Here is a 55700-nt window from a genome sequence, read left to right on the forward strand (position 1 = left end):
CGCCATGTCCTCAATCGATCAGTCGCCTGACGTGCTGGCAGAATTCGCCACACGGCTAACCGGCGATGACATCCATCCAGGTGCCGGCATTATGATTGTCGTGGCGCACCCGGACGACGAGACGATCGGCATCGGCGGACATCTCGCTGGGCTGTCTGAGTGCCGCATCGTGCATCTCACCGACGGAGCACCCCGCAACCTTGCCGACGCAAAAGTCCATGGTTTTGATAGCTGGCAAGACTACGCCCATGCCCGTCGCGGTGAATTAGAGGACGCGCTGTCGACGGCGGGCCTGTCGTGCGGGATCCTGACCAGCCTTGACTATCCTGATACGGAAGCGGTCATGCATCTCGTCCCGCTCGCCCAAGAGTTGGCCTGCCTCTTCGCTGCCGCCGAGATCCGCTTCGTCTGCACGCACCCCTTCGAAGGGGGGCATCCCGACCACGACGCCACTGCCTTCGCGGTCCATGCCGCCTGTCAATTGCTGCGTCGTGACCAGTGTCCGGCGCCCACCATCATCGAGATGGCGTTTTATGCCGCAGGGCCGAAGGGCCCCATCTTCCAGGATTTCGCCGATGATCTTGGGACGGACCGTGTCGACGTCCGCCTGACCGAATCGGCCTTTCGGCTCAAGCAAGCCATGCTGGCCAGCTACACGACGCAGTTGCGGACGCTTGCACCGTTCTTCGGGTCGACCGAGCGATTCCGTTTGGCGCCGGCCTACGATTTCCGCACGCTGCCCAATAACGGGAGGCTCTATTATCGATTGCTGCCTTTGGGGTTCGAGCCCCCGACCTGGTTGAGCGCCGCGGCTCTCGCGCATGAGGAGCTTCGGCTCGATCAGCCATGACGCTTACCGTGCTCAACGTCGCCTACCCGCTTGCGCCCGTCGGCCCCGATGCGGTCGGCGGCGCCGAACAGGTGCTGTCAATGCTGGATCGCGCGCTGGTGCGGCAAGGCCATCATTCCATCGTGGTCGCCTGCCGGGGCTCCAGCGCGGCCGGGACACTGGTCGAGACACCCGCGGAAAAAGGCGTGCTCGATGAGGCGGCAAAGAGCCGCGCCCAACGCGCGCATCGCGCGGCAATCGCTGCGGCTCGGGCGCGTTGGCCGATCGACGTCGTTCACCTGCACGGCATCGATTTCGACGCCTATCTCCCTGGCGACGGCCCGACACTTGTGAGCCTGCACCTGCCGCTCGCCTGGTACACACCCGACGTACTGAGACCGGCCCGTGACGACCTGTGGCTGCATGCGGTTTCGGAGGCGCAGCAAAAAACCGCGCCGCCCGGATCGAGACTCATCGCGCCGATCCCAAACGGCGTTGACATTGATGCGCTGAACGAAATGCGATCGCGGCGCAATTTTGCGCTCGTGCTGAGCCGAATTTGCCCGGAGAAGGGCGTCCACCTTGCGATCGAGGCCGCCAAGCGTGCCGCCGTGCCGCTTGCGATTGGCGGTCAGATCTATCCCTACCAGACACATGTCCAGTATTTCGCCGATGAGGTGGCGCCTCGCCTCGACAGACGGCGGCGCTTCCTGGGACCGCTCGGGTTTTCCGCCAAGCGCAGGCTTCTGAATGCCGCCCGCTGCCTGGTCATTCCGAGCCTTGCGGCGGAAACAAGTTCGTTGGTTGCCATGGAAGCTCTTGCGTGCGGCACGCCCGTCGTGGCCTTCCCGAATGGCGCCCTGCCCAATGTCGTCGAACATGGCAAGACCGGATTTCTCGTCACCGACATTGACGAGATGGCGAGCGCCATAAACGCCTCGGCCGATCTCGACAGCGAAACATGCCTGGGCGAGGCGCGACATCGCTTCTCGCTCGACGGCATGATTGTGGCCTACATGGATGCCTATCGGGCATTGGCAGAGCTCGGCGCTTGCCGCTCAGGCTCGAAGGCCGCGCAATGAACTGCTTGCGCGCCGATGTCATACGAAACCCGGGTGCGTTCGATGATCTCGAGCAGCATTGGTGGGCGCTCTGGGCGCAGTGCAGCTCTGCCACGCCTTTCCAGTCGCCCGCCTGGCTCTTGCCATGGTGGCGGACATTCGCGCCGGGCGATCTTTCGGCGATCGCCGTGTGGAACGGAAATGATCTTGTAGGACTGGCACCGCTCTACCTTGAGCGGCATGCATATGGTTCGCGCCTGCTTCCAATCGGGATATCGCTGAGCGACTATCTCGATGTTCTTTGCGTACCCGAACTCAAGAAAGCCGTCGGTACCGCGATTGCCGAAACAGTGCTTTCGCTCGAATGGGCGCAATGGATTCTGCCGGACCTTCCGCTTAAAGCCACATCCCTGGATCTTGTACTGCCCGACATTGACGAGAGCCTATCTGCCGGGCATGCCGCCTGTCCGGTGCTTGCCGTGGCCGGCGACGAGACGCTTACAGGCTCGGTTCCCGCGCGGCGAAGACGCCAGCTTCGTCGCGCTCTGAGAGCCGCGCAACGGAGAGGCCGGGTAACGATTACGCGGGCGGAAGCCGCACCAGAGATGTTTCTCGGCCACCTGGTGCGCCTGCACAAAGCACGTTGGGCCGAACAGGGCGGAGGCGTACTGACGGACATCGCTCTGGGATTCCATCGGAAGGCCCTGCCTCGCCTTGCCGCGAACGGTCTGGCGCGATGCTGGTTGATCGGAATCGGTGACGCTATCGTCGGCGCGTATTATGGCTTCCATCATCATGGTCGCGCCTATGCCTATCTCGGTGGTTTCGACTCGGCCTATGCGCAGGAAAGCCCCGGCGCGATCCTGATCGGCAACGCTATTGCCGAAGCCGCTCGCGAAGGGGCACGGGAGTTCGATTTTCTACGCGGCCGGGAGAGCTATAAGTATAGCTGGGGGGCAGTGGACCGGTGGACCGCGCAAAGGCTCTGGACCCGGAGCGCAGCGCTGTGATCGCGGCAGAACAGCAGAGGATGGCCGCCAGCCGCATTCTCGAGAATTGCATGGCAGACGACCTGTCCGCCGAAGTTGCGGTAGCCAGATTGGCCGTCCTTACGGCGGAAATCAATGCTGCGAAATTGGCGGACGTCGCGCTGGAGATGCGGACAAAGGCCTACCATTGCAGAGGCTGGCTCGAGGACGTGGCCGCGCTTCTTTCGGCCAACACGGGCGCCTTTGACAGTCTCCGGGCGACGGCAGCTTCCATATGTCATGACCGTCAGGATAGCGAAACGGCCGAGATGACGGTCCGCCGGCTGGCCAGTGGCTTTGACCAGGCCGTCGTCATCTCACCGGCTGCCAGCGTCCAACTTTCGTCGCTCGGTGATGAGGAAAAGCTCTCGGCTACAACTGCCGAGATCGCCTCTTGGCTTGAGCGACAAGGGTTTACAGGCGAGGACAAGACAATACTCGACATCGGCTGTGGCATCGGCCGTTTCGAATGCGCGCTCTCCGCTAGAGCCAAACGCATTGTCGGCATCGATATTTCCTACGGGATGATCGCCGCGACGCGTCGAAGGTGCGCCGGCCTCGGCAACGTCGAGTTCCGTCAGACCTCCGGCCTCGATCTTGGCGAAGTCGCCGACGAGCGCTTTGACGGCGTATTGGCAGTTGACATTTTCCCCTACCTGGTGATCGCCGGCGTCGCCGAGCGACACTTCAGCGAAATCGCGCGCCTATTGCGACCTGGAGGGATGGCGGCAATTCTCAACTATTCATACCGGATGTCGCCTGCCGCCGATTCTGCCGACATCCGCAACTTCGCCAATGCATGCTCCATGGACATCGTGATCGATGGCGCGACGCCTTTCCGTCGCTGGGATGGCACCGTCTTTCTTATTCGCCGTACCGGCGGAACATAACAGGCGGCCCGAAGTTCGGGCGCCGAGACCACTTGCGCAAAAGCTGGCAGACCAGGAGAAGCAGATGGCATCCGGCGGTAATAAACACATGGGCCGCGGCAGTCAGGGCAAAGGTTCCGGGACCGGGGCCAAGACGGAGGTTCCGAAAGACATGGTCGGAGAAAACGACGTCTTGTCGAACCGGGATAAGAAGCAGCATACACAACAACGCGGCCTGGACGGCAATCGGATTAAGTCCGATCAGTATCAGGACCACGCGGGAAACCGGCTCCCCGAAGACTGAGCTTGCGGCGGCTCTCAGCGGACTTGCAGTGGCGCAAACGGACCAGTTATGGGGTCAAGCAGAGGGCTTTGCTCTGGGCACAATCCAGTGCCGAGCCAAATCTGATCGGCTGGAGCGCCTTGCAAACTCTGGCCGGCTATGGTCTCAGTGAATTTTCGAAGGGACCTTAATTGCTAAGAGAATGCCATGTCTCGCCCGAGCCAAAGCGATACCGCCAGTAACGCAATCCTGAGCATAGACAAAGAGATTGCATCGCTGTTGACGGCGATCGAGCAGGAGAATGTCCCGGATCGCCTGACCAAGCTCGCGATCGAGTTGCAGAATGCGCTAATCCAGAAGCGTCGCCGTGAAATGGAAAGCTGACGCGTGCTCTCATCGAGGTCTGTCAGCGGCTCTGTCCCAGTGGTCTTGCGAGACATGCTCATGTCTTTCGATCAGCGCTTGTGATGATCTTTCATCAAGGGACTCCAGGACGCTGGCGCGCGCGCGGTTGAGACGGCTTTTGATGGTTCCTACCGCGCAATTGCATATCTCAGCGGTTTCTTCGTAGCTGACGCCTAGCACACCGATCAGCATCAGCACTTCGCGCTGATGTGACGGAAGCTTCTGGATGGCTTGGTAAACTTCCTTGCTTTGAATGGACCACTCTTGGGAGGCTTCCGAAATCGGTCTGCTGGAGACGCAGTCGAGCAATCCAGGTGCTTCTCTGGCTGCAGCCTTCACCCGCGTATAGTGCGTGTTGCGCATGATGGTGAAAAGCCAAGACTTCAAGCGCGTTCCTGGCTCGAATTTGTCCAAATTGGCAAGCCCCTTCATCAAAGTCTCCTGCACGAGGTCATCGGCATCATCGGGTACCCGGCAAAAAGTGCGGGCAAAAGCACGCAAGGCAGGGATGAGATCGATAACGTTGATTTCGCCCGGCACGCAGTCAGGCGTCGCATGGCCTTTTGGTAACACGGTTCGAACCCCGGCAGCGCGTTGATAGCAATGATTAGAAAGAATGCGTGACGATGACGATCGTTCCTGTTGGAAACGAACATCCTTGGATATCCGTTTGCCAAACTGATCCCGCCGTTCGGGCTAGAGGAACCAGCTCGCCACCAGCACAGCCGAGGCCGCAAAGATTGCTGCCGTCGTGACGCCTCCTAGGATGTTTGTGCTCCGGCTATTGACCCTGTCGCCCATAATCCTGCGATCGTTCGTCATCAATAGGATCAACAGCAGCAGCGGGGGAGTGGAAAAGCCTTGCATAACGCCCGCCCAGACCAGCGCATGCATTGGATTGAAGCCAAGAAAATTTAGGCCGACTGCGATCAACGTGAATGCCGCCGTCGCCAGGTAGAAGGCTGGCGCTTTCTGAGGCTTCGCGTTCATGCCATGGTTCCAGCCCATTGCCTGCGCGAGATCAAAGGCAGCGCCTGTCGTCATGACAGGAACGGCCAGAAAGCCGACACCGATCACACCAGCGGCGAAAAATATGCCGGCTGCATCGCCAGCAAGCGGTCGCAGCGCTTCAGCCGCCTGGGCTGCCGTTTCGATCTGGGTTTGGCCGGCCTTGTGAAGCGTCGAACCCGTCGAAAGAATGATGAAATACATGATCAGGTTGGAAAACGTCAGGCCGATCAGAATGTCATGGCGCGACCGGCGCAGCTCTCCATCGGTCGCTCCTTTGCGTTTCTCAAGAGTAGTTCTTCCCTTGGCGATTTCCTCTTCCACTTCCTGGTTGGATTGCCAAGTATAGAGATATGCCGAAAGCGTTGTTCCGATGATCGCAACGAGCATCAACAAATACTCTTGGCTGAAATGCACCCTCGGCAGCAAGGTGCCACTTATCACCGACATCGGTTCTGGTCTGGCGAGGACAGCCGAGACGACATAGGCGAGGAGCGCCAACGCCAGCAGACGGAACAGATTCCTGAGGAGGCCGTAAGAACCAAAAACTTGAAGAGCAAACATAAACGCTGCGATGAAAGCGACGATCACCGGGATGGGCAACGGCACGAACAGGTTGATCGCCGCCGACATGGCGCCCAGATTCGCGGCAGCCTCGATCACGTTGCCAGCCAGGGCTCCAACCAGGACCGGCCATAGCAGCCATCGCGGATAGAAATCCGCGATAACCTGGAACAGTCCGCGCCCGGACACCTGGCCGAGCTTCGATGAGAGGTACACGACAGCGTACATCATCGGCAGTGTCACTGGGGCGGTCCAAAGCAGATCCGGTCCGAACCTTGCTCCCGCGCTGGCATAGGTACCGATTGCCGAGCAATCGTCGTCGGCCGCACCCGCGATCAGGGCCAGGCCAACGGCTCTCCCTAAGCCTTTCCGCGTTCGTCCGTTCGCCTCCTTGTTGGCTTGCTCGGTCATCACTTGCGCTCGACGCCCACCGGGAAAGGATCGGCCGAATATGAGTGGTGCCGCCTTTGGTCCCGGGTCGAACTGCCTCATCAAGCGTTTTGTTCCGCCGCAGGGCCCCGTATCCATGTGGAATTTTTCGCGCTTTTGGATCGCCCGTTCCGCCGCGTTGTTGGGCTGAAACGGCCATCGAACTCTGTTTCGTTGCTTGTTGCTACGCACCTGGGTTGCGCCGCCTTGGCGGATGCGAAAGGCGCGGCAGGTGCTTGGGGGGTCTATTGGGCAAGCGAGAGCGCCGCGTGGCCTCAATGCTTACCTTTGTCGAAACGCGCGACCGCTTCGATCAGCACCCTGATCTCGAAAGGCTTCGACAGTCTCGGCGAATCCTGGAACCGATCGGGAAAGACCGTGGTGCTGTCATAGCCGGTGAGAAAGACAAAAGGCACACCCAGGGTGACGAGATGCTCGGCAAGCGGGAAACTCCGTTCGCCATGCAGGTTGACGTCGAGCACCGCACCGTCCAGTTCAACGCCGTCGATCTGCTGAAGTGCTTGTTCGACAGAAGGCGCAGGACCGACGACGTCGCATCCGGCTGCCTTCAATTCGTCGGCCAGATCGAGCGCAACCAGGAATGCATCCTCGACGACGAGGACCCGCAGGCCGGATAATGGAGCGCTCTTATTCATTCGTTTCCGAGCTAGGGATCGATCGACCCCTCGGTTCGGGACCATGGAATTTCAAGCAGGCATTCCACGCCGGAGGGCTTGAACCTCAATCCTACAGTTCCCCCCAGCTCGTACTCCAAACTCTGCTGGATGAAAGTTGTTCCGAAATTCCTGCGGGATGGTTCTTCCACAATCGGGCCGCCGATCTCCTTCCAGCTGATCGACAAGAAACCCGGCTTCACGATGTCCCAAGACACTTCGATGCGGCCGGTGTCGACGGAAAGCGCGCCATATTTGGCGGCGTTGCTGGCTAGTTCGAAAAAAACCATGCCGAGCGTCGCCGCCGTGGCCGAATTGAGGTGGAGCGGCCGCCCCTTGACGACTACGGCCTGGCGTTCCGTGCTACCATAGGGAGCCAGCGTCGCCCTGAGCAGTTGCTCGAGGTCGGCATCGCCCCAATTGTAAGATGACAGGACCTCGTGCGTGCGGGCCATCGCATGCAATCGCTCGTGAAATGACGTCGAGAACTCGCCTATCGAGACCGATGAGCGGGTCATGCGCGAGGCCAGCGCGGTGACCGTGGCGAGGATATTCTTCACGCGATGCTGCAACTCATGCAACAGCCTCTCCTGGCTGCGCTCCGCCTCCTTGTGGTTAGATATGTCGACCAGGGCTGCAATCGCGCCGCGGACCTTGCCGGATTCGTCAAATAGCGGATTTGCCGAAATCATCACGTCGAAGCGTGCACCATCAGCCCGCGCGATCCGCGCCTCATATCCGGGAATGGCTTTGCCCGTCCGCATCGCTTTTTGCAGGGGCTGGTCACCCGCGTCCACTACAACGCCATTAACCGTCAACGGCAGCACAGCCGGCACCGACGTCAGCTTGCCGTCAGCGCCGCTCCGGGCGGCAAGTTCAACCGCCCGGCGATTGGCACGGATCGCCTCGACGTTGCCGTCCTCGGCGATCAGAATGCCCACCGGCACCAGGTCCAGCAGCGTTGCTAGGCTCTCGATGCGGTTGCGCAGATCTTGCGAGAGCGCGCCGATCTTTTCCTCGGCTTTCACGATCTGGGTGACGTCGACGAAGGTGACGACCAGACCGGCGATGACGTTCTCGACCGTACGGTACGGCAGTACGCGCATGATGTAGCGCCGGTCGTTGTCGACGCCCTTGATCTGCCGCTCGATCGTTCCAAGCCGCAGCAGGACCTGCTCCAAGTCCCCTTGCAATCCGTCGGCCAGAAAGCGCGGGCGCACATGCGCGAGCGGCCGCCCGACGTCGCTTTCGACCAGCCTGAACAGGTCGCGCGCCGTCGGCGTGAAGCTCTTGATGCAGAGGTCGCGGTCGAGGAAGACGGTCGCGATCTGGGTGCTCTCGAGCAAGTTCGCCATATCGTTGTTGGCGCGGCTGAGTTCGTCGACACGGATACTGAGCTCAGCATTGACTGTCTGCAATTCCTCGTTGATCGACTGCAATTCCTCCTTTGAGGTCTCCAGTTCCTCGTTGGAGGACTGCAGTTCCTCGTTGATGGATGACAGCTCCTCGTTGGAGGATTTCAACTCCTCGTTGGAGGATTCGAGTTCCTCCGTCGTGATCTGCAGCCGTTCCCTGGTTTCCCTCAGCTCCTTTTCGAGCTGGCTGACATTGGCGCTTTCGACGTCGTCGGCTGCGTGGGCTGGCTCGTCCTCGGCCTCCGGTTTGATGCCGCCGATATCGCGGAACACGATCATGTAGAGCGGATCGGCCGAGCCGGCGGATAGCAGCGGCTGAACGACGAGGCTGATCGCCTGGCGTCCGCCATTGGTGCCTACCGCAATGTTGCTCTGGATCGCCACCTGTCCGGAGCTGACGGCCTTGTGAAGCGCTGCCCGCAAGTCCATGCGCAGGCCCCGTCTGGCCATGGAGAAGACGTTGTGGTCGGGTGCGCCGGCGGCGAGCTCAAGATATTTGCCTGTACCTCCGGAACTGTGCATGAGTTCGCCGGCGGCGTTGACCACCACATGCGCGGGCGAATAGCGCTGGAGGATCAGCCGTTCCGCGGACTCCTGCAGGGTTGAAGTCGTGGCGCGCAGACGTGCATGCGAGGCCGGCTGCCTAGCCGCCGCGGCGAGCGGGAATTCCGGCAGCCGCTGCGCCGCCACCTCGCCGCGCTTTTGAAAGATGCGGCTGGTCTTGTCCACGGTCGAGAACAGGCGCCCGTGACGCGTGACGTTCTCGGACGATCCGAGAAACAGATAGCCGTTGCTGCGCAGAGCGTAGTGGAAGACCGGCAAGATCTTCTCCTGCAGTTCAGGACCCAGATAAATCAGCAAGTTGCGACAGGCGATCAGGTCGAGCCGGGAAAACGGCGGGTCGCGTAGAAGATTGTGTGCTGAAAATAAGCAGATCTCCCGCAAATCGGCGCCGACACGATAAGTACCGTCCTCGCGCGAGAAGAACTCCTTGAGGCGCTTCGGCGTGACATAGCTTGCGATCGCCGCGGGATAGCGCCCGGCGCGCGCTATTTCCAAAGCGCGCTCGTCAACGTCGGTGGCGAATATCTGCAGGCTGGGCGAAGCGGCGCCGCGCGCGTTTTCCTTCAGCAGCATCGCGATCGAATAGACTTCTTCGCCAGTGGAGCAGGCCGGCACCCAGACCCGGATCGTCTCGTCCGGTTTGCGGTCCTTGAAAAGCTTTGGAATGACGAAACGTTCGAGCGCTTCGAAGGCCCGTGTGTCGCGGAAAAAACTAGTCACGCCGATGAGCAGATCCTGGAACAGCAGGTCGATCTGCTGCGGATCGTCGCGCAAGTGCTCATAGAAAGTGGCGGGATCGTCGATCTGCAGCACGTGCATGCGGCGCTGGATGCGCCGCATGATGGTGTTATCCTTGTAGCCGCTGAAATCGTGGCCGGTGCGTACCCGAAGCAGCGTCACGATCCGCGAAAGCTGTTCCGCCAAGTCGCGCTTGCGGCGATCGCGCTCGCTTTCGGTCCGGTTGGAGCGGCTGAAATAACTGACCAGCTTTCCCGCCATTTGCCCTGCGGGAAGCACCATGTCGACAAGGCCACCCTGGACGGCGCTTCGCATCATACCGTCATATTCGGCGCTTTCCTGCGCCAGTGTCAGTCCGCCACGCTCCTTGATTGCCCGCAGTCCCATCGTACCATCGCTGCCGGTCCCCGAAAGGATAATGCCGGCCGCATACTCAGCCTGCTCCCGCGCCAGCGACGTGAAGAAATCATCGATCGGCGTGCGCTTGACACGCGCGGCAGGCATCTTGGCGAGGTGAAAGTGCTGGTCCTCGATCGTCACCGAGACGCCCGGGGGGATGACGTAGATATTATTCGGCTGGATCTCCGCACCCTCTGCCGCGGTTTGCGTTTCAATCGTGGTGGAGCGCTGGATGATGCTGGCAAGCGCGCTTTCATGCTCGGCGTCGAGATGCTGGATCACCACATAGGCAAAACCGCTGTCGGCCGGCACTTCGGGAAAGAATTGCTGCAGCGCTCCGATGCCGCCCGCCGATGCGCCGATGCCTATGATAGGGAAGGACGCCGGCTCTTTGGCACCCCCACGCGGCCTAGCCTTCGGGTTTCTTGCCGTTGCTTTCCTGGTCGACTGTTCCATTGCCCGTTACGCGAACCCGCCTGCTTTCGAGGATGCGCTCGACGAGAGCGGCATCCGCATCGTATTCCTCCGCCCGCTGGCCAAGCTCTCTCGCGAGCTGTGAGCGATGCCGCGTTCTTTCCCGCTCGGCCATGCGCCGGGCAAATTCCGCCCGTTGCTGATGTGACCGCAGCAGACTCCATAGAATCTCGTCCGCCTCGATCGCCTGCGCTTCCAATACCGCCTCGGCAGTAAAAGCGTGTCCGGTATGACACCGGTAGCGCAGCATGTCACCGTCTTTTAGCTCCCACAGCGGCCCGTTGCATTCTGGGCATGTAAACACCGACAATTCGCCAAGTCGATCCGCTTCTTTCATGGTCGAATGCTCCTGCGCAGCGATGGCCGCCTCCAGTCTGACTATTGGCGGGGCGGGCAAGGTTTCGCCAGCCGGCTCGGCCGCCAGTTTCGCCAGCAGGCTACCGAGCTTGGTCGCCGGTACGCAATAGTCGATCTCGACGTATTGCAGCGCGCTTTCCACCATGGATGGCACCACCGCGTCTTTCGGATGCTGCACGGCCGCGATCCCGCCCACCGCCTTGACAGCTCTCAAGCCGGCGGTGCCGTCGGAAAGTGCACCAGAAAGCAGGACGCCGATGACACGCGCGCCGTAGCTGAGCGCCGCCGAGCGGAACAGCGGATCTATCGCTGGCCGGGCGAGGTTTTCGCGCGGTCCGCGCCGCAGCATCATGTGGTCGCCATGCAGGAGAAGATGGAAGCCGGGTGGCGCCACATAGATATTGCCGGTCCTGAAAAACGCGCCGTTCTCGGCGACCGACGTTTTGAGCGTGGCCACGCGGTCGAGGATTGCGGGCAGATAACTGATCTGGCCGACATGGAGCACGATGAACACGGCTGCCGGCAGCTCGGCGGGCAGATCGCTCACGATCTTCTTCAGCGGTTCGATCCCGCCCGCCGACGCGCCGATCACGATTATGAAGCGGTTGCGCGCCTGTTCTCGCGGCGAGCTTGTCCGGTTCGCGCGAGCAGGTGAAATGCGGTTTCGAGTGTCGACCATGAAATCCGTATGGGCGCGCCCCGCCCTCGATCATAAGTCGCCTAAGGGGACTAAGGTTCCATGAGGTGGCGGCGTCGTCGATTTGCAACTGCAAAATGCAGCTGGTGTTAGCGAGGCGCAATATGTTTGTAAAAAGCAATCGCCTACTCGCGACAAACCCTTTCGGCAGGAACCCTGGAACATCGCCGCCGTTGTTACTCCATGCAACCTAAGGAGATTTTGGACCATGGATTGGAACCGCGTCGAAGGAAATTGGAAGCAGGTCAAAGGCAAGGTCAAGGAACAGTGGGGTAAGCTCACCGACGATGACCTCGACCGCATCGCCGGCAAGCGCGACCAGCTCGAAGGCAAGATCCAGGAACGTTACGGCATCGAGAAGGATCGTGTTCGCGCCGACGTTGATGAGTGGGCTCGCCGCCAAGGCTGGTAGGCCGACAGTTAATGGAGAAGGGTTGTGTCGCTCGAGCAACCCTTCTCCGGCTCGCGTCGGCGGATGAACGCCACACGAGCGTTGCGCCCCGTCGCTTCAAAGTCCGAAATTTGGAGCCGCGAGCTATCAACTGACGAAATGAGTCTGCCACGGTGAACCGATGACCAAGAAGAAATCGAAACCGGCATTGTCCGCCATAGCGACAGCCACTCGCTCGGAGGCCACCGAGGCGGTTTATTTTGCCCGCAAATGCGGTCTCACGCCAGAGGAAGCGCTAGCAATCATGCGGCAGGCAAGTGAGACACCGGGGCAAAAGATTCCAGCGAACGGGAGCGCTAACACTCGATCTCGTTAAGCTTGGCCTGCATGGCCGCGATTCTGCCATCTGGGTAAGCATGACGCGGTGAGCGCCAATGCCGAGATCTCGGCCCGCGCTTTGTGATTGCAGGCCCACCAGGAAGGAGCCGCCGGCCGCCGCCATGTGGAGAGATACTACGGAGATGGCACTTCAATCACAGCTAATTGTTCCCATCTTGAAGGCGGATCAGCATGACCAGATCGTCGCTTCATCTGCTCAAGGGCGTCGGATATTCGATCTCCGCGGCAAGCGTATTCCTGCTGGCGATCGTCAGCTGGGATAGCGCATCGAAAAGTCCGTTGCTGATTGCCTGCCTGCTCGGCGGCGCCGCCACGTCGATCATCGGCATGTTCTGCCGCTGGCTTTCCTACGAAATCGAAGAGCGATGGGAGAACTACCAGACCGACAATGAGGCGACGCCAACTGCTGGGGCGACTCGGGAATGACTTACCGGGCAGGTATTGTTAGACCTACCCGCCAGCTCCACTAAAAACAATTTGCCCGCGGGCAAGCCAGCGGGCAAATTTGATTGGATAAATGTCAGCAGGCGAGCGGTACTTGCGGTCAGTCGCGAACGAACAGCGCCTCGTCTTCATCGCGCTGCTTGCCGCCGAGCACTGCGGCCACGCTAGCGATGAAAGCGCCCACAATCATGGATAGGGCGCCGACCAGCGCGAAAGCGGCGCTTGCCTTCCTGGCCGTATCGGCGGCCGCCTTTGCCTTGTTCTTGGCATCCTCCATGCCGGTGAGGACGGTATCTACGCGCTTGGCGGCGTCGGCCTCCGAAAGCCCGGTGCGGGATGCGACCAGTTTGGCAAGATAGGCCTTGTCGTCTGGCGACACTTCACCTCTGGCAGCGCTCGCGACCAGGATGCGAGTTGCCTGCGCGGTCGCGCCGGCGTCATTCTGTCCAGCGGGGGCGACGGTTCCGGTGTCGGCCGGGCGAAACAGCGCATCGGCGAAGTAGGCCAAACTGTTGCTGTCGGGTGCCCCCCCGGCGCCACTGGTGGCAGCAGATGTGGCCCCCGCCGTCGCCCCTGCTGCGATGTTGGAGGCGGCCTGCACGCCCGCGCCGACAGCTGCTGACAAAGCCGAACCGAAGACACCCGCAACCAGCAATGTTGCCAGCGCCCAGGCAAGGAAGCCGTGCGCGGTATCGCGAAAGACGACTTCATTGTCGTGAATGCCGACCCATTTTGTGCGTAGCCGGCCGGTGAGATAGCCGCCCAGGCCGGCCGAGAGCCATTGCACGACGACCAGCCAGGCCGCAGCCGAGACCGCGAATGTGGTGGCCGATGCGCTTGCGCCGGTCCAAGGTGAAACCATGGTCAAGCCAAGTCCGGACCCGACCAGCATCAGGATCACCGTCAGCGTCGACGCAGCGAAAGCACCGGCGATGATCGGGCCCCAATTGACGGCGGATAAGGGCGATTCCCTTGCGGCGGAAATTTCAACATCAGCAATTGCGGAGTTCATCTGAGGCTCCTACCGTGCGAACAGCATGAGCAAGATAATGATTGGAATTGGAACTCCGAGCAGCCAAAGCAATATACCGCGGCCCATATCGACCTCCTATGTTGTCAAGGCAATGTACCAATTCAGACAACTGGCTTTCGTTCCATGGATAGTGAGTTAGTTCAGAATAGAATGCCGGATTTACTTATTGACGGCCGCATGCCAACGGCCGTCGGCGCCACGCCCGGGCTAGCCGGAGCGCGATCTGGGTTTAACCGACCGGCGGCCTGTAAAATCGGGTGCCGCCGCAAGGCCAACTTCAGAACGCTGTATTAGTTCCGCCTTGAAGATCACTCGGGTTCGACGAGTAGGACGGCTGGGGTGGCGCTCAGTCCTCCCGCCGCCAGACCTGCGAGACCAGCAGCGTGATCAGGTAGATGAAAACGATCCAACCGCGAATCTTCCTCTCGGAAGATCCGAACCGCACTGCAGTCGCGGCTCCAGATCTAAGTTGCGAGCCCGGCCTGCTCTGCACCACCGGGGCGAGATCCTGCCGGCTGCCGCTCCGCACCGAATAGGCGCGGGTGATCTCGGCGCCGAATAGAAATATCTGGGCCGAGTAATAGACCCACAGCAGCACGACCATCAGCGCGCCAGCGGCGCCATAAGACGTCGCGATGGCGCTGGTGCCGATGTACCAGCCGATCGCCGACTTGCCGATGGTGAACAGCAGTGCTGTGACCAGCGAACCAACGGCGACGTCGCGCCATTTCAGCGTGCGGTCCGGCAGGACCTTGTAGATCGCGGAAAAGAGCAGCGCGATCAGCACGAAGGACACGACGGTGTTGGTGGCACTCACGATCAGTTCGCCGAAAGGCAGGCGCTGATCTATGTACTCGCCCAGTGCCGAGATCGCGGTGCTTGCCGCAAGGGACACCAGAAGCATGAAACCAAGAGCCGCCACCAGGCCGAGGCTCGCTGCCCTCGCCCGCACCAGGCGCGATAGCGAAACGCCATTGGGCTTTACCTTCCATATCTGGTTCAGCGACAGCTGCATCTCGCCGAAGACGCCGGAGGCGGTGACAAGGAGCGCCATCAGCCCGAGGATGGTGGCCAGCGTGCTGGACCCGCGATGCGAAGCGGTCTCGATCGTTGCCTTGAGGAGATCGGCGCTCTGCGGCCCCATCACACCCGCGAACTCGGCCGAGAGCGCGAGCTGGGCAGCATCGTTGCCGACGACGATGCCGGCGATCGCCACCACAATGAGAACGACCGGCGCAAGGGAGGTCGTGGCATAGAAAGCAATCGCCGCGCCATGGCTCAGCGCATCGTCACTCATGTACCCGCTGACGCTTTCCTTCAGCAAAAGCCAGGCTTCCCGATACCAGCCAGCCTTCGATTTCCCGTGTTCCGCCATACGCTATCCAATGGCCAATTAAAGCGGGCCGGATGGGACGAGAGCGCCTTTCGTTGGCCAAGGTGTGAAGCCGGGAAAACCACCCTGTTCTCTTTACCACCCGGTCCCGCTGACACGGCCCGCTGAGATCAATAGCGCGTGCATCATATGGTTCCAGCGTGATCGCATACACATCCCAGCAACCGGTGGCGGTGGAGCGACGTTCCGATGACCGGCAGCGGCCGCGTTCAGTAACCTCCGATGATCGGCAATATCTCGCCAGTGATATAGCTGGAGCATTGCGGCGAGGCGAGAAACACGTAGGCTGGAGCGATCTCTTCCGGCTGGGCCGGCCGCTTCATCGGCGTCTGGGCGCCGAACCGCGAGACGTCCTCTGCCTCCTTTTCCGATGGGTTGAGCGGCGTCCACACCGGCCCCGGCGCCACGGCATTGACGCGAATACCCTTGCTGACCAGGCTGCCCGACAGGGCCCGTGTGAAGGCGTGAATGCCGCCTTTTGTCATCGAGTAGTCGATCAGATCCTTCGAGCCTTCGATGCCGGTCACCGAACCGGTGTTGATGATTGCCGAGCCGGGCTTCATGTGGGGCACGGCCTCCTGGGCCATATGGAAATAACCATAGAGATTGGTCTTCAGCGTGGTGTCGAAATGCTGCTCGGTGAGGTCTGCAAATTCGGACGAATGCACTTGAAAGGCGGCGTTGTTGACAAGAACGTCCAGTTTGCCGAAGGCCTTCAGCGTCTGCTCCACCGCCTTGCGGCAGAAGGTCCGCCTGGCGACATCGCCGCGTATGGTGATGCAGCTCCTGCCTTCGGCCTCGACTGCTTGCTTTGTCGCCTTCGCGTCGCGGTCCTCGCTAAGGTAGACAACGGCGACGTCCGCCCCTTCACGGGCGAACAACACGGCGACCGAGCGGCCGATGCCGGAGTCGCCGCCGGTGATAAGCGCCACCTTGCCCTCCAACTTGTTCGACCCCTGCCAGAACGGCGCATCATAGAGCGGCGCCGGCTCGATCGCCCATTCCTCGCCGGGCTTCGGATGGTGCTGCTTCGGGAAGGGCGGCACCGGATATTCGCGCGCGCCCGCCTGCATGGCTCGTTGCGATTTGGATTTGCCGTTCGGCTTGGCGCGATCGGTCGCGTCGACCTTGCGCTGCACACTCCGCTGCTTGCTAGCCGCTTGCTCGGATAAGGAATTGCTCCGCGCAGCGGATCTTACTGACGTCGCGGATTGAGCCATTCTGTTGGATTTCGTCGGCATCGTATTTCTCCTTCGCTTTCGGGAGACAACGCATGCGGACAGAAAAGGTTGGAGTTGTTCCGTACCTCCAGCTTCCCGGTCGTCTTCGGCCAAGTGCTGGCTCGCTGTGGAAGTCATGCAGAGGTGGATGCAACCACCCGGTGGCACTTCGTTTATGGCCACTACACGGTGGCAAGATGAAATCCTATTTCATTCATGTTCTGGCAGCGGCCGTCATCGGCCTCGCCTGGCGCACGAAGGAGAGGCTAGGATGGTGAAAGAGCCTTGAGCAGATTCCTGCCGCTCACGATCCACTTCGTCAACGGCGGCACGATGGTGGTTTTCCTCGATCGCCGACGCCAAGAAGGCGCTTGGCCGGAAGCCCGCTTGGTGGAAGACGCGGGCAACGGGATTTGCCGCCCGGCAATCGCCTTTGCTGCTTTCAAGAAGGCGGCCGCTGAGCAGGGTCTGCTGGAGCATTCAGAGCCGAGCGTAGCGCTCATCATTCTCGACCAGCTCTCGAGGATAAGGGTCCACTGAAGTGACCCCCTCATCTTACCTCGGATCGTCGGAGCTTTCTGAACATCAGCTTCACAAGTTATTTCGTCGGGAACATCGGTCGATCATGCCAGTTTTGCTGCTTAAGGAAGGAACACCTTCCTTAATGCTTAGAACAATAGTCGGGCGCCGTTCCTTGGAAAGGCAACCCATTGAAGGAGACATTCATGGCGAAGAAAAGTTCGTCCGGCGCCGCGAACGGCCTCGAAAGCCTGTTCGTGGACGGCCTGAAAGACATCTACTATGCGGAAAAGAAAATCCTGAGGACGCTGCCGAAAATGGCTAAGGCGGCGCAGGCGGAAGAGGTGAGCGCGGCCTTCGAAAAGCATCGCACCGAAACGGAAGGCCAGGTCGATCGGCTCGAACAAGTATTCGAAATGCTGGGCAAACCGGTGCGGGGTAAGACGTGCCCCGCGATCGATGGCATCATCGAAGAGGGGTCGGAAATCCTCGAGGAATACAAGGACGAGCCGGCGCTCGACGCCGGCCTTGTAGCTGCCGTCCAGTCGGTCGAGCATTATGAGATAGCGCGCTACGGCACGCTGATTGCCTGGGCGGAGGAACTGGGGCTGAAAGACGCCCTGCCCTTGCTGCGCGAGACTCTCAAGGAAGAATCCGCCACCGACGAGACACTTACCAAGCTCGGCGAAAGCGGTGCGAACAAGCGGGCCTTGCAGGCGGCCGCGTAAGGCGCGCTGACGTGACATGCGCTGCCGTTCGCATGCCACGCCGAGCCTGGCGATGCGGCCCCGGTCATCTGACCGAGGCCGCATTCTTTTGACGAGGTAATGGCGCGGCGAGACAGCAGTCAATCAGCGTGTCATCTTTCCTTTTTTGCGAAATTCTTCATCCCCCTTTTCAGCAGAGCGGCCGCTTCCTTGGCGTCGCACCAGCCTTCTAACTCGATCTTCTTACCCGTCCCCAGCACCGATGACAGGAAGAACTGCTCGATTTCGTGGCGCAGATCGTCGGGCACGTGGTCCTCCAGAACCGGCTTGTCGTGCGCGTCCTGCTTGTGAGGGCGAAAGATATAGCGGTCATTGTGGAATTGCGAACCTTCCGCATCCTTTTGTTTGACGCGCAGCGCCCCTAGCAGATGGCAATTGATGACGACGCCGGGCGCAGACGCCGCCTGGTGAACGACGAGGCCATCCAACGGGTCGCCATCCTCGCCGAGCGTCGATGGCACGAAACCCCAATCGTAGGGATAGATGTTTCCAACCGCCAGCGGGCGGGTGAATTCAAAGACGCCGGTTTTGGGCTCGTAGGAGAACTTCGCAGCTGCGCCGCGCGGCGTTTCGACGACGACCCTCACGCGGTCGCCATTCATCGTCGGCAGCTTCTCGTAATCCGGCATGATCCAAACTGGCTTTCAATTCTCATTCTAAGGACTGCCGGAGACGAAAAGTTCCCAGTGCTCGTTCGGGACTCGTGTGAACCGCTGAAACTCGCGCGCCGTCGCCGCGTTGATCATTGCAACGGTCCGGATGCCTCCAGCAAATAGGCGGGCGCCCAATCGGAGTTCAAAATGGAAAAGGCGTTCAACCGGCTTGCGGAAATTGTCGCCCTCGGCGCCGGACGTGCGTGGATCTTCGCCTTGTGCTTGGTTTCGGTAGCCTTCTGGGCTGTTACAGGCCCGATTTTCCGGTATTCGGAGACCTGGCAGCTGATCATCAACACCGGTACCACGATCGTCACTTTTCTTATTGTTTTCCTGATTCAAAACACACAGAACTGCGACGGCGCAGCCATCCAGGCAAAGCTCGATGAACTCATCCGATCGGGACGCGCAAAAAACGAGTTCATCGGTATCGAACATCTCACCGACGCGGAGGTTCAAAAATTCAGAGATAGGTGCGCAAAAGCCAAAGCCGCGAGCCAGGGCGCAGCCGCGCCCGCGGAAGGCGGTCCTACTTAGAACCTCGGTTCTTGTTATGGGCGCTTTCCTGATTTTTGCCGCGCAGGATGTTGCGGTCGTCCGGATCGACAAGGTCGGGCACATCGCTTTTGAGATCCGAATCCTTCCGTCGCGCCTCGCGCTCGGCAGCCGATTGATTCAGCTCCGCCTTGGCGTCGAATTCCTTAGGCGCGTTCTTCGTGTTCTCGCGCTCCTCGATGATACGCATTTGCTGCTCATGAGTTCTGCGTCCGGTCATCGCTTTCTCCTGTGCTTTTGTGGCTAACGGCGATTGGGACTCGATCGTTCCGGGTGCGCGCGAGCAGTTTTTTGTCGTTCGGGATTTTGATAAGTTCTCAGGCGCCCGCCAGGTTCTGAACGGCAACAGCTCGCCTACGACGATGGTGGAGTGCGCATAGCCTGCGAGACGACGGTGTAGCGCGTGATCAGGCCAGTTGGCGGGTCGGCGGCAGCAGCACAGCCGAGCTCGCCGCAATGGAATTGATGAAAGAGGATCCGGAGATTCGAACAGTCCGCGTCTCCGCCGTCAAGCAGTACGGGAGCGATTGCAGGCCTCCGGAGGCGGCAGATATCCACTTTCAGGGAGACGATCCTGAGGATGGCCCTCGAGCACCCTCGACCGCCAAATGCCGGACGAGTCGATCCCCTGGCCGATGTCGTAGTTGCGCCGCGAGGCAAAAAAACCGGGGTAATCGACCATGGCTGCGTCATACGCTTGCGCCTGCTCGACAGCCAGCTTCAGCGTGGGCGGATGGTCTGAATCTTCAAGTGCCCGCCAACCACCACGCAGAACGTTCAGATGAGAGGCGCCATAGACGGCCTGGCCTCTGAGGGTCGTCGCCTGGGTGCCGTCTTAAGACCGCGATGGCCCGAGCGACGCTCCCGATCGCCGATAACTCGTGAGCGTGGATCGGTTCACCCGCTGGCGCTCGGAAAGCAGGCCCCGGTCGACATGTCGAAGTTCTGGGCTATTTTTGGACTTGCCGTCGGATCCGCTTGTCCCCTCAACGCTAAACCACGCCGCTGTCGCGGTCCGGCATTTTTGTTCGCCCGGAAAGTCGCCGCCCGAACGCGGCAGTCACGGCTCGTCAATGTCTCGCCTCGACGGGTTCTGCGAATTGACGAGTTCTTCCTCGCTGTCCGGCAGATGCTCGTCGCTGGCCGGATGCGGATTCTGACGGTGTTCGTCGAGCACACGCTTCTTCTTGGTACGACGTTCGACGGCCGACCTCTCGGACGCGTTTGCGCGCTTCTTGCGCATCGTCACTTGCCTCTCTGCACTTACTGGGCAAGGAAGACAAAGCTCATTGCCAGTATGGATCGACACGCCAGTAGTTAAAGGAAGCTTCGCGAGCCGCCCTGCCATCGTCGACGGTTAGTTCGTCGATCGAATACGCCGGCGCGGCCTTGAGCTGCTCGGTGCTATACGGCACGGTATAGCCGCCTCGATTGGGATCGAAATCCAGCAGCGACCAGGGAATCGCATGATATTTCTCGCCGATACCCAGAAAACCGCCGAACGAAATGACGGCAAACATGATGTCGTTGGCGGTCTTTTCGAGCATCACGTCTTCGACAGTTCCAATCTCTTCTCCCGCCGGATTGTAGACTTTGGTGCCGATCACTCGCGAGGCCCGGATGGCGTCGGTATGTCCGCTTGGTGTTGGCATGGCTTGCACTCCTCGTTTGGGTTTGCATAATACCAAACCGTTGGTGGCAGGCGATGTTCCCAAAAATAGCGACTGGTCAGCACATGACGTGTGAGCCGCCTGAATAGGCCAACCGCCGACATATGACATGGTCACGGAGCAGTCGGAACCGAGGGGCCGTTGCCGCTCCATCGCCGGCTTGTCTGCGGCTTCACGAACAGCGTTGTGACTTCCTGGCGCTCGGCGGCTAGCCGCGTTTCCAGGCGTTCGACGCACTCTTCGATATCGTCGGCATTCGCTTCATCGTGAAACTGGGCGCTGAGCGCGGCCACGACCTGGTCGGGCGCCAGATGAACCGTAATCACGCCGTTAGCTCTTTGAATGGCCGGATCTTCCCTTGCCATCGCCAAGATGGCGGCCTCGATGGCCGGCGCTGCTCGCTCTCCAATCAGCAGTCCCTTGCATTCCCGTGCCAAGAATCCTGCGGTCACCGCGAGCAAGACGCCGATGCATATCGAACCAACCCCATCCAGCGACGGCATATCGAAGTATTGAGCCAACACGATGCTCACAAACGCAATGCCAATACCCGTCAACGCAGCGCTGTCTTCCAGCAGCACAGTGAAAACAGTTGGATCCTTGCTTCGGCGGATTGCTTCCAGAAAATTGCCTTCCCCCTTGAACGATCTGAAGTGCTTGAAGGCGATCTGCCAAGAATAACCTTCAAAAACCGCAGAAAGAGCCAGGATAACGAAATTGACGCCAGCGTTCTCGATCGATACCGGGGCGCGGATGTGAATTACGCCTTCGTAGAAGGAAACGCCGGCACCGAGGGCGAAGACAAGCAGCGCGACGACGAAGCTCCAGAAATAGAGCTCGCGCCCGTGCCCAAGCGGATGACTGTCATCCGGTGGCTTTGACGAACGGTTGAGGCCATGCAGAAGCAGCACTTCGTTGCTGGTATCGATTAGCGAGTGCACACCCTCGCTGGTCATTGCGGAACTGTTGGTGAATGCGGCCGCGATGAACTTCGATATCGCAATCAGCAGATTGCCTACGAGAGCCGCGTAAATGGTCTTCCTTGAAGGATGCGCAATCGAAAGCCGATCCGTTTCATGGTTGGTTTCGGTCACGTCCGGAATTTTCCTCAAAGCTGGAGGAGTAGCGCGCATGCGAACGGCCACGGTCGTATCGCGAACAAACTTCCGGGCGTCCATGTTGTTCCGCCTTCACACCGCCCTGATGGCGCCGGACCGCGGCAATCCAAAGTCGACGCCATAGTGGGACAAGATTCGCTACGAGGGCGGCGCGAGATACGAAGCTTCAGATGTCTCCAAAAAGCGGAGCACCAGCGCTTCCCATTTGTGCAGTCGCTGCGGCGGCTTGCGTAGCCGTCGCTCGATCTTATCGAGTTCGTCGCCCAGTCGACCGGCGTACCAGGCATCGATCACAAGCGGGTGGACATAGCACTTACGACAGACGGCGCAGGTGTTGCCGAGCTTGGCGGCAACGGCGTCTATCGCCATGTTCATGGCGATCGCCGTCTCCCGCTTAGTCTTCGGAAGCTCTGTTTGTGAAAGAATTTTCGCTGCGCGAACCGTACCCGCCCAGGTCCGGAAGTGCTTGGAACTGAAATCAGCTTTGCTGGCGCTGCGAATGTAGTCATTGATGTCGTGCGAGTGTATTGCCTTGCGTGACCCATCCGGCTCTACATACTGAACAGGTGCTGCCCCGGAAGGTCCTGAGCACCCTTCACGATCTTGGCAACGCGGCGGTCATGGATCTTGAGCTTCCATTCCTTGCCGGATTTACCGCGAAAAGCGAAATGAAGCGTTGAACCGTCGATGGTCGCATGACGGTCGCGCAAGGTCGTGAGCCCAAAGCTGTTGTTTTCATGCGCGTAGGCCGGGTTACCGACCCGGATAAGCGTCTTATCGAGAAGCCAGACGACAGAGGCTATCACGCGTTCCGCTCCCAGTCCCTTCTTGCGCAAATCAACCTCGATGTGTCGTCTGAGACGAGGCAGCGCATGGGCGAAGGCCGTCAGGCTGGAGTATTTTGCTTCGTCACGAAAAGCCATCCATTGGGAGTGATAGCGATATTGTTTGCGGCCACGATCGTCGCGGCCGGTTGCTTGGAGATGACCCTTGGGGTGTGGCGAGATCCAGACGTCGCTCCAGGCCGGCGGGATCGCGAGCCGGCTAATCCGGTCAAGAACCGCCGGGGTCGACAATCCTGTCACGCTTTGGACCAATGTAGTGAAAATACCGACCATTGCGTCGGCGCCGGATGCCTGGCTCGATATCACTGCAATAGGCTAACGCAGTGGCTTGCGCCACGGCGGTCCCAACTTGCGCATCATAGCTGGCCTGCTCCCGGGCGGATTTCAGTGAATGCATTTTGCCGGCATTCGTCGAGTGAGCTCGGGGACCAGGAAACGGGGCAATATGTTCGATCGGCGACACCGCGGCTAAACGCCAATCGCCACGGCTTGTCAATGCCTAGAGGGGGACGGTTCCCACCTCGAATTTCGAGATCTCGGTCGGTGCCGAGCAACAAAATTTGCCACATGGGCATCATGGAACCGAAGCATGTCAGGCGCATTTGGGGTCTTAGCGGTTTGGTGGACCACCATCCTTCGCATGCGAGACAGACATGGATCTCACGCCCTACGTCGGCAACTCAACCGACTTGATGCAAGGTTTGCCGGTTGCCGTCTATATCACGGACAAGGATGGCTACATCACGTACTTCAATGAGTCGGCTGCCGAACTTTGGGGGCGTCGTCCAGTGATCGGGGCGGACAGATGGTGCGGTTCGTGGAAGCTCCGTCATCTCGACGGAAATGCCATGGCGCATCGGGATTGTCCCATGGCGGTCGCGCTGCTGGAGGGCCGCAACGTCCACGGCGGCAAGGCTGTCATCGAGCGCCCGAATGGCGAGTTGATCCCGTTCAGCGCACATCCGATCCTGCTGCGCGATGCGACGGGCAAGGTCGAGGGCGCGATGAACACTTTGCTCGACCTGCGGACGCAAACACGCGCCGACGAATCTGACATGCGGCTGGCCGCCATCGTCGAGTCTTCGATGGATGCCATCGTGTCGAAGGACATGAACGGTATCATGACCAGTTGGAACGAGGCAGCAGTCAATCTATTCGGCTATACAGCCGCCGAGGCGATTGGCCGACCGGTGACCATGCTTATTCCCGCGGACAGGTTAAGCGAGGAGACGGCGATCATGGCCCGCCTTCGCAAGGGCGAACGCACGCCGACCTACGAGACTGTCCGGCTGCGCAAGGATGGGACCCAGGTTCCAGTCTCGCTTACCGTCTCCCCGATTCGCGATGGCAGTGGAAGAATTGTTGGTGCCTCGAAGATCGCGCGCGACGTCAGCTCCTATAAGGAGAGCGAGCGGCGCATCCGGCTTCTCATGCGGGAAGTCAATCACCGCGTAAAAAATCAGTATGCGGTGATCATTTCAATGGTACGCGAGATCGGAAAGCTGACGAGCACGCCGGAAAGTTTTGTCGACCAGGTTCGGAGTCGCATCACGGCACTTTCGCAATCGCATGATCTCCTGGTCGAAGGCGGCTGGCAAGGTGCAGCTCTGCAAGAGTTGATTGAGGCACAGCTCAAGCCATTTGTCGCTCACTCCCGGCTATCAGTGACCGGTCCCGCAATCTTGCTGGGATCTAACGCTGTGCAGTATCTGGGCATTGCATTTCATGAGCTGGCCACGAACGCTGCCAAGTACGGAGCCTTATCCCGGCAGGCCGGCCTGATAGAGGTTCAATGGGAAGTAGCCAAGATTGCCGAAGGCGCCGACACATTTCGACTGATGTGGCGGGAATCCGGTGGGCCTGCGATCAAGCAATTCGATCGCCAGGGCTTCGGCACGCTCGTCCTCAAACGCGTGGCCCCGCAGGCGATTGACGGATCTGGTCAACTGGAATTCAGCGAGTCCGGCCTTGTCTGGACGCTGACCGCCCCGCTGCGATCGGTGCAAAGCATCTCGGAATGAGCTTCACAAAGTTAGCCGTTGCCGATGCCGCCATTGCGAATTGAAGCATGGATAGCCTTGTCAACGATCAAGAAGGATCCGCCACAAGGTCCTTGGATTGGATCGCAGTGCCGAATTGCAAAAATGGCATTGTTGGCCTGAGCTATTTGTAGAGAGAGTCCGCCACGGTGACGGGGCGGACTCTCTGGTGACGCGGGGTACTGGCTGTTGGGTAAGCCGGACGTCACCTCGTGATCCAACTTGCGGGAATTCGCTTTGTTCCAGCCGAACTTGCAAAACCACTGAATGTGCCGCGATGCGAATTTTGGAGCCATCTCGTTGGCCCAGGACACCTGATCGACGGCATAAACGGCGCGACTCTCGCCATGGCGTACCGCTTACCAGGGGCTTGGCATGTCGCCACTCCACGCGCGAAAGCGCCGCTAAGTCTGCGCCTCAAAACCGAAGCGACGCGGCAAAGCGAAGCGATCCTGCATTGGTGTCGTGGTCACTCCGATCGGGCGCCTGACTGGGCATGCACGGGAGAACCATCACTTGCAGCGACCACGATGGTCTTGATGTTGACGAACTGCTTGATCCCGTAATGCGACAGCTCGCGGCCAAAGCCGCTCTCCTTAACGCCACCGAAGGGGAGCTTGGGGTCCGATTGGACAGTAGCGTTGACGAACACGGAGCCGGCGTCGATTTCGCCGATGGCCAGACGCTCGCCGCGCGACTGCGCGGCCTGCAGGGCCGCTGCCGGTGAGAGTGACGGCGCGTATCCGCGGATCCTCGACTGTACTGTCCACGGCACTCGAGCCGACCATCAGAGTGCGGAAGAGATGTTCCGGGAAGCCCGCTTCGCGGAATACCTCCTCGATCGCCAGCGCGCAGCCCGGATCGTTCGACGAATGCTTCAGGATCGACGCATTCCCGGCCATGAGCGCCGGCGCGGCGAAACGGAATACCTGCCAGAACGGAAAGTTCCAGGGCATGACCGCGAGAATGACGCCCAACGGCTGGAAGACAACGGAGCGCTTCGGAGGTCGCGCTTCGATCATCTCAGGCGCATGGATCTTGCTGAATTGTCGGCAAAGTAATCGCAGGTCGTCGCGCATTTCTGCGCCTCTGCCACCCCCTGCCTGACAGGCTTGCCCGTCTCTTCTGCCATCAGCCGTGCGTAATCCTGCGAGCGGTCGCGAAGCAGGCCGGCCGCTGCCCGCATAAACCGCGCCCGTTCGCCGAAATCGCGGTGCCGCCACTCGCGCCAGGCCTCGTGGACGTTGGCAATGATGTCAGCAATCGCGGCCGCCGAAGTTTCTTCATAGCTCGCGAGAGTTTCGCCGGTTGCCGGGTTGATCGAAGTGAATGCCATCAGCCGGACTCCTACATACAGTTAGGCGGCGATTAGCGAAGAGCCATCGCCATTGCGTGCCGCTTCGGCTGAAATTCAGTGCAGCCGGTTCTGGGTCGCCTTGTTCCTCAGCCCGTCATGGCTGTGTCGCCGCGGCAGCGAAGGTTTCGGTTGCGTCGCAAGCTCCGCAGGGACGATTTGGCCGGGCCAACCCTTGGCGATCGTCGTGCCGCCATCGACATACCAGAGAGCGCCGGTCACGTTGCTCGCTTCGTCCGAGGCAAGGAAAGCATAGACGTTGGCGATCTCCTCGGGTGTGCCACGACGTCCGAGCACCGTGCCGGCAACCGTCATCTTTTCCATCTGCTCGTCGATGGGGCCGCTTTTCTTGTGCGTCCAGGCCGTATCGACGGGCCCGGGACAGACGCAGTTTGCGCGCACGCCATATTTGGCTTGCTCGAAGGCGATGCCGCGAGCGTTGTTGCCTTCACCCATTTCGCCGGCTTCGGAACCGGCATTGAGCACGGCACCGCGTGTCTCCTGCAGGTGCGGCAGCGCGAACTTCGTCATCAGGAATACGGAGCGCATGTTGTCGAGCATGGTCCGGTCGAAATTTTCCACCGAATAGTCCTGGCACTCGGCCACTTCGAGAAAGACGCCGGCATTGTTCACGAGAACGTTGAGCTTGCCGAAGCGGTCGATCGCCTTCTCGACACACGCGCCGGCCGATTGCTCCTCGGCGAGATCGGCGAAGCACACCTCCGCCTGCCCGCCGTTGTCGCGAATGACCCGAGCCACATCTTCTACAGGATCGTCGGGCAAGCTGCGAGCACCAGCCTGGCACCTTCCCGCGCGAATTTGTGCGCGATCGCCTCGCCGATACCTGCGCCCGCTCCCTCACGATCGCAACTTTGCCGTCCAGTCGTCCTGCCATCGAAGAATCCCTATCTTTTGAGCCTCGCTCAAGGCCGCCTGTTCTTCACAACAGAGATCGGTGGGTCGCCCTCGGTGGGCCGGGGCGTTTCAGCCGCTATGCGACCTTCAGAACAACCTTGCCGCGGACGTGCCCCTCTTCCAAGGCGCGTTCAGCGTCCGCCGCCTGGCGCAGCGGGAAAACCTTGCCAACCTCGACGCGGACAGTGCCCTCGTCGATCAGCCGCCCGATCTCGGCAAGCTGAGCACCGTCCGGCTTGGCCATGTAGTGGGTCCCACGAGCTTTGCGCTCGGCGGCTTTTTCCTTCGAGGGTTGCTGAAGCGTCGAGACAATGGTCCCGCCCTCCTTGAGAACCGACCAGGAGCGCTCCTGGGTCTCGCCGGCGACGAGATCATAGACGAGATCGACATCGCGCACGGCATCCTCGAACCGCTGGTTCTTGTAATCGATGGCCTCGTCGGCGCCGAGGCTCTGCACGAAGTCGATGTCGCGCCCCGAGCATGTTGCGAATACCGTCGCGCCTCTTGCCTTTGCGAACTGAACCGCAAAATGGCCGACACCGCCGGCGGCGCCGTGAATCAGTGTCCGCTGGCCTGCGCTCACACCGCCATGGTCGAAAATGCCCTGCCATGCGGTCAGTGCCGCCAACGGAACGGCCGCCGCATGCAGATGATCGAGCCGTTCCGGCTTGGCCGCGCAATCCTGAGCCTTGGCGGCCACGAACTCAGCGTAACCACCCCGGTCCGGTGTCAACATCGCATAGACCGCATCGCCCGGCTTGAAAGCCTCGACATTCGGCCCGCATCGTTCGACCACGCCGGAGAAATCACGCCCGAGTGTCAGAGGCAGGCGATCCTTCTCAACATAGCCGCCGTTGCGGATCTTGTAGTCTACCGGGTTGATGCTCGCAGCATGTATGCGAACCAGAATCTCTTCGGGCTGAGGCTCGGGCGTCGGCGCCGTCTCGAGCGTCAACACCTGCGGGCCGCCAAATGCATGGATACGAACACTCTGCATTCCGGTACTCCTGTCCCTTCTGTGCTCCCGCCGCCGAATTTGCCCGCCTAACTGCCGACAGGAGAATTGGTTCCGGGCGCCCGGCCGCAGAGCCGCCAAAGCTGTTGGCGTCAAAGGGGACCCGATCCCGTCATTATCACCGCTCCTCCCGGGCATCAGGCCTTCAAAGGACGACCGGTTGGAGCGGCTTTCTGGCGGGGCCATGAATGAGCGATCCGTCCGCCGCGAAGATCGAGCCATGGCACGGGCAATCCCATGTTCGATCAGCATTGTTCCAGCTCACTGTGCAGCCCTTATGTGTACAGACTGCTTCGACAGCATGCAGCGCGCCGGATTTTTCGCGCCAGGCAGCTATCTTTCGTTCGCCGTTTACAACGACACCGCCTTCTCCGGGCGCGATTTGATCGAAGCTTTCGACAATCGACTGGCTATCCCCATTGACGTGAAACTTTTTGTCGTAGGGCCGCGCCGGATCGTAAAGCTTATCCCAGGGACATGACCGGCCTAAAATGTGCTCGGCGATCAGCATTCCGGCGGCAGTCCCGTTGCTGATACCCCAGGCGTTGAAGCCGGTTGCGATATAAAAGCCTGGTGACTTGCCGGGGTCGGGCTCTCCGGCATACGGCACCCGATCCGGCGTGTCATAATCTTCATTGCACCAGCGCCAGGCGACATCGCCTACAGGAAGGTTGACGCGCGCCCAAGCTTCGAGCTCGACGAACCGTCGAGCCACGTCGCCATCCTGACCGGTGTTGAATTTCGGCCCGAGCACCAAAAGCAGCGGCCCCTTATCGTCGCGCCCTGTCCGGATGGATCGCGTCGGGTCGTCGATGCCGAGGAAGAAACCCTCGAAGGCTGCAGGATCCTCGATGCGAAAAGCCATGGCTGTATGGCTTCGCGGCTGTGTCCGGTTCGCCATCCCGACCGGGCTCTCGATCGTCATGTTCGTGGCGACGACGACGTGATCGGCGCGCACGGTTCCATCGTTCGCCGCAACGCGCCAAGCGTTTTCTTCGTCGATCGACGTCACGCGGCTCGCTTCGAAAATGCGACCGCCCAACTTCTCGACCGCCAGGGCAAGACCGACTGCGTACCGCGCGGGATTAAACTGGGCCTGGTCGGGAAAGCGTAACGCACCGGCCGTATCGAAAGGAAGCGGGGCGCGGTCGATCGCTTCAGCATCGAGGCCCATTTGCCGAGCTGCTTGCGCTTCGGCCGCGATATCTCCGCGCCGGGCAGTATCGGTGGTATAGGCGTAGGCCGGCATGGTCTCGAGATCGCATTCGATCCCATGCGCACTTGTCCAGTCGAGAATCTGGTCGACGCCGGCACGATTGGCATCGGCATAGTTCTGTGCCGCCGGCCGTCCCAGATTGCGGATAAGGTCGTGATAGATCAGGCCGTGCTGGGTCGTGATCTTGGCGGTCGAGCGGCCGGTCACCTGACGGCCGACACGCAACGCCTCCAGGAGGATAACGGAGCGTCCGGCTTCGCAGAGCCGCAATGCGGCGGTCAGCCCAACGATACCAGCCCCTATTATGACGGTCTCGGCTTCGATGGAGCCGGTGATCGGCGAGTAGTCGGTCTGTCTGGCCGTTGCTGTCCAGCAGCTCGCATTCTGGCCGCCGAGCGATGCGGTTTTGGTTACGTCTGTCATTCAATTTGCCATGACGCCTTGCCGCGCGCGACTTGCCCTCAACCGCCGTCGGCTTGGCCTGCATGCTCCTATTCGGATCAGCCGCATGTCGAGATGGCAGCCTGGCGTCCATTCAGCTTTTCGCGGCGTTCTGGTCAGCTTTCAATTTAGCTGCCTTCTGCTCCAGGGTTTATTCATCGTTGCCATGCCGCGCTACCAACTCACGGGTTTGCTCGATGCTGAGGCCGTATTGGCCGGCTAGCGCCTGCGCCCGAAAATTCGTGGAAACGGCAACCGATACGCGACCCGCGTCAGTTTCGCTCTCACCTGCCAGCACTGGCATTCTCCTTTGCAGCATAAACAACAGTTTCACAAAGCCGCTGTTCCATTCCACGAAAGCAGCGGTGAGCGGCCGAGCGCGAAACCGGCATGCTCACAGGAGGTTCCACCTCTTGCGCCGCGCAAATCCTAGGAACAAGCCGCAGTCACGCGGGTTCGGTTCGTGTCCCAAACACATAGGAGAATTCTGATGAGACAGGATATATCGGCTGGAGCGAAATTCCCGGATTATGTTCTTCCCGACCACACCAAGACACCTCGGCGCTTATCAGACCTGCAAGGCGACCAGCTTATGGTCATTGTGCTGACGCGCGGCTCGTTCTGCCCGAAGGATCGTCAGCATATGCTCGAACTCGTGCGCTTCCATCCGCAGTTCGTCGTCGGCTACACCCAACTTGTCACTATCACAACGGACGACTGGCATACCACGAACAACTACCGCCAGCAGACCGTGGCCTCATGGCCTTTCCTCTATGACGAGGAGCGGATCGTGCAGAAGGATCTGGACATCAAGGAATATACTGATACGTCGCACGACGTGATGATCCCGCACACAATCGTGCTAGGCCGCGATCTGAAAGTATTCAAAATCTATAATGGCTATTACTATTGGGGACGACCATCTGCGTCGTTTGCACGCCGAGCTGCGCGAGTTGGCGCGCCAGACCTATCACGATTGGGACATTACCGACCCCGAACTACGGCAGAAATGGAAAAGCGGCGACAAATCAGACTTCTATCCCTACGGAGACAATTCAATCTCAATGGACGAGCTGATGCTACAAATGGCGGGAGCGGTCGATCAATTCGCGGGCAGGCCTGACAAAGGGTGAAATCGTCCGCCCACGATTTCAGGCAATGCGTGTCTTACCCCAGCGTAGCCACGGCAGCGCGCGAGCACTCTGGGCCAGCAGCTTGCAATGCCAGCCGGCCCGCCAAGAAGGCGAGTGTCCCAGCTCAGATCGGGAGCGGTTCACCGCCGGTGCGCAGGCCGCGTGTCGCCTTTTCTCTCCGGATCATGGCTATGATGCCGGTCGCGCTCGCCGCCACCACCCGACACACCGCTATGGCTGCGCTGATCGGAATCCGCCGGCGGTTTTCTGATCTTCAGCGGAGCTTTGGCGTTCTCGTGAGCTGCGCCCGGGCCGCCTTGCCGTACGCTCGCGGGCGTCTTGCGGGATGTCGACATGTTCAACGGTCCTGCTGACTGCGCTGTGGAGTGACGTTCACCCTGGTATTGCCCTGGTGCCCGCGTTTCTCTGGATCTTGAACTGGAGATCCGCCCTTGCTCTTCTGATGAAGCGGCGCCTGTTTCGAGTCGCCGGGACCCTTCGGGCTTTGGTTCCCGGGAGGTGTAGGTGGTGCCTTGCCGGTCATTGGAACCTCCTTCCTGACTCGAAGCGTGAACGGCGAGGCCGAGGCGATGGTTCCGGAGGCATCCGCGCAAAACGGCTGGCGAAGTGTTACGTTGCCGTCCGTAGCGGTCCTGAGCTGGATATGAACGCCTTGCGACTGTAGTCCCAAGGCCGAAAGCATTGGTCCCAATCCCGAAACATAAGCCGGTGAAGCTCATTTGGTTAGGAACCGGCGAGCGTCAGTCCCTTTGTCGCCGGTTCACAAACACCCGCCGCTGTCTGCGAGACGGCGGGTGTTTGTTTGCGGGAGTCGCACATGCAGTTCGGCGAAATCATTGCGAACCTATTCGCAGCCCTCCTCCTGACATGCTTGCTCGCAATCGTGTTCTCGCTGGCCGGCAGACCGCTCTGGCCAGAACAAGAGGCGAAGATGACCGTTCTCTTGCCGTGGGACGTTATGACCACAGCATCCGTCCGGGCGCCAACTCACCCGCACTTGCCTGACACCTTCGACACTCGACTTTTGCAGCCGAGACCCGAGCGGGATCAATAGTTGGTTGACTTCAGCTCTGTCTGACGAGCATTTCAGCGCGAAGTTTTTCGTCGTTGACTTCCGGCCTTAAAGCCGGAAAGCTCTTGATCCGAGCAGAGCAGCCTCGGGCGTGCCGGATCGGAAATATCGATCTTGTCCCAGGGAATGCGGTAGAGACCTTCGCGACGCCGCAGCCCGAAGAAGTCGAGCAATGCAGTGCCGATGGTCGACGCCGACAGGCGTTCGAAAGCGGCGAAGATACCGACGTGGAATTCTGTCACGACGAGGTCTTCGCCATCCCACTCTGCGATGATCTCCTCGATATAGCCGATGCTCCTGTCGCGTTCGGACAACAGGCGCCTGCCGGCCAGATGATCGAGATTGACGGTCGCCATCGTCAGGCCCCCGGAATCCGGCCGATGACGTGTTCGCGCAGCCAGTCCTGCCAGGCAAAGATTTTGGTCTGGCGCACGTCGATATCGAATTCGATGTCGACCCCGATGTCGCGCACCTTGTTCCACGCGATCCGATGCGGCCGTGTCTGGCGCTTGCCGCTCAGCCTTGCCACGAGCCGCGCGGCCCATCGCCCGGGCACAGCACCAAGCCGTCGCCCCAGCGCGATGGAGCCAAGTTCGACGGCAATGACCCTGGGCGGCTTTGCTTGCCTCAGCTCGGCGACCAGCCCATCCACCTTGCCGATCTTGACCTGCTCGCGATCGACGACCTGCTTGTCCAGTATGTCGCGCAGCAGCTGCATCATGTGCCTCCGAATATCTGCAGCGGAATGGTCACCAGCGCCAGCACGAAGCCTAGCGCGATGATGAAGATCACGGCCGCGTTCGAAATGACGCCATTGCAGTGCTCGCCGACATAATGGTCGTCATTCAGCAGGAAAAGGAACGGCACCACGGTCAGCGGCAGGCTGGCCGCGGTCAGTGCCATTGAGAAAATCGTGAGCTTCAGCGGATCGAGACCGAGCGCTATCGGAACGGCGGCGAGGAAGACGCTGAGCGTGTAGACGAGGCTGAAGCCGGGATCGTCGCGGGGCTTGAGGTCTTCGCCCCACGTCCAGCCGAATCCCTGAGCGACAAGATAGGCTTGCTGCAACGCCACCTCGAGCGCGGCACCGAAGCAGGCGATGGCCAGCGAAACAACGAAAAGTACGAAACCCCAGAAGCCGAATATTGGGATCAGCATCAGAGGAAGCTGGTTGTAGTCGTCCACCTGGGTCACGCCATGAGCGCCAAGCACAAGAGCCGCCACGATCAGCACGCCTACAGAGATCCCTCCGCCGAAACTCATGCCCAGGCCGGCAATGGCCCGGTTGGCGCCGATATAGGTCTTGTCCCATTGGTCCTCGATTCCTCCCGAAGAATAGAACATGAAGAGGTAAGGCGATATCGAGGCGCCGAGAATGCTGACGGCCATGAACCAGTATTTTGCCGTGTCGTGCTGCGGCAAATTAGGCACGGCACCGGTGGCCACCTCCTTCCAGTCGGGGTGAAGCATCACGGCTGCCGCGACGAAGCACAGTGTGACCAGGCCAAGCATCGACATACCTTTTTCGATGAGGCCGAACGTGCCTTTCCACAACAGCAGCCACACGAAAAACGCCACCGGCAACGCGCACCACTGGAAGCCAACACCGGTGGCAAGCTCGGCCGCGATGGCAACGCCGCCTATTTCCGCGGAAAGCACCAGGAAGTTGACAAACAAGGCTGCAAGCAGAGGCCAGATGAACGCGTTGAAGCCGAACCTTTCGCGGATGCCATCGGCGATAGTGTGATGACTGACGGCAGCGAAGCGGCCGGCCATCTCGACCAGGAAGATGATGCAGATGGTGCCGAGCACGACCGCCCAGACGAGTTGGAAGCCGAACAGCGCGCCGGCCTGTGCCGCAGTCGCTATCGAACCGACCTCCAGAAAGCCGCCGACGCTGGTGACGACACCAAGCGAGATCTCCAGCAGCTTCTTCATCGGTCCGGCGAGAAATATTGTCGATAGGCGGTGGCGAGATCGCTTTGCGCGGCGCGAAGCTCCCGTTGCGCCTGGCCGGCCTGCGCGTGCTGCTCGGCATCAACCGCGGTCTGGGCCCGCTTTGCCGCGCTCGACAACCGGCCGAGGGCCGTGCTTACCGCCTCGCGCCTCGCTGGATCCGACGGAGAGGCCAACTGCACCTGCCGGCCGGCGTCGGCGAGTGTCTCGGTGAAGGATTGCAAGGCAGAAGAGGCGTAGCGGGGTGGCGCGGCGCCCGAAAGCCAGGCATCGGTCACCATGACGGCCGCCTGCGCCGTCGAGCTTGCAAGCTTGATTTGCTGTTCGGCGGTTTCAGATGAAGAACAGGAGGTTAGCGCCAGTAAGAGCAGCGGTAAAAAGGCGCGGGTTAGCCGAATAGCCGAGCCGGCCATCTTCCTCTCATTGCAATTGCTTGAAATCATGAAGATAAAGGCCGCAACCACAGGAAAGTTCCTCCCGTGTTCAGGATTTGCGGAGCCGAGGCTTGCCTGGTTCCATGCCGCCCTAACTTCGCTTGTTCTTGCCCTGTATCAGGACGGCCATGAATCGCGACACCTAGCCACGATGTTGCCCGAGCGCGCCAGAAGCTGGGTAATCGCGCTCACTGACCAGAAAAGCGTGACCGGCACAGCGGCAGAGCGCGCGTTCGGTCCATGGCTGGCGGCGCAGCTACGGGGCGGATCCCGATTGAGCGATTGGATGTGAACTACGCGTTCGCCATTCTGCTTCGACTCGTTCGGGATGTATGCGCAAGCCTGCTGCAATGATCGTGAATACAAAGATGCTTGGAGGCGATTTGACCAATTCGCGTGAGGTCGCAATCGATGCGGCAGCAGGGCCTGTTTCCGACATCGTTTGGCTAATCTTCGGTCGGCGATCGATCATCTGCGCGCCAGACTCCAGCCGAGGCGGAGTTAGCATTGGTTCCGACTCGATTCCGGCCTCTCATTGGCGCTGGCAAAGGCGGCAACCTTGTCGATCATGGCGAGAACCGCCGGCGGCTTGCTTTGATGTACCATGTGTCCGGAATCCAAGACGATATCCAGCAGCGAGTGGCTTATCTCGGCTTGCAGCCGCAGCGCCTCGGCCTTGGCGTCGAACAGTTGATCGCCAGCACCGGCAATTATCCCGACAGGGACGGCGATGTCCGCGTATCGACGATTTGGGAATAGTGCCGACACCAGCATCAGGAAAGATTCCGCAGAGATGGACCGCAGCTGCGAGGGGCGGCTCGCCAACTCTCTTGTCGTTGCCGCGAAAGGCGCCGCTATCGTTGCCGGATAGAAAATCTTCTTCATCGCCCAGCGCCAGTTCAGCCTGACCAGCGAAGGCAGCACGGTGTGGCGCAACACCGTCCCGATCAGCGGAAGCGCTGGCAGCGCGGAGATGGCAAGAGCCAGCCGTGGCGGCGGGTAATGATAACCAGCGACGACAACAATACCGGTGACGAAGCGGGGATATCGACGCGCCATCTCGAGCGCCACGGCGGCCCCCCAGGAATGGCCGACAACGACGTAGCGCTCGATGCCAAGCTTCGCGGCCGCGGCCTGGATGAGATCGGCCTGGGCGCTGGCGGTCCAAGGTCTGCCTGCCGGGCGTGGGCTCATGCCGAACCCGGGTCTGTCGAAGGCAAGTACGCGATATTTGGCAGCGGCTTTGTCGAAGATGCCGCTTGTCGTGAAGTCTTCCACCGAAGCGCCATTGCCATGCAACAGCAGCAGCGTTTGCCCATGGCCTGCCTCCAAGAAATGCAGCTTCGTTCTGCGGAGGTGGATGAAGCGCCCGAGCGGGCGTCCAGCCAATGCCCGTCTCGCAAGCAGGTTGTTGTACAGGGCCAAGCCAACCGTTACCGCCGCAAGCAACAGGACGGCTTTCTGTTTGGGCTTTGCGGTCACGATTGCAAGGATTCGAGGGCGGGGAGGCCACCAGCAGGGCTTAACGATCCTCGGCAGCGCGGCGTCACTGATGGGCCGGTTCAGGCCGATCCTTTCTGGGGCAGTTCGGTCTCTTCCTCGACCTGATTGCGTAGCGCCTGGCGTCCAGATTTCGCGTTCTCGGTGTCAGCCGACTGCTTTTGTCGATCGAGTTCATGATCCACCGTCTTGCGAGATCCCTCCACGGGATCTTCTTGCGGCAAACGTTCGTCCGTCGCCGTTTGCCGGACGGGCTGACTGCTGCTAGATCCCGATCTGGCGGGGCTCGCTTTCTCATTAGACTTCGTCATCGATACGTTCTCTGTTTCGACGGATTATCTGTCCGCCAAACCTTTGGCATCGGTGTTTGTTCCGGCATGCACGCAGATCCATTACTGCGGGCCCTCGGCATCCTCCGAAGTCTCATGTCCAGGCTCGGCTGCTTCCAGGGCATCGATGACTGGTGCCAGTGAATTCTCCTCGCCGAGATCCGCCTCCTCGTTTCCGTCGCCGGTTCTATCGAGGGCGCGCTGGATGGCGTCGTCAATGTTGCCTAGCTCCTGCTCCCGCACTTCGCGCCCGTAGCCGGCGGCATCGGCATCCTGCTCGAACTGCTGGGCCAGCATCGGAATGCTGACCTCGGTGTCGGCCGGCAAGTTGCCGACATTCTCTTCCAGCCAGCTGCGCAGGAATTCTTTCGTCGCATTCATGGAGCACCTCCTCGCAGCAAGTTAACCGGGCCATGGCGCCGAGGTTCCGATGTGACTACAGGAGTTGAAGCGCGCCCGGGATGCCGCCATTCGGTCAGCGGCCAGCATCCCCATTCACCAGTTGGAATGAGAATTAATGCTACGATCAATATCTTGTGCAGCAGCGTGCCGGCCGCTCCCCGATGCGTTTCGGTAGCTAGACGCGAGGCAAAAAACATTTTCGAAGATCACGGGCGCGATCCGTTTCTTCTGCGCCGAATGCGGAACATCGATCGGCTTCCACGATGAAAGTTTGCCAAACGAATTCTACATCTCGATCGGCTTCATGGATGCTTCGGAGAAATTCCCCCTCAGGCTCGGGCCTATTGGGAGATCCGCCTGCCCTTCATTGTTATGAATGACTGCCTGCCTCGACTCGATGGGTACATTCGGGTGCGGGACCCCGCTCTAATGAAATTTAGGTTTAGGGAGCGGCACTGCTCAGCCGCGCGAACGCGACATCACGCTGATTGATCTTTGGATGCTTCTAGCGGCTTGCGCCGCCGCCAACCATCATTCTCAGCCCAAGCCCCACGATGAAGACGCCGGCTATCCGCTGCTGCCAAAGCCTTGCTCTGGGCCGTGCCATAATCCAGGTCCCGACGCTCCCAGAGGCCAAGGCATAGGCGCTCAACACCAGGACGCCAGTTGCCTTCTGAGTTGTTCCGAGCATCAAAAGCTGCAGCGCTACCGAGGTCCCGTGCGGGTCGACGAACTGCGGGAGGAAAGCGACCATGAAGGCGATCGGCCATGGATTGATCAGATTGGCGATCATGCCGTCGAGTGCCGCAGCAAGTGGTCTGATGGGACGTTTGTTTTGCTCGACGGAAGTGTCGCTCGCCGAGAAGATCAGCCGTGCGCCCATCCAGACAAGATAGGCCGCTCCCATCCATTTAAGCGCAGCGAATGCAATCGGCGACGCTTTTATGAGGGTTGTAACGCCGAGCGCGATAAGAGGCAGTTGCACCATACCCGCTCCAACGGTCATACCCAGCACCGTGAGCAGAGCGACCGAGCTGCCTTGCCCGATGCCGCGCGCCATTACGAGCATGCTATCTGGGCCGGGCGGCATCTGCATCAGGATGACCGTTCCCACGAACGCTATCCAGTGAACGGGATCGATGACGTATACCTCCCCTGGCCGACACCCACTGATTGGAATTTAGCGCACCGCCTGCAGCGATCAACGAGTCGACCTAACTGGCACGCCAACGTCGCAGAAGTCGTCATTCGCAACTGTCTGATATGCTGGCCATACCAAGAGTTTGATCACCGCCTCACAAGCCTATTCGGAGGCGCTACAGACGGCGTCTTGGATCGTAGCATTGAGCGGGGCAAACCCTCCGTCGTGTCATCACAATTACGACTTGAGGTCCCCTGAAAACCGAGCGAACAGAGCGTGCATACTGATCAGAACGCTTAATGTGTCTCCTGTTTCGGAAGAAAACGGATAGCTGCAGCACGCCCGGCGCACGATGTGTCGGGTGACTGTGCAAGGTTGGCGATGAAGTCTTCGGCGATTTTGGAGCTGCACGGACTGAACGCCTTGACGTTGTGACGGCGGCCGCAAACACGACCGCCTTGGGGAGCCGATTTTCAATGGATCGCTATGATCCCGTCGACGGCCCGCCATTCCGAAGGCCTGATGAGCCGATGATGGGCGACACGCACCGAGTGCAAGGCGCCCGCCAGCTCGCGCTCCCAAAAAACCAGGAAATCCCTCAGCTCCGGAAAACCCGGAGCAAGGTCGTAGTCCTGCCAGACATAGAGTTGAAGCAGACTGGGATAGTCGGGCAGATGGTAATGGATCTCGGCGGTGGTCAGGCCATAGCCATCCATCTGCAAGCGGAATTCCCTGCTAATTGCGGTCGCCATCTCTGCCTCACGCGCTCAGCCGGTCGACCATCTGCCGATGGCCGTGATCGGCGCGGCCGGCAGGCGGCGGGGTAGCAGCATCGAGCCGGCGCAGCGCGTCTATGATCTCGTCGAAGGATACCGGCCGTCCAGCGCCGGGCGGCTGGCGCAGCGCCGGCACCGATTCCACGGCGCAGGCGTCTGATGCCCAGGACGAAAGGATCGCCCGCTTTTCGCATGTGTCGAGCGAGCCGTCCTCCAGCACATCCTTCGGGTGCTGAAAATGGCTGGCCGGTGACAGCAGCCGGTCGAGCGAAAGGTCTGATATTTCGGGAGCTAGGGAAGGAATGATCGGCGAAAGCATCTGTCGGTCCATTTCCGTCCTCCGTCTCTAAAAACTCCTGTTTCGGGTTCCAATTCCTCAGCGGTCCCGGCGCTGCCGGGTACCGGTAATCTTGTTCAGCTCAATCGCGAATTCAAGCCCCTTCTTATCGGCGCGATCCAATTTACCGCATGTTTTCAGTGCGCTAGCACTCAATGATCGAGAGTGCTAAAAATTTGCCACACCCTCTTGAAAGTAGAAGAAGACAAAATTAGCTCGACATGCGCGCGATGCCGAAAGGGTCGCGCGAGCCCCGCTCCGGTCTGCCGGTCCGGAGCGGAGGACCCTCACAATCTGTTTGTCCAGAAGGAGAACGATATGACGTTCCGTCCATTGCATGATTGCGTGCTCGTCCGCCGTATCGAAGCCGAAGAGAAGACGGCTGGCGGCATCATCATCCCCGATACAGCCAAGGAAAAACCCCAGGAAGGCGAAGTCATTGCGATCGGTCCTGGCGCCCGCGACGAGAGCGGCAAGCTCGTGCCCCTCGACGTGAAGGCCGGCGATCGGATCCTGTTCGGCAAGTGGTCCGGCACCGAGATCAAGCTTAATGGCGAGGATCTGCTCATCATGAAGGAAAGCGACGTGATGGGCGTGATCGAGCAAACTGCAACGCTGAAGAAAGCCGCCTGACCAGGACCAAATCAACCCAATCCAGTCAATGAAAGCTGCCTAAGAAGGAGTGATCCAATGGCTGCCAAGGAAGTGAGATTCCATTCCGACGCCCGTGAGCGCATGCTGCGCGGCGTCAACATCCTCGCCGACGCGGTGAAGGTGACGCTCGGCCCAAAGGGCCGCAACGTCGTCATCGACAAGTCGTTCGGCGCCCCGCGCATCACCAAGGACGGCGTCACCGTCGCCAAGGAAATCGAGCTTGAGGACAAGTTCGAGAACATGGGCGCGCAGATGGTCCGCGAGGTCGCCTCGAAGACCAACGACCTGGCCGGCGATGGCACGACCACCGCGACCGTGCTTGCGCAGGCGATCGTTCGCGAGGGCGCGAAGGCGGTTGCGTCGGGCATGAATCCGATGGATTTGAAGCGCGGCATCGACAAGGCGGTGGATGCCGTCGTCGCCGAACTCAAGGCCAACGCCCGCAAGATCACCAAAAACGATGAAATCGCCCAGGTCGGCACCATTTCGGCCAATGGTGATGCCGAGATCGGCCGCTTCCTGGCCGACGCCATGGAAAAGGTCGGCAACGAGGGCGTCATCACCGTCGAGGAGGCCAAGACCGCCGAGACCGAGCTGGAAGTCGTCGAAGGCATGCAGTTCGACCGTGGCTATCTCTCGCCCTATTTCGTCACCAACCAGGACAAGATGCGCGTCGAGCTCGACGAGCCCTATGTGCTGATCCACGAGAAGAAGCTCGGCAACCTGCAGGCGCTGCTCCCCGTGCTCGAGGCCGTGGTGCAGTCCGGCAAGCCGCTGCTGATCATCGCCGAGGATGTCGAGGGCGAGGCCCTGGCCACGCTGGTCGTCAACAAGCTGCGCGGTGGCCTGAAGATCGCCGCCGTCAAGGCTCCAGGCTTCGGCGACCGCCGCAAGGCGATGCTGGAGGATATCGCCATCCTCACCGGCGGCACGGCCATCAGCGAGGATCTCGGCATCAAACTGGAGAATGTCACGCTGGAGATGCTCGGCCGCGCCAAGAAGGTGGTGATCGAGAAAGAGAACACCACCATCGTCGACGGCGCCGGCAAGAAGGAGGAGATCCATGGCCGCATCACGCAGATCAAGGCCCAGATCGAGGAGACCACCTCGGACTACGACCGCGAAAAGTTGCAGGAGCGCCTGGCCAAGCTCGCCGGCGGCGTCGCGGTGATCCGCGTCGGCGGTGCGACGGAAGTCGAGGTCAAGGAGAAGAAGGACCGCGTCGATGATGCTCTGCACGCCACGCGCGCCGCGGTCGAGGAAGGCATCCTGCCCGGCGGCGGCGTTGCCCTGCTCAGGGCCGCACGCGCGCTTGACGCGGTCGCAGTCGACAACCCCGACCAGCGATACGGCGTCGATATCGTGCGGCGCGCGATCGAGGCGCCGGCCCGCCAGATCGCCGAGAATTCCGGGTCGGAAGGCTCGATCGTCGTCGGCAAGCTGCGCGAGAAGACCGACTTCGCCTTCGGCTGGAACGCACAAACCGGCGAATATGGCGATCTCTACAGCCAGGGGGTGATCGACCCGGCCAAGGTCGTGCGCACCGCGCTGCAGGATGCCGCTTCCGTCGCCGGCCTACTCGTCACCACCGAAGCGATGGTGGCCGAGAAGCCGAAGAAAGAAGCCGCCCCGGCGATGCCAGCCGGCGCCGGCATGGACTTTTAAGACGCTGACGAAAAGCCCGCTCCTTGCCAGGGAGCGGGCGCTTCACCAGGAGCAATGGGAGGCCTGCATGAACGTAATGAATGGCAACGGATCGATTCCGACGCCGGCACATTCGGCGAGCGAATTCCTCGCCTATGAAGCCGAATGCCGAAGCGCGTTGAAGCCGCTGCTGACCGGCTTGCTTGACACGGCCGAATCGGCCGGATGGAACCGGCGAACCGTCGCCTCGACACTGATGTTCCTTGCAGCACAGCAGATTTCCGCGGAAACGTCGGCGCCGAGCTGACCGAGTCGGACCTCACCTCCGCTCGCGGGGTCCATTCGATTGCACCGAGACAGTCTCAATGTTTCGCGGGGAACAGGATCAACCATGATTGCAGGACGGCTGCGAGAATACCTGAGGATATTGAGGTGGGAGGCCGCCGACGTGGCGCAGGAGCTCGACTGCCCGCGCAACGACGTGGTACGCTGGCTTGAAGGACGCGCGCCGGTGCCACGACCCGTCGCCGCCTGGTTCGAAGCCCTGGTAAAGGCGCACAAAGGACTGCCGCCGCCTGATTTGAGCCCCCCGAATTTCGCGGAAAACGCTAAGTCGCCGGGCCCCGTGGTTGTCTCAGCCTTCGCTGCCGGGATCCCTCCGAAGCCGTTTGTATAGGCTGCAATCTCCTTAACCACGCCGCCGTCGGAACGGCGTTTAATCCAGTGCGCTTTGTGCTTCACGGCTTGCGGCCGATCACGGCGCCGTTCACGGCGGGTGCGTCGAATCGGACCGTCTCGAGGTGCTTAAATCCGGCATCCTGAAGCCCCGCCGAATATTCGACCGGGGTGGTTTCGTCCTTCCGTCTCGATCGGCATGCTGAGGAGCGGCCGGCGCCGGTCCGGGTTTTTCCTCATTGACGAGAAGCTCGCTTTGACGGCCGCGCCGCCTCTTGGCAAGACCTCGAAGACCAGCGCAGCAGGGCGTGGTTCTTCGCTTCGTTCCAATCGTGCGGGATCATCGACAGAAGATGCACGGCGGTTGGTCCGTAGGGACGTGGCTTTTAGCGGGTGGTCCGTCCAGCGACACGTTCTTGCGTGGCCTGTCGAACAGAAGGAGCCCGACCAATGTTACTGCGAGGGCGATCGGGACAAGGTTCCCGCGAAGAAGGAGCGCTCCAATGGAAGGAGCTGCCGCTTGGTTGCGAGATGTAGACCGGAGCCGGATCATGCTCGATAGAAGTCGCGATACCATTCCACGAAGCGCGGAACGCCGATCTCGACCGGGATCCTCGGCTTGAACCCGATCACCTCTTCGAGCGAGGTCACGTCGGCGAAGGTTGCCGGCACGTCGCCCGGTTGGAGCGGCATCATGTTGCGGATTGCCTTGCGCCCAAGCGCGTCTTCCAGCACGTCGATCAGCCGGCTCAGCTCGACCGGTGAACTGTCGCCGATATTGTGGATCCTGAATGGCGCATTGCTCGTCGCGGGATCGGGCGCGGCGTTTGTCCAATCGGGATTGGGCCTCGCAGGATGCTGCATGACGCGGACCACCCCCTCGACGATGTCGTCGATGTAGGTGAAATCCCGCTGCATGTTGCCATGGTTGAAAACGTCGATCGGCTGGCCGGCGAGGATGGCCTTGGTGAAGATGAACAGAGCCATGTCGGGCCGTCCCCACGGACCGTAGACGGTGAAGAAGCGCAGACCCGTCGTCGGCAGCCCGAACAGATGGCTGTAGGTGTGGGCCATCAGCTCGTTTGCCTTCTTGCTGGCGGCATAGAGGCTGAGGGGATGGTCGGCGGAATCATGCACGGAGAACGGCATGCGCGTGCTGCCGCCATAGATCGAGCTCGACGACGCATAGACGAGATGGCCGACCGAGGCCTGCCGGCATCCTTCCAGGATGTTGAGGAAGCCGTTGAGATTGCTTTGCGCATAGACGTGCGGATTGATCAGCGAATAACGGACGCCCGCCTGTGCGGCGAGATTGACGACGATCTCCGGCGCGGCCGACGCAAAGACCCCCGAGATGCCATCGCTATCGGCGAGATCGGCATGCTCGAAGCGAAAGTTCGGGAACGCCTTCAGCCGATCGAGCCGGGCTCGCTTCAGGGCGATGTCGTAATACTCGTTCATGGAATCGAGGCCGACAACCTGCCGGCCTTCGGCAAGCAGCCTATGGCAGAGGTGAAAACCTATGAAGCCGGCTGCGCCGGTGACCAGAATCGGCCTGCTTGACGTCAATGCATGCCCCCAGCATTAAGCTGTGACCAGATTCACACGCCCTTCCACCCTCGCCTCCATAATCCCGGGAAGCATCATCAGAATGATCGATGAAACATCTGGGGAGGCGATCCATAACGGAACCTGATCTCTAGCTCAGGCAAGCCATGCTCCCGGCATATGTGAAGGCACCCGCAGCGGACCAGGATCTTGATGAGGCTCCTCTTCCACCGGGGCCCGCCAAGTGGGCAGAAGTGCGTGATTATGCCCTGGACCAGGGCGGACCTGCGCTGCGGCCATATCCGCGATTGCCAGCCGGGTTTGCGGATATGGGGATCGGTCCTCGGCTGGCAGCCGTCGTAGGGCAGCATCCGCATAAGATCGCTATCCATGACGGCACGGACGAACTCTCATATTCGGCGTTAGGCGCCGCCGTCGAGATTCTATCGCGCCGCGTTGCGGGTGCCGTTCCCGAAGGTAGGCCGGTCGGCATCTGTCAGCCATGCTCCGTCTGGAGCATCGTCGCCATGCTCGCGACGATGGCAGCCGGACGGATTTCAATTCCGCTTAATGCGAGAGATCCCGGTCACCGGGTCAAGGAGATCATGTCAGCGGCCAAGCTCTCGGCCATGCTGGGCATGGGAGACAGGCCCCGCGACCTGACTACGGATATCCAATGGATCGATATGGGCATAAGTTCGGCCTCTGAGCGAGATCTGTTGGCGACGCCCCTTCCAGGACCCTCAGTCGACGAGCCGGCCATCGTTCTTTATACCTCGGGGAGCACAGGGCGCCCCAAGGGCATCGTTAACAGCCAGCGCAGTTTGCTGTGGCGCGTGCAACAATATGTCGAAGCCTGTCACATCAGTTCGGAGGATGTTTTCCTCCCTCTGGCGGGTCTGGCCACGATAGCCGGCTGTCGTGAGATTCTGGCGGCCATTCTTACTGGCGCCACTTTGCAGCTCGTCGAATTGGAAGCGATCGGCCTGCGCGGCGTTCGCACGAGGATGCAAGACCAGGGCACGACCGTGACGTATCTCGTGCCCGCTTTGCTTCGAACGCTGATGGCCGACGCTCCTGCCGATACATTCAGCTCGCTTAGAGTTGTCCGCGTCGGGGGTGAGAAAGTGCTTTGGACCGACATTGCCCTTCTGCGCAAAGTCGTCCAGCCGCATTGCCTCATCCAGATAGGCTATTCGTCCACGGAAACGACAGGATCGCAATGGTTCCTGCCGCCGGAGCCACCGAACGCCGAGCCCGATGTGCCGGTTGGACGCCTTTTGCCGGGGATCGCCTTCTCTGTCGTGGACGAAGCGGGATACGTCGTCCCGCCCGGTGAGGCGGGGGAGCTTGTAATCAAGAGCCCCTATGTTCTCCTTGGACATTGGGAGAATGGCGCCGTCGTCAATGTCGAAGCGGACACCGGCAATCCGCACGAGCGGATTTTTCCGACGGGCGATCTCGTGCGATTGGACAGCGATGGTCTGTTGAGGATCATCGGGCGAAAAGGCCGGCAGATAAAGATCAATGGTCGACGTATCGAGCCGGCTGAGCTGGAAAGGGTACTGCGATCCGCCCCATCGGTTCAGGACGCCGTAGCGATCGTGACTGAGGCAAGGGAACTTGTCGCATTCGCTGTGCCAAGCGATTGCGCGGGTCTGAACTTTGTAGATGACCTGCGCCAGTTGATCGCAAACGCCTTGCCCCCACCGTTGCGGCCTCTGCGGCTCCACCGGGTCGGCGAGATTCCATACCTTGGCGGCGGAAAGATCGACCTGGGCAAACTTGGCAAGATGGACCTCCTGGCCAGGAAGCCGGCTACCGTTGTCGATTCGTCAAACGCTGGTGCCGGTAACGATCCGGCAGTAGGTCCGGCGGTGCGGAAGGCATGGATGAAAGTTCTCAACACGCCAGCAGCCGTGGGCAGGTGGGACGAGGCCGGGGGAGACTCGCTGAAACTGCTGCACTGCGTGATGGAGATCGAGAATATCATCGGCCAGGAACTCGGGCTTGAGAGCTTCACAGTCGAGATGAGCGCCGACGAGATGGTCAAGGCGGTCGTGGCAGCGCAAGCAGCCGCTTCTGACAACGTCGCGCCCGAGCACAACCCGCCGCTCCTTTTCCTGTTTCCCGGTTCTGTCGGCTACGGTCCAAGTCTTGCCGCCTTTGCCTCGGCTATGGGCAAAACAGCAAAGGTGGTTCCAATCAGGTATCCGGGCCTCCCGTTCATCCTCAGCGGGCAAAACGATCTCGCGAACATGGCAGACGCCGCGGTCCTACAAGTCAGCCGAGCTCAGCCGTCGGGACATGTCAGACTGCTGGGCCACTCGCTCGGCGGAGCGGTCGCGCTGGAAGTCGCGGTGCGCTTGCTGAAGGCGGGACGGTCCGTCAAGTTCTTCGGCATCCTCGACACAAGCCTTGAGGGCGAGCGCAGCCGCCTCTGGGACACGGCCACCCGCACAGCGCGCCGGCTCCGGTCCAACCGCATCTCGTTCCATCGCGTCGCCTGCCGCGCCCTGGCGAAGATCGCGGTCAGAATGGGTTGCGAAGCCCGTCTCGCTGGCGCGATCGACCGTTACACCGAAGGCCAGTTCAACGGAGCATGCTTCCGCATCAAGCTGGAACTGCAGGAAGTGTTGCGGGCTCAGGCGTTTTTCCGCTGGCTGGAAGAACCCAAAGCCGTGCTTCCGATCAATGGCACGCTGTTTCGATGTACTCGCCCCGGCATGTCCCGCGCCATCGGCTGGGATCAAGTATTTCGCGACCTGCAGGTGATTCCGATCGTCGGCACACATATCGACCTCGTCGTGGAGCCCCACGTCGCGACCAACCGTCCGCTGATCGAAAAGGCCGTCCTACAAACGTATACGACGGCCGAAACTCTGCAATTGGAGGGCCAGCCGGCGTGATCTCGGGATTTACCAAGGAAGTGCTGGCATTGGATGCCGCCGCGGAGGCGGACCGCATCGTGTCATCGACGCGTGAGCAGGTTCTGGTCACGCTTCGTCGGCGCGGCGTGGTGGTCGGGCTGTCGGGCGGCATCGACAGTTCCGTCGTCGCAGCGTTGTGCGTGCGCGCCTTCGGCAAGGACAAGGTGCTGGGGATCTTCATGCCGGAGCGCGACTCCTCCGGAGACTCGCTGAGGCTCGGGCGCGTCGTCGCCGCCCAGCTGGGCATCGACACTCTGGTTGAAGACATAGCCTCCGCGCTTGATGCCATCGGCGCCTATCGCCGGCAGATCGAAGCCATCCGCTCCGTCGTTCCGAACTATGACGAGGGTTGGAAGTGCAAACTGGTGCTTACCTCGGTCCTGGAGAGCCAAGGCCTCAACATCACTCGTCTTACGGTTCAAGACCCCGAGGGCGATGTCAACACGGTTAGGCTCCCTATGGCGGCCTATCTGCAGATCGTTGCTGCAACCAACTACAAACAGCGCATCCGCAAGATGACCGAATACTATCACGCGGATCGCCTCGGCTACGCTGTCGCGGGAACGCCGAACCGGCTCGAATACGACCAGGGTTTCTTCGTCAAGCAAGGCGACGGCATCGCCGATGTCATGCCGATCGTGCACCTCTACAAAACCCAGGTCTATCAGCTGGCGGAATATCTCGGAGTGGACGAAGAAATCCGCCGCAGGCCACCGACCACCGACACGTTCTCCATGGCGCAAAGCCAGGAGGAGTTCTACTTCGCGCTGCCTTACCATCTGACAGATCTGTGCCTTTACGGCGTCAACCATGGGTTATGCGCCGACGAGGTCGCAGCGGCTGCGGGCCTCACCGGTGGCCAGGTCGAGAAGGTCTTCAAGGACATCGAAGCCAAGCGCCGGGCAGCACGTTATCTGCACGCTCGGCCCTTGCCGGCCGTGCCGATGGATGTGGACTGACGCCTATGTGCGGGATCGCCGGAATACTGGCGCTGAACGCCACCGCCGAACCGCCTTCACGCGAAGCACTGTTGCGCATGGCTGGCGCGCTGGCGCATCGCGGTCCCGACGAACGGGGGCTGTACCGCGACAGGCGCGCAGGCTTGGCGCATGCCCGTTTGTCGGTCGTCGATCTTCAGCATGGGCAGCAGCCCCTCGCCGACGCAGACGGCCCGGCGTGGATTGTTTTCAATGGCGAGATTTTCAACTATCTCGAACTGCGCGACAGGCTGTTCGCCCTTGGCCACCGGTTCTGCACCCGCAGCGACACCGAAGTCGTCCTGCATGCCTATCGGGAGTGGGGCCAGGCCGCCTTCGAGCGCATGAACGGCCAATGGGCGCTGGCAATCTGGGATCCGACTATAGGCCGGCTGGTATTGTCGCGCGACCGCTACGGCATTTGCCCACTGCATCTTTGCGAGCATGGCGGCCGCCTGTTTTTTGCGAGCGAAGTCAAAGCGATTTTCGCGGCCGAGGCCGCAATCCCCCGCGCCTTCGATCCGGCAGGCATAGATCAGACCTTTACCATGTGGGCGGCCGTTGCTCCGCGGAACGTATTCCAAGGCATCCGCGAACTCCCGCCCGGACATGTGCGCCTCTATGAGAAAGGTGTGGCGCGAGAATACCCATTCTGGCAACCGCGCTTCCCGCAAACTCGTGATCAGGACCAAGGCCCATTTAGCGGCTCCTTGGACGAGGCGGTCGACGAGGTGCGGCTGGCTCTCGAAGCCGCGACGGCATTGCGAATTTTGCAGGCCGATGTGCCGGTTGGCTGCTATCTGTCGGGCGGGCTGGACAGTTCCGTCCTCGCCACACTCGGCAGACGCTTCGCCGGTGAGCGTTTCCAGACCTTTTCGCTCCGTTTTGCGGATGCCGAATATGACGAGACTGATTTCCAGCGGCTCGTGGCCGCCAGGACGGGGAGCGAGCACCATGAGCTGATCGTTTCGCGCAGCGACATCGCGAAGATATTCCCCGAGGTGATTCACCACACCGAGCGGCCAGTCCTAAGGACCGCCCCGGCACCGCTCTTCCTGCTGTCAAGGCTGGTGCGGAAACACGGTATCAAGGTGGTGCTGACCGGCGAAGGCGCCGACGAGATGTTCGCCGGCTATGATCTGTTTCGCGAGGGTAAGGTGCGCCGCTTCTGGGGACGCCAGCCGGCTTCGACCGGGCGCGCTCGGCTGCTCGAACGGCTCTACCCTTACCTGTCGCGTTCACCGGTCCATCAGCAGGCGCTGGCCCGGCAATTCTTCGGCCGCAACATCGAGGCCCACGCTGTAGCCGGATTTGCGCATGACACGCGCTGGCGTACCACCAGCGCCATCAAGCGCCTGTTCTGCCCGGATATGTGCGCCGCCTGCGAGCGTCACGACGCCGTGACTGAACTGCTCTCCACGCTGCCGGCCGAATTCAAGCGCTGGAGTTTCCTCGCCCAGGACCAGTATCTGGAGATTCGGACTCTGATGTCGAGCTATCTGCTCTCCTCGCAAGGCGACAGGATGCTGATGGCCAATTCCATCGAGGGCCGCTTTCCATTCCTGGACGACAACGTCGTCGCGTTGGCGAATGCGCTTCCGGACGCTTACAAGCTGCGGGGTCTCGACGAGAAGCACGTGCTGAAACGCGTCGCATTGTCCATCCTGCCGCCGCAGGTCGTCGCCCGGAAGAAACAGCCTTACCGGGCGCCGAATGCGATGAGCTTCTTTGGCGACGGCGCGCCGGCTTACATTGGTGATGCCTTGTCCGAGACGGCCGTGCGGGCGGCCGGCGTCTTCGATCCCCAGTCGGTGAGCCGGCTGGTCGGAAAGTGCCGAACTCGAACCGGCGGGGGCGACATGTCGAATTTCGACAACATGGCCCTGGTCGGCGTTCTGTCGACACAGCTTCTGCATCAGCAATTTGTCGCCAGCCGGCCGGCCGGCGCGACAAGGCGGGATCTCGTCGTCGACGTCGACTACGAACATCGGGAAAGGGCGCCGGCATGATCGATGGTGCCGTACCGCTGCTGCATGATTACCTGATCCACGCCGCCGGCCGGCTCGGCGGCAAGGTGGCGTTGGTTTGCAACAGGAAACGCGTCTCCTACGCCGAAATCGACGAGCGTTCCAACGGGCTCGCACAATGTCTGGTAACAGCCGGCGTGCAACGCGGCGACCGGGTGGTGATCTTCGCCGACAACACAGTCGAGACGGTCGTCAGCTTCTGGGCGGTGCTGAAGGCCAACGCCGTCGTATGCATCGTCAACCCGCTCACCAAAAGCCAGAAGCTCGACTACCTTCTTAGCGATTGCCGACCGGCGGCGCTGATCACCGACCAGCATCTGCGCTCCGTGTTCGAGGGGCCGGCACACAATTGTCGCTCGCTGCGCAAGATGATCGTGTCGGGGCCGATCAATGACGACCAGCTCAGCCGGCTGCCCTGCGCGATGCGCTGGGAAACAGCGGCCGAAAGAACACCAGCCGCGCCGGAACGCAAATCGATCGACATCGACCTCGCCGCGATCATCTATACGTCGGGGTCCACAGGTGAGCCCAAAGGCGTGATGCTGACGCATCGCAACATGACCGCGGCATGCACGTCGATAGCGTCATATCTGGAGCTTCGCGAAGATGACGTGATCCTCAACGTTCTGCCCCTCGCCTTCGACTACGGCCTCTATCAGATGCTGATGGCGTTCCGCACCGGAGCTCGGCTCGTCCTCGAACGCTCTTTCGCCTTTCCGGCGCAGATTCTACAGATCATTAAGGACGAGAAGATTACAGGCTTCCCTGGGGTTCCGACCATCTTCGCATCGCTTGCGGAGCTAAAATCGCTGAGGGATCACGACTTTTCGAGCATCCGCTATGTAACCAATACCGCGGCTGCCCTGCCGCTCAAGCACATCGCCATGCTGGGGGATCTGTTTGCGGGCGCCCGCATCTATTCAATGTACGGCCTCACCGAGTGCAAGCGCTGCACCTACCTGCCGCCGGAAGATTTGAAGCGAAAACCGCTGAGCGTGGGGATCGCGATCCCCAACACGGAAATGTGGATCATCGACGAGAACGACAGGCGCGTCGAGCCCGGGACTGTCGGCCAGCTTGTTATCCGCGGCGCGACGGTGATGAAGGGCTACTGGGGCAAACCGGAGGCGACCGCCAGGAAGCTGAAGCCCGGCCCCGTGCCGGGCGAGCAGGTGCTCTACACCGGAGACTACTGCCGAATGGACGCGGACGGCTATCTCTACTTCGTCGGTCGCTGCGACGAGATCATAAAATCCCGGGGCGAGAAAGTTGCGCCGAAGGAAGTCGAAAACGTCCTGGTGAATATTCCGGGCGTCAAGGAGGCTGCGGTGGTCGGTGTCCCCGACGATCTTCTGGGCCAGGCGGTGAAGGCGTTCGTCGTTGTCGAGCAGGGAAGGGTTGTCGGCGAGAAGCAGTTGCAGTTGGAATGCCAGAAGCGGCTTGAAAACTTCATGGTCCCGAAGTCCATCGTCATCGTACCCAGCCTGCCGATGACCGACACCGGGAAACTCAAGAAGGCAGCTCTTTCCTAGCGCTCATTGGACGGCGCGGACCGTATTTTCCTTTTTGCCGGAGGTGGATTGATGGATTCGATTTTGGTGACGAAGCCCGCGAGCGACATTTATACGAAACAAATCCGGGATTTCCTGGCATCGAACTTCTACATCGCCGACGTCAAATCCCTCAGCACGACGGAATCGCTGCTCGACCAGGGCATCGTCGATTCCACCGGCGTGCTCGAGATCATCGGCTTCATCGAGGAGACCTTTGGCATTATAGTCGAAGACAGTGAGCTCTTGCCGGAGAACCTCGATTCCATCCAGGGAATAGCGCACTTTATTGCGCGCAAGAGAGGATGAAATCCGAGCTGCGGGTTGCTCAGGCCTGCGGCTTTGCGCATCCGAGCACGACGCGCGGCTCGCCGGCTAGGTTGCTGACGACGCGGATTTTGTCGTAGCCCCTGCTGCGCTCCAGCAGGCTTGCGACCTGGCGATCCTGACCCAGGCCGACCTCGAACAGGAGGGCGCCACCGGGCCGCAGATAGCGGTGAGCATCTTTCACTGCCCGCATATGGATGGCGATGCCGTAGGGCCCGGCCGCGAAAGCCTCGCGCGGCTCGAGAGCGACCAGATGAGAGCTGTCGCCCTCAAGCCGTTTTTCCGAAATGTAAGGCGGATTGCATACGATGACGTCGATCGTGCCTTGCGGCACCACGGTGGAAAGAGCCTCGAACAAATCGCCCTGCAGCACCGAAACCCGGTCGGCTAGCCCATGGTGGACGACATTCCGGCGCGCCACCTCGACACATGCATCGGTAAGATCGCTTGCCCATACCCGCGCCGTCTGGAGCTGATGGGCGATAGCGCAGGCAAGATTGCCGGCGCCGCAGCACATATCGATAACGCGAGGAGCCGGCAGGTTCATTTGATGCAAGACGTCGACGGCAGTTGAGCCTAACAGCTCCGTCTCCGGCCTCGGGACAAGCGCGCCGGATGCAACAAGCATCTCCATTCCCATGAAGGTCGCGCTACCTTTGCTATAGGCGTCAGCGACATCGACATCCTTGCTCAAGGCTTGCCTCCACAACGAGATCGGGCGCTCGCCGGACGACGCAGAAGCACGAAGCTTAAGCTATTGTGCCGCTGCGCTCTCCAATTCGTTGCTGAATCTGACTTCGATCGTATCTCCCGGCGCCACCTCGGCGTCCTCCCCGGAAACCTGCTTGCGCCATTGCCCATCGACGTTGCGGACGATCGTCATCTGAGCTCGAACGGTTTCGCCGGCGATTGAAAGCGGCGCGGCGGTTGCACCGAGTGGCTGCAACTTCTGGCTTGCTGCGCGAAGCCTGGTGCCGATGTCGGCCAGCCGAACCTCGGCGTCCCGCAATTCGTTCAGCAAGGCGATGCGCCTTTGGTTCTCGTTGCGCTCGAGCTGCCTGGCAAAATCATCCTGCTGGCGCCGTGTTCTCATGAGCTCGACCGATGTTTCCAGCGCCCGGCTGGACGAAAGCAGGACGGCGCGTCGCACGTCGGCGAGCCTGTTATTCGTCAGGTTGCCAGCCTTGAACAGCTTAGTGACCTGCTCCAGGTCCTCTTCGTCAGCCTTTACCCCATCCGATTCATCCTGCGCGCGCTTCACTAGCGCTTCGATCTGCGCTGCGGCATCCTTGGCGCCTTTTTCGACAAAGCTCTGCTCTTGCCGAAAATTGCCGAGGGAAAGCTTGAGCGCCTCCGCTTCGGCCTTCGCTATCCCCGCGGCGAGCGAAGGGGAAAGCGGCGATCCTTGCGGAGGCTGCATGTCGAAGCTTTCCTGCTTGTCGAGCTCCGCGCGCAGGCGCGCGCTGTGCAAGTAGTCCCTGGTGTATTCTCCCCAGATCATCTCATAGTCGCGCCGCAGATCCGTCGGATCCGGGCCCGGCTGGTTGGCCCGCGCCCGCAACAGGCTGAAGCCGCCGGCCACAGCGATCGCCTGTCGCACGGTCATGAGCGGACGATAGGCCTGCTGTCCGGGGGTGAGCACATCGCCGGTTACATAGACGGGACGATATTCGGCAATGACGGCCGTCACGTCGCTCGGTCTGACAACCGCCATCTGTTCACGGCCATCGGGCATGCGGATATGAAAGATCTTGGTCGGCAGAATCGCCTGCATGCGGGTCTGCAATTCGGGAGGAGTCAGGCCGCCGACTGAAACCGTGCCGGCTTCAGGCAGCGCGATCGTGCCATCGATCTGGACAACCGCGCGCTGCGTTCGGTCGGGAATGGATGTTATTCCGATTTCGACCGTGTCTCCTGGTGAAATCCGATACGCTGATGAGGGATCGGCCGCCACGGCCACAGGCAGAGTGCTGAGCAGAGCAAGAACCGCAAGGAAGAGTCGGCTAAGGTTGACCATTCGCAACAAGCTCCTTCGGGCCGTGTTGTTCGGGCCAGTCAAGACGGGTCACGAACTCGTAAACTGGCCCGCCAGGCACGCCCCAATTGCTTGACCAAATTACCTGCGAGCCATCCGGAGAAGGCGAGGCATGTGTTTCGCTCCAATAATCGAATGGAACATTTCGTGTCTGCGCAATGCGTCGGACGGCGCCACTGCCGTCGATCCGAAGCGCAATGACCTCGCGTGCATAGGGAGCCCAGGTTGGATTGGCCGATATCTCGTCCGGGTCGCCCCCATAGCTTACGAATGCCCACCCGGGCCTATTCAGTGCGCGGGTTGACGCATGCTCGGCCTCGCCGAACGCGGTAAGGGAAGTGACTTTCCCGTCCGACAGCCTGCGTTTGACGATGTGATACTTGTCTGGATCTGATTTGCTGATCCCAACGAAAATCTCGCTTCCGTCGTCGTCGAGTGTCATGTCGCCGTGACCGGGCCGATGATGGTCAGTCCATCTCTGACGCAAAGTGCCGTCAACGGCAAAAATGACTCTTTGTTCGGTGCCGTCAATCTGGTTTGGAGAACACAGAATTGTCGTTCCGAGTGGAGAAATCGTACAGGAACTCGTCGTCCCGGGAACTTGAGCAAGGTCGATGTCCGGGAATTTCAACCGTTGATTTAGATCATAGGCAAAAACAACGTCTTTGCCGTCCTTGCTAATTGCGCGGACCGCGATCCGGCTGCCGTCCCGGCTGGGATTGCCTTTTGATGGCCCAAATCTCAGATCGTGATACGCCGTTGAGATGAACAGGATTTCTTCCTTATTCGTTCGTGGCGCCCAGGTTGAAATCGTCCGGCCTTGAACGCAGATCATCAGGTCGGGATTTCGGGGGTGCCACTCACATTCCCCTCCTCTGTTGCGACTAAACAGCGCCACATAGGTGTGCCCGTCGAGAAAGCACATTCCGTTGCAGCCGTTGTCGAGGAGGAGCAATGTCTGGTCCGCGTTCCAGGCTTGGGCGCTCGAATAGCGATGGCTGCAAAGTTTAGGCCCGCAGACGACACCATTTCCGAGAGCCCCGGGCTTGGTGATCCGAACGAAGCTTGTGCCAAATGCCGGGTCGGTCGCGGGATGACGATAACCAGGCAAAGCCATCGCCACCGGCGCCACGAAGCCGGTAGATGTGTTGCTTCCTTGACCGCCGGCCGTCCGAAGACTTAGGAGCGCCGCAACGCAAACCAGCAGTAGAGCAGCAAGCGCGGGAAGCCTCATGTCATGTAGCCCATCTCACGACGTACAAGGCCCTCACGGAGGCGTGCCCGCCACCACGCGATGGTCCGGCTCAAGCCCTCGCGCAGACTGGTCTGTGCCCTCCATCCCGTCGCGGCCTCAAGCCGGGATGAATTTGCCAGCAGAGCCCGCACCTCGGAATTTTGCGGCCGTAGCCGCCCCTCGTCGCGATGGACCGGCTTGTTGGAACCGCTCAGCTCCAGCACAAGGTCCAGCACGTCCAATATCGTCACGGCCTGCTGGCTTCCGGCATTATAGGCACGCCCGAATTCCAGCTCGGCAGAGCCTGCACTGAGGAACGCCGCCGCGGTGTCTTCAACGAAGGTAAGGTCGCGGACCGGGCTGGTGTCACCCACCATGATGGCTGGACATTTCGGATCGAGGGCCTGCCTGATGATCGTCGGCACGATTGCCCGTTCGCTTTGCCGCGGTCCGAATGTGTTGAACGGACGAAGCACCACGACGGGCATATGAAACGATCGAGCGTAGGACTCCGCCATCATGTCGGCCCCGATCTTGGAGGCCGAATATGGCGATTGCCCCTGCAACGGATGGGATTCACTGATCGGCATGCTTAGAGCGGTGCCGTAGACCTCGCTGGTCGAGGTATGCACCACACGCTCCGTATCCCACTGGCGAGCCGCTTCGAGAACATTTACCGTACCCATGACGTTGGTCGCTACATAGGATTCGGCGGCTGCGTAAGAGTACGGAATGGCGATCAACGCCGCGAGATGAAACACGACGGCTTGGCCACGGACGATCCTGTTGAGGAACGCACTGTCGCGAACGTCGCCGCGGACGCGCCTGAGCTGGCTTCGGATCTCGTCCGGCAGATCATCCAACCACCCATGGCTGTCGAAGGAATTGTAGAGAGCCAGCCCCGTCACATCGGCACCGGCGCGAACCAAGGCTTCGGTCAGGTGCGATCCTATGAACCCATCCGCGCCGGTGACCAGAACTCTTTTGCCCTTATAAGTCATGACCAGACAATTCCTGCACCGCCTTGACCCTCACTTTGCGAATACCGCGAACCATCATCAGAAAGGCTCAAGTATCGCTTGGATGTTCCGCGGCCATGCCGAGGACGATGAAAACACCTCGAATGACGAGGGCTGCGTCCGAGATGATGGTCCGGCGACCATAATAAGAGAGATCGATCCTGGCCTTTGCCGGAAACAGGACTTCCTTGTAGAAAA

The 55700-nt window shown here is 60.6% G+C and carries 58 protein-coding genes (1 of these 58 only partly in view); 22 read left to right on the top strand and 36 right to left on the bottom strand.

The genetic code is table 11. From position 1 onward, the window contains the following. Positions 1-4: 4 nt before the first annotated feature. The 6 genes from YU3_RS37330 to YU3_RS41350 all read left to right on the top strand — a co-directional run bounded on the left by YU3_RS37330 (position 5) and on the right by YU3_RS41350 (position 4454). Positions 5-850: a PIG-L family deacetylase gene (locus YU3_RS37330; RefSeq protein ID WP_051334059.1), complete on the top strand. Its 846-nt coding sequence runs from the start codon at positions 5-7 to the stop codon at positions 848-850. Next, a complete protein-coding gene (locus YU3_RS37335; protein ID WP_036259379.1) occupies positions 847-1911 on the top strand; it encodes a glycosyltransferase in 1065 nt (354 codons plus the stop codon). Before YU3_RS37330 ends, YU3_RS37335 begins: the two co-directional genes overlap by 4 nt. Beyond that, entirely contained in the window at positions 1908-2900 is a 993-nt protein-coding gene (locus YU3_RS0123760; protein WP_027168573.1) for a GNAT family N-acetyltransferase, read from the top strand. Before YU3_RS37335 ends, YU3_RS0123760 begins: the two co-directional genes overlap by 4 nt. A 50-nt stretch (positions 2901-2950) precedes the next feature. Next, the gene (locus tag YU3_RS0123765; RefSeq protein WP_245273633.1) at positions 2951-3808 is read left to right on the top strand and encodes a methyltransferase domain-containing protein; all 858 of its coding nucleotides are present in this window, start codon (positions 2951-2953) and stop codon (positions 3806-3808) included. Between the two features lie 64 nt (positions 3809-3872). Further along, positions 3873-4091: a hypothetical protein gene (locus YU3_RS0123770; protein ID WP_027168575.1), complete on the top strand. Its 219-nt coding sequence runs from the start codon at positions 3873-3875 to the stop codon at positions 4089-4091. A gap of 186 nt (positions 4092-4277) precedes the next feature. Further along, positions 4278-4454 carry a hypothetical protein gene (locus tag YU3_RS41350; protein WP_198021706.1) on the top strand — a complete coding sequence of 59 codons (177 nt, stop codon included), beginning with the start codon at positions 4278-4280 and terminating at the stop codon, positions 4452-4454. Between the two features lie 9 nt (positions 4455-4463). On the opposite strand, the gene YU3_RS37340 is transcribed toward YU3_RS41350, so the two are convergent. The 5 genes from YU3_RS37340 to YU3_RS0123800 form a co-directional block, all read right to left on the bottom strand. Beyond that, a complete protein-coding gene (locus YU3_RS37340; RefSeq protein ID WP_348631185.1) occupies positions 4464-5048 on the bottom strand; it encodes a sigma-70 family RNA polymerase sigma factor in 585 nt (194 codons plus the stop codon). 123 nt (positions 5049-5171) lie between these two features. Further along, positions 5172-6458: an Nramp family divalent metal transporter gene (locus YU3_RS0123785; RefSeq protein ID WP_027168577.1), complete on the bottom strand. Its 1287-nt coding sequence runs from the start codon at positions 6456-6458 to the stop codon at positions 5172-5174. Between the two features lie 293 nt (positions 6459-6751). Then, positions 6752-7132, bottom strand: coding sequence for a response regulator (locus YU3_RS39625; RefSeq protein ID WP_027168578.1), 381 nt, complete (start codon positions 7130-7132; stop codon positions 6752-6754). A gap of 11 nt (positions 7133-7143) precedes the next feature. Further along, entirely contained in the window at positions 7144-10722 is a 3579-nt protein-coding gene (locus tag YU3_RS37345; RefSeq protein WP_084508259.1) for a CheR family methyltransferase, read from the bottom strand. Then, on the bottom strand, positions 10676-11776 hold the full coding sequence (locus YU3_RS0123800) for a chemotaxis protein CheB (RefSeq protein ID WP_027168579.1): 1101 nt from the start codon (positions 11774-11776) through the stop codon (positions 10676-10678). The genes YU3_RS37345 and YU3_RS0123800 overlap by 47 nt, the downstream gene beginning before the upstream one ends. 226 nt (positions 11777-12002) lie before the next feature. Here YU3_RS0123800 and YU3_RS0123805 point away from each other — a divergent pair, with 226 nt between their 5' ends. Next, positions 12003-12206, top strand: coding sequence for a CsbD family protein (locus YU3_RS0123805; protein ID WP_027168580.1), 204 nt, complete (start codon positions 12003-12005; stop codon positions 12204-12206). 549 nt (positions 12207-12755) lie between these two features. Then, positions 12756-13010 carry a hypothetical protein gene (locus YU3_RS0123810; RefSeq protein ID WP_027168581.1) on the top strand — a complete coding sequence of 85 codons (255 nt, stop codon included), beginning with the start codon at positions 12756-12758 and terminating at the stop codon, positions 13008-13010. Between the two features lie 118 nt (positions 13011-13128). On the opposite strand, the gene YU3_RS0123815 is transcribed toward YU3_RS0123810, so the two are convergent. From YU3_RS0123815 to YU3_RS0123825, 3 genes are all read right to left on the bottom strand, one after another. Continuing rightward, positions 13129-14040: a membrane protein gene (locus YU3_RS0123815; protein ID WP_027168582.1), complete on the bottom strand. Its 912-nt coding sequence runs from the start codon at positions 14038-14040 to the stop codon at positions 13129-13131. Positions 14041-14407: 367 nt separating this feature from the next. Continuing rightward, on the bottom strand, positions 14408-15436 hold the full coding sequence (locus tag YU3_RS0123820; protein ID WP_027168583.1) for a YihY/virulence factor BrkB family protein: 1029 nt from the start codon (positions 15434-15436) through the stop codon (positions 14408-14410). 227 nt (positions 15437-15663) lie between these two features. Continuing rightward, entirely contained in the window at positions 15664-16674 is a 1011-nt protein-coding gene (locus YU3_RS0123825) for an SDR family oxidoreductase (protein WP_198021710.1), read from the bottom strand. Positions 16675-16959: 285 nt separating this feature from the next. Between YU3_RS0123825 and YU3_RS0123830 the strand changes: the two genes are divergently transcribed. Both YU3_RS0123830 and YU3_RS0123835 read left to right on the top strand, forming a co-directional pair. Further along, a complete protein-coding gene (locus YU3_RS0123830) occupies positions 16960-17214 on the top strand; it encodes a hypothetical protein (RefSeq protein WP_027168585.1) in 255 nt (84 codons plus the stop codon). Positions 17215-17399: 185 nt separating this feature from the next. Then, entirely contained in the window at positions 17400-17921 is a 522-nt protein-coding gene (locus YU3_RS0123835) for a ferritin-like domain-containing protein (RefSeq protein ID WP_027168586.1), read from the top strand. 131 nt (positions 17922-18052) lie between these two features. Here the strand turns inward: YU3_RS0123835 and YU3_RS0123840 are convergent, their stop codons facing one another. Then, the gene (locus tag YU3_RS0123840) at positions 18053-18589 is read right to left on the bottom strand and encodes an inorganic diphosphatase (protein ID WP_027168587.1); all 537 of its coding nucleotides are present in this window, start codon (positions 18587-18589) and stop codon (positions 18053-18055) included. Positions 18590-18760: 171 nt separating this feature from the next. Between YU3_RS0123840 and YU3_RS37350 the strand changes: the two genes are divergently transcribed. Beyond that, positions 18761-19150 (top strand): low affinity iron permease family protein, encoded by a 390-nt coding sequence (locus tag YU3_RS37350; protein ID WP_051334064.1) that lies wholly within the window; start codon positions 18761-18763, stop codon positions 19148-19150. On the opposite strand, the gene YU3_RS0123850 is transcribed toward YU3_RS37350, so the two are convergent. The 6 genes from YU3_RS0123850 to YU3_RS42275 form a co-directional block, all read right to left on the bottom strand. Next, positions 19143-19388 carry a hypothetical protein gene (locus YU3_RS0123850; protein ID WP_027168588.1) on the bottom strand — a complete coding sequence of 82 codons (246 nt, stop codon included), beginning with the start codon at positions 19386-19388 and terminating at the stop codon, positions 19143-19145. The two genes, YU3_RS37350 and YU3_RS0123850, sit on opposite strands and share 8 nt — an antisense overlap. A gap of 840 nt (positions 19389-20228) precedes the next feature. Then, positions 20229-20411: a hypothetical protein gene (locus YU3_RS0123855; RefSeq protein ID WP_027168589.1), complete on the bottom strand. Its 183-nt coding sequence runs from the start codon at positions 20409-20411 to the stop codon at positions 20229-20231. Between the two features lie 43 nt (positions 20412-20454). After that, positions 20455-20820, bottom strand: a complete 366-nt coding sequence (locus YU3_RS0123860) for a PRC-barrel domain-containing protein (RefSeq protein WP_027168590.1) — start codon at positions 20818-20820, stop codon at positions 20455-20457. Between the two features lie 131 nt (positions 20821-20951). Continuing rightward, on the bottom strand, positions 20952-22016 hold the full coding sequence (locus tag YU3_RS0123865; RefSeq protein ID WP_245273635.1) for a cation diffusion facilitator family transporter: 1065 nt from the start codon (positions 22014-22016) through the stop codon (positions 20952-20954). Positions 22017-22094: 78 nt separating this feature from the next. Beyond that, positions 22095-22484, bottom strand: a complete 390-nt coding sequence (locus tag YU3_RS42270) for a hypothetical protein (protein ID WP_348631191.1) — start codon at positions 22482-22484, stop codon at positions 22095-22097. Between the two features lie 23 nt (positions 22485-22507). Continuing rightward, positions 22508-23074, bottom strand: a complete 567-nt coding sequence (locus YU3_RS42275; RefSeq protein ID WP_348631186.1) for a hypothetical protein — start codon at positions 23072-23074, stop codon at positions 22508-22510. A 380-nt stretch (positions 23075-23454) separates the two neighbouring features. On the opposite strand from YU3_RS42275, the gene YU3_RS0123885 reads away from it, so the two are divergent. Continuing rightward, positions 23455-24822: a PAS domain S-box protein gene (locus tag YU3_RS0123885; RefSeq protein ID WP_245273636.1), complete on the top strand. Its 1368-nt coding sequence runs from the start codon at positions 23455-23457 to the stop codon at positions 24820-24822. Between the two features lie 614 nt (positions 24823-25436). On the opposite strand, the gene YU3_RS41820 is transcribed toward YU3_RS0123885, so the two are convergent. The 5 genes from YU3_RS41820 to YU3_RS0123910 form a co-directional block, all read right to left on the bottom strand. After that, entirely contained in the window at positions 25437-25919 is a 483-nt protein-coding gene (locus YU3_RS41820) for an aldehyde dehydrogenase family protein (RefSeq protein ID WP_245273638.1), read from the bottom strand. Then, positions 25859-26176, bottom strand: a complete 318-nt coding sequence (locus tag YU3_RS41825) for an aldehyde dehydrogenase family protein (RefSeq protein ID WP_027168596.1) — start codon at positions 26174-26176, stop codon at positions 25859-25861. Before YU3_RS41825 ends, YU3_RS41820 begins: the two co-directional genes overlap by 61 nt. Before the next feature lie 75 nt (positions 26177-26251). After that, a complete protein-coding gene (locus tag YU3_RS37360) occupies positions 26252-26953 on the bottom strand; it encodes an SDR family oxidoreductase (protein WP_198021707.1) in 702 nt (233 codons plus the stop codon). Positions 26954-27185: 232 nt separating this feature from the next. Then, the gene (locus tag YU3_RS0123905) at positions 27186-28310 is read right to left on the bottom strand and encodes an NADP-dependent oxidoreductase (protein WP_245273639.1); all 1125 of its coding nucleotides are present in this window, start codon (positions 28308-28310) and stop codon (positions 27186-27188) included. Further along, positions 28270-29763, bottom strand: coding sequence for an FAD-dependent oxidoreductase (locus YU3_RS0123910; RefSeq protein ID WP_027168598.1), 1494 nt, complete (start codon positions 29761-29763; stop codon positions 28270-28272). The genes YU3_RS0123905 and YU3_RS0123910 overlap by 41 nt, the downstream gene beginning before the upstream one ends. Positions 29764-30271: 508 nt before the next feature. On the opposite strand from YU3_RS0123910, the gene YU3_RS37370 reads away from it, so the two are divergent. Next, on the top strand, positions 30272-30904 hold the full coding sequence (locus YU3_RS37370) for a redoxin domain-containing protein (protein ID WP_348631187.1): 633 nt from the start codon (positions 30272-30274) through the stop codon (positions 30902-30904). Positions 30905-31054: 150 nt separating this feature from the next. On the opposite strand, the gene YU3_RS39650 is transcribed toward YU3_RS37370, so the two are convergent. From YU3_RS39650 to YU3_RS0123950, 5 genes are all read right to left on the bottom strand, one after another. Further along, the gene (locus YU3_RS39650) at positions 31055-31270 is read right to left on the bottom strand and encodes a hypothetical protein (protein ID WP_084508264.1); all 216 of its coding nucleotides are present in this window, start codon (positions 31268-31270) and stop codon (positions 31055-31057) included. A 751-nt stretch (positions 31271-32021) separates the two neighbouring features. Further along, positions 32022-32363, bottom strand: a complete 342-nt coding sequence (locus tag YU3_RS0123935) for a hypothetical protein (RefSeq protein ID WP_027168601.1) — start codon at positions 32361-32363, stop codon at positions 32022-32024. 2 nt (positions 32364-32365) lie between these two features. After that, complete coding sequence (locus tag YU3_RS0123940) at positions 32366-32728, bottom strand: hypothetical protein (protein ID WP_245273640.1); 363 nt, start codon at positions 32726-32728, stop codon at positions 32366-32368. Then, entirely contained in the window at positions 32725-33945 is a 1221-nt protein-coding gene (locus YU3_RS0123945; RefSeq protein WP_027168603.1) for an Nramp family divalent metal transporter, read from the bottom strand. The genes YU3_RS0123940 and YU3_RS0123945 overlap by 4 nt, the downstream gene beginning before the upstream one ends. Then, positions 33942-34244 (bottom strand): hypothetical protein, encoded by a 303-nt coding sequence (locus YU3_RS0123950; RefSeq protein ID WP_051334065.1) that lies wholly within the window; start codon positions 34242-34244, stop codon positions 33942-33944. Before YU3_RS0123950 ends, YU3_RS0123945 begins: the two co-directional genes overlap by 4 nt. On the opposite strand from YU3_RS0123950, the gene YU3_RS38795 reads away from it, so the two are divergent. Beyond that, positions 34243-34689, top strand: a complete 447-nt coding sequence (locus YU3_RS38795) for a hypothetical protein (protein WP_051334066.1) — start codon at positions 34243-34245, stop codon at positions 34687-34689. The genes YU3_RS0123950 and YU3_RS38795 overlap by 2 nt on opposite strands. Before the next feature lie 209 nt (positions 34690-34898). Here the strand turns inward: YU3_RS38795 and YU3_RS0123960 are convergent, their stop codons facing one another. The 5 genes from YU3_RS0123960 to YU3_RS37375 form a co-directional block, all read right to left on the bottom strand. Beyond that, positions 34899-35879, bottom strand: coding sequence for an alpha/beta hydrolase (locus YU3_RS0123960; protein ID WP_051334067.1), 981 nt, complete (start codon positions 35877-35879; stop codon positions 34899-34901). A gap of 410 nt (positions 35880-36289) precedes the next feature. Then, positions 36290-36607, bottom strand: a complete 318-nt coding sequence (locus YU3_RS0123965; RefSeq protein ID WP_027168607.1) for a DUF768 domain-containing protein — start codon at positions 36605-36607, stop codon at positions 36290-36292. A gap of 526 nt (positions 36608-37133) precedes the next feature. Continuing rightward, entirely contained in the window at positions 37134-37742 is a 609-nt protein-coding gene (locus YU3_RS0123970; protein ID WP_245273641.1) for a LysE family translocator, read from the bottom strand. 500 nt (positions 37743-38242) lie between these two features. Beyond that, positions 38243-38521 (bottom strand): usg protein, encoded by a 279-nt coding sequence (locus YU3_RS0123975; RefSeq protein WP_027168609.1) that lies wholly within the window; start codon positions 38519-38521, stop codon positions 38243-38245. Between the two features lie 7 nt (positions 38522-38528). Next, positions 38529-38876, bottom strand: a complete 348-nt coding sequence (locus tag YU3_RS37375; RefSeq protein ID WP_245273642.1) for a hypothetical protein — start codon at positions 38874-38876, stop codon at positions 38529-38531. A gap of 324 nt (positions 38877-39200) precedes the next feature. Between YU3_RS37375 and YU3_RS0123985 the strand changes: the two genes are divergently transcribed. From YU3_RS0123985 to YU3_RS0123995, 3 genes are all read left to right on the top strand, one after another. Next, positions 39201-39515 carry a co-chaperone GroES gene (locus YU3_RS0123985; RefSeq protein ID WP_027168610.1) on the top strand — a complete coding sequence of 105 codons (315 nt, stop codon included), beginning with the start codon at positions 39201-39203 and terminating at the stop codon, positions 39513-39515. A gap of 57 nt (positions 39516-39572) precedes the next feature. After that, positions 39573-41201: a chaperonin GroEL gene (groL, locus tag YU3_RS0123990; protein WP_027168611.1), complete on the top strand. Its 1629-nt coding sequence runs from the start codon at positions 39573-39575 to the stop codon at positions 41199-41201. Positions 41202-41268: 67 nt separating this feature from the next. Beyond that, complete coding sequence (locus tag YU3_RS0123995) at positions 41269-41487, top strand: hypothetical protein (protein ID WP_027168612.1); 219 nt, start codon at positions 41269-41271, stop codon at positions 41485-41487. 917 nt (positions 41488-42404) lie between these two features. Here the strand turns inward: YU3_RS0123995 and YU3_RS0124005 are convergent. Further along, complete coding sequence (locus tag YU3_RS0124005) at positions 42405-43424, bottom strand: NAD-dependent epimerase (protein ID WP_027168613.1); 1020 nt, start codon at positions 43422-43424, stop codon at positions 42405-42407. Between the two features lie 308 nt (positions 43425-43732). On the opposite strand from YU3_RS0124005, the gene YU3_RS0124010 reads away from it, so the two are divergent. Genes YU3_RS0124010 through YU3_RS0124030 form a run of 5 tightly spaced genes read left to right on the top strand, consistent with a single transcriptional unit; the run spans position 43733 to position 51196 of the window. Next, the gene (locus YU3_RS0124010) at positions 43733-46312 is read left to right on the top strand and encodes an AMP-binding protein (RefSeq protein ID WP_348631188.1); all 2580 of its coding nucleotides are present in this window, start codon (positions 43733-43735) and stop codon (positions 46310-46312) included. Then, a complete protein-coding gene (nadE, locus tag YU3_RS0124015) occupies positions 46309-47292 on the top strand; it encodes an NAD(+) synthase (protein WP_036259387.1) in 984 nt (327 codons plus the stop codon). The genes YU3_RS0124010 and nadE overlap by 4 nt, the downstream gene beginning before the upstream one ends. A gap of 5 nt (positions 47293-47297) precedes the next feature. Next, the gene (gene asnB, locus YU3_RS0124020; protein ID WP_027168616.1) at positions 47298-49319 is read left to right on the top strand and encodes an asparagine synthase (glutamine-hydrolyzing); all 2022 of its coding nucleotides are present in this window, start codon (positions 47298-47300) and stop codon (positions 49317-49319) included. Next, on the top strand, positions 49316-50869 hold the full coding sequence (locus YU3_RS0124025; RefSeq protein WP_027168617.1) for an AMP-binding protein: 1554 nt from the start codon (positions 49316-49318) through the stop codon (positions 50867-50869). Before asnB ends, YU3_RS0124025 begins: the two co-directional genes overlap by 4 nt. A gap of 51 nt (positions 50870-50920) precedes the next feature. After that, complete coding sequence (locus YU3_RS0124030) at positions 50921-51196, top strand: acyl carrier protein (RefSeq protein ID WP_156913582.1); 276 nt, start codon at positions 50921-50923, stop codon at positions 51194-51196. Positions 51197-51215: 19 nt separating this feature from the next. On the opposite strand, the gene YU3_RS0124035 is transcribed toward YU3_RS0124030, so the two are convergent. From YU3_RS0124035 to YU3_RS0124055, 5 genes are all read right to left on the bottom strand, one after another. Beyond that, entirely contained in the window at positions 51216-51908 is a 693-nt protein-coding gene (locus tag YU3_RS0124035) for a class I SAM-dependent methyltransferase (protein ID WP_027168619.1), read from the bottom strand. Positions 51909-51968: 60 nt separating this feature from the next. Beyond that, positions 51969-53231 carry a polysaccharide biosynthesis/export family protein gene (locus YU3_RS0124040; protein WP_027168620.1) on the bottom strand — a complete coding sequence of 421 codons (1263 nt, stop codon included), beginning with the start codon at positions 53229-53231 and terminating at the stop codon, positions 51969-51971. Next, the gene (locus YU3_RS39665) at positions 53218-54483 is read right to left on the bottom strand and encodes a hypothetical protein (protein WP_027168621.1); all 1266 of its coding nucleotides are present in this window, start codon (positions 54481-54483) and stop codon (positions 53218-53220) included. Before YU3_RS39665 ends, YU3_RS0124040 begins: the two co-directional genes overlap by 14 nt. Continuing rightward, entirely contained in the window at positions 54480-55484 is a 1005-nt protein-coding gene (locus YU3_RS0124050) for an SDR family NAD(P)-dependent oxidoreductase (protein ID WP_027168622.1), read from the bottom strand. Before YU3_RS0124050 ends, YU3_RS39665 begins: the two co-directional genes overlap by 4 nt. Before the next feature lie 67 nt (positions 55485-55551). Next, a protein-coding gene (locus tag YU3_RS0124055) for a sugar transferase (protein ID WP_027168623.1) crosses the window boundary here: on the bottom strand, positions 55552-55700 show its final stretch. 526 nt of this gene lie beyond the right edge of the window; 149 of the gene's 675 nt are visible here — the last part of the coding sequence; its start codon lies off the right edge, out of view; it ends in the stop codon at positions 55552-55554.

Origin of the sequence: Mesorhizobium sp. WSM3224 (assembly GCF_000427725.1) — a bacterium.
In the GTDB taxonomy this organism is placed as follows: Bacteria; Pseudomonadota; Alphaproteobacteria; order Rhizobiales; family Rhizobiaceae; genus Mesorhizobium.

Excerpts from the sequence above, each read along its gene's own strand:
- YU3_RS37330 (WP_051334059.1), top strand. The coding sequence starts at position 5 with ATGTCCTCAATCGATCAGTCGCCTGACGTGCTGGCAGAATTCGCCACA.
- YU3_RS37335 (WP_036259379.1), top strand. The coding sequence starts at position 847 with ATGACGCTTACCGTGCTCAACGTCGCCTACCCGCTTGCGCCCGTCGGC.
- YU3_RS0123760 (WP_027168573.1), top strand. The coding sequence starts at position 1,908 with ATGAACTGCTTGCGCGCCGATGTCATACGAAACCCGGGTGCGTTCGAT.
- YU3_RS0123765 (WP_245273633.1), top strand. The coding sequence starts at position 2,951 with ATGGCAGACGACCTGTCCGCCGAAGTTGCGGTAGCCAGATTGGCCGTC.
- YU3_RS0123770 (WP_027168575.1), top strand. The coding sequence starts at position 3,873 with ATGGCATCCGGCGGTAATAAACACATGGGCCGCGGCAGTCAGGGCAAA.
- YU3_RS41350 (WP_198021706.1), top strand. The coding sequence starts at position 4,278 with ATGTCTCGCCCGAGCCAAAGCGATACCGCCAGTAACGCAATCCTGAGC.
- YU3_RS0123785 (WP_027168577.1), bottom strand. The coding sequence starts at position 6,458 with ATGACCGAGCAAGCCAACAAGGAGGCGAACGGACGAACGCGGAAAGGC.
- YU3_RS39625 (WP_027168578.1), bottom strand. The coding sequence starts at position 7,132 with ATGAATAAGAGCGCTCCATTATCCGGCCTGCGGGTCCTCGTCGTCGAG.
- YU3_RS37345 (WP_084508259.1), bottom strand. The coding sequence starts at position 10,722 with ATGGAACAGTCGACCAGGAAAGCAACGGCAAGAAACCCGAAGGCTAGG.
- YU3_RS0123800 (WP_027168579.1), bottom strand. The coding sequence starts at position 11,776 with ATGGTCGACACTCGAAACCGCATTTCACCTGCTCGCGCGAACCGGACA.
- YU3_RS0123805 (WP_027168580.1), top strand. The coding sequence starts at position 12,003 with ATGGATTGGAACCGCGTCGAAGGAAATTGGAAGCAGGTCAAAGGCAAG.
- YU3_RS0123810 (WP_027168581.1), top strand. The coding sequence starts at position 12,756 with ATGACCAGATCGTCGCTTCATCTGCTCAAGGGCGTCGGATATTCGATC.
- YU3_RS0123815 (WP_027168582.1), bottom strand. The coding sequence starts at position 14,040 with ATGAACTCCGCAATTGCTGATGTTGAAATTTCCGCCGCAAGGGAATCG.
- YU3_RS0123820 (WP_027168583.1), bottom strand. The coding sequence starts at position 15,436 with ATGGCGGAACACGGGAAATCGAAGGCTGGCTGGTATCGGGAAGCCTGG.
- YU3_RS0123825 (WP_198021710.1), bottom strand. The coding sequence starts at position 16,674 with ATGGCTCAATCCGCGACGTCAGTAAGATCCGCTGCGCGGAGCAATTCC.
- YU3_RS0123835 (WP_027168586.1), top strand. The coding sequence starts at position 17,400 with ATGGCGAAGAAAAGTTCGTCCGGCGCCGCGAACGGCCTCGAAAGCCTG.
- YU3_RS0123840 (WP_027168587.1), bottom strand. The coding sequence starts at position 18,589 with ATGCCGGATTACGAGAAGCTGCCGACGATGAATGGCGACCGCGTGAGG.
- YU3_RS37350 (WP_051334064.1), top strand. The coding sequence starts at position 18,761 with ATGGAAAAGGCGTTCAACCGGCTTGCGGAAATTGTCGCCCTCGGCGCC.
- YU3_RS0123850 (WP_027168588.1), bottom strand. The coding sequence starts at position 19,388 with ATGACCGGACGCAGAACTCATGAGCAGCAAATGCGTATCATCGAGGAG.
- YU3_RS0123855 (WP_027168589.1), bottom strand. The coding sequence starts at position 20,411 with ATGCGCAAGAAGCGCGCAAACGCGTCCGAGAGGTCGGCCGTCGAACGT.
- YU3_RS0123860 (WP_027168590.1), bottom strand. The coding sequence starts at position 20,820 with ATGCCAACACCAAGCGGACATACCGACGCCATCCGGGCCTCGCGAGTG.
- YU3_RS0123865 (WP_245273635.1), bottom strand. The coding sequence starts at position 22,016 with ATGGACGCCCGGAAGTTTGTTCGCGATACGACCGTGGCCGTTCGCATG.
- YU3_RS42275 (WP_348631186.1), bottom strand. The coding sequence starts at position 23,074 with ATGGTCGGTATTTTCACTACATTGGTCCAAAGCGTGACAGGATTGTCG.
- YU3_RS0123885 (WP_245273636.1), top strand. The coding sequence starts at position 23,455 with ATGGATCTCACGCCCTACGTCGGCAACTCAACCGACTTGATGCAAGGT.
- YU3_RS41820 (WP_245273638.1), bottom strand. The coding sequence starts at position 25,919 with ATGCGCGACGACCTGCGATTACTTTGCCGACAATTCAGCAAGATCCAT.
- YU3_RS41825 (WP_027168596.1), bottom strand. The coding sequence starts at position 26,176 with ATGGCATTCACTTCGATCAACCCGGCAACCGGCGAAACTCTCGCGAGC.
- YU3_RS0123905 (WP_245273639.1), bottom strand. The coding sequence starts at position 28,310 with ATGGCCCCGCCAGAAAGCCGCTCCAACCGGTCGTCCTTTGAAGGCCTG.
- YU3_RS0123910 (WP_027168598.1), bottom strand. The coding sequence starts at position 29,763 with ATGACAGACGTAACCAAAACCGCATCGCTCGGCGGCCAGAATGCGAGC.
- YU3_RS37370 (WP_348631187.1), top strand. The coding sequence starts at position 30,272 with ATGAGACAGGATATATCGGCTGGAGCGAAATTCCCGGATTATGTTCTT.
- YU3_RS39650 (WP_084508264.1), bottom strand. The coding sequence starts at position 31,270 with ATGTCGACATCCCGCAAGACGCCCGCGAGCGTACGGCAAGGCGGCCCG.
- YU3_RS0123935 (WP_027168601.1), bottom strand. The coding sequence starts at position 32,363 with ATGGCGACCGTCAATCTCGATCATCTGGCCGGCAGGCGCCTGTTGTCC.
- YU3_RS0123940 (WP_245273640.1), bottom strand. The coding sequence starts at position 32,728 with ATGATGCAGCTGCTGCGCGACATACTGGACAAGCAGGTCGTCGATCGC.
- YU3_RS0123945 (WP_027168603.1), bottom strand. The coding sequence starts at position 33,945 with ATGAAGAAGCTGCTGGAGATCTCGCTTGGTGTCGTCACCAGCGTCGGC.
- YU3_RS38795 (WP_051334066.1), top strand. The coding sequence starts at position 34,243 with ATGACGGCCGCCTGCGCCGTCGAGCTTGCAAGCTTGATTTGCTGTTCG.
- YU3_RS0123950 (WP_051334065.1), bottom strand. The coding sequence starts at position 34,244 with ATGGTGACCGATGCCTGGCTTTCGGGCGCCGCGCCACCCCGCTACGCC.
- YU3_RS0123965 (WP_027168607.1), bottom strand. The coding sequence starts at position 36,607 with ATGAATGCGACGAAAGAATTCCTGCGCAGCTGGCTGGAAGAGAATGTC.
- YU3_RS0123975 (WP_027168609.1), bottom strand. The coding sequence starts at position 38,521 with ATGGCGACCGCAATTAGCAGGGAATTCCGCTTGCAGATGGATGGCTAT.
- YU3_RS37375 (WP_245273642.1), bottom strand. The coding sequence starts at position 38,876 with ATGGACCGACAGATGCTTTCGCCGATCATTCCTTCCCTAGCTCCCGAA.
- YU3_RS0123985 (WP_027168610.1), top strand. The coding sequence starts at position 39,201 with ATGACGTTCCGTCCATTGCATGATTGCGTGCTCGTCCGCCGTATCGAA.
- groL (WP_027168611.1), top strand. The coding sequence starts at position 39,573 with ATGGCTGCCAAGGAAGTGAGATTCCATTCCGACGCCCGTGAGCGCATG.
- YU3_RS0123995 (WP_027168612.1), top strand. The coding sequence starts at position 41,269 with ATGAACGTAATGAATGGCAACGGATCGATTCCGACGCCGGCACATTCG.
- YU3_RS0124010 (WP_348631188.1), top strand. The coding sequence starts at position 43,733 with ATGGGGATCGGTCCTCGGCTGGCAGCCGTCGTAGGGCAGCATCCGCAT.
- asnB (WP_027168616.1), top strand. The coding sequence starts at position 47,298 with ATGTGCGGGATCGCCGGAATACTGGCGCTGAACGCCACCGCCGAACCG.
- YU3_RS0124025 (WP_027168617.1), top strand. The coding sequence starts at position 49,316 with ATGATCGATGGTGCCGTACCGCTGCTGCATGATTACCTGATCCACGCC.
- YU3_RS0124030 (WP_156913582.1), top strand. The coding sequence starts at position 50,921 with ATGGATTCGATTTTGGTGACGAAGCCCGCGAGCGACATTTATACGAAA.
- YU3_RS0124040 (WP_027168620.1), bottom strand. The coding sequence starts at position 53,231 with ATGGTCAACCTTAGCCGACTCTTCCTTGCGGTTCTTGCTCTGCTCAGC.
- YU3_RS39665 (WP_027168621.1), bottom strand. The coding sequence starts at position 54,483 with ATGAGGCTTCCCGCGCTTGCTGCTCTACTGCTGGTTTGCGTTGCGGCG.
- YU3_RS0124050 (WP_027168622.1), bottom strand. The coding sequence starts at position 55,484 with ATGACTTATAAGGGCAAAAGAGTTCTGGTCACCGGCGCGGATGGGTTC.